Source organism: Planctomycetaceae bacterium (assembly GCA_041398825.1).
Taxonomy (GTDB): Bacteria; Planctomycetota; Planctomycetia; order Planctomycetales; family Planctomycetaceae; genus F1-80-MAGs062.
The window spans coordinates 1-57,671 of sequence record JAWKTX010000023.1 but is presented as its reverse complement, the minus strand read 5'-3'; the positions used below and the strand labels follow the sequence as shown (position 1 = coordinate 57,671).

Sequence of the window (57,671 nt, the reverse complement as noted above, 5' to 3'; positions counted from 1 at the left end):
TCAGGTTGAGTCCGGGCTCGATACCTGAAAGACACTCAGCGACGTCGTTAACGAGTTCAGACAACGCGGCAGAATCGTTTGCGTTTATTGCCGCTTCGATCTCGTTAGCTCGTTTCGCAAGCGTGTTCCAGAAATCCGCTTGCATCAGTACGAATAGTCCTTCGCTATCACCCGGTTGGCGCGAGTGACGTTGCAAGGTGAAATCCGGCACCGTCGCCAACTCGGTGTGCATTGCATTGTTATGCCGTTTGCTGCGCCAATCAACCCTGCACGCAGTCAAGGTTGTCTCGGAACAGAACGCGGCTGAGCGGAACTGTCTCTGCGCTTCAACTGAAGATTAAGCAACGCGATCGCAGCGACAACAAAGCAGCATGCAGCGAAGCAAATCATTAGAAACCACGAATACTCAGCCGTGGTTGCATGCGGGGACGACAAATTAAACCACGCACTGCCGCTCAACCCAGGACAAAGAATCACGTACGTGAAGAAAAGCACGGCCATACCAACTTTGAGGTTCCGACTGGTGGTGGCGGTCAACATGTTGATCAGCGAGTTGATCAGCAAGGCAAACAGTATCAGTGCAGCAATGATCGCAACGGGTACACCGATGAAAGCCAGGTCATATCCCTCGTAAATTGTGGCGAATGTCATTCGAACACCTTAAGGGCATAACGAATTGCGATCTATGCGTCGGGCGATTAGCCGACGTATAGATCGTGCGTTGAACTTTGCCGCTTCGCGAGCGGCTCGGGGTGGTGGGCTCCCTTGCGGGATTCGTTACGTCGACGAGCTTGACGTCGGCCAGTCTATCCGCAGGGAAGCCGGTTGTCACTCCGGAAGTGAGTCTTCGGCAGACGTCCGTATGGGGCGGATGGTCTGGCAGGGGGGATCGCGAGGAATGCCGGTCCGGTTCGGCCATGGCCGGCGACCGGTCGGCGCAGCGGAGAACCGATTGCGTCCGGATTCGGTGAGCGAATCGTCGGAGCAATGCCTGCAGTCGTTCGAACTCTGAGGACCGCCGTCATCCGCCGGACTCCCATGTTCGATGCGATCGGGGTTGATACCAGGCCGGCCGGTCGTCGCTGCTGAAGATGTCACGCCAGCTGGTGCGGTAAACCAGATCCAGTCGCTCAAGCTCCTCGCCGCACATCGGACACGGACGACCCGGACGGTCGAGAGTTTCTGGTGTGTGCTCGACGTCATGCGCCGTGTCGGCGGCAACGGGGACTGGCGTCTGGCCGGAAGAGTCCTGCGGACCAGCGAACCGCTCACACGCTGCAAGGAAGCGTTTCCGATGCGGGCTGCTCCAGCCACCGAATCGACGGGACTTTGTAAACCCCGACGGCAGAACGTGCAGGCACCAGCGACGGACGAACTCGGCACCGGACAGGGTGACCTGTTCGGTTTCCTCGCTGCCGCCACGAGTTGTCCCGGTGCGGGCCGTGAACGTGGCCTCGGTTCCGTCATCGCTCACGAGACGCCGATCCGAGATCGGGCCGCCTGTCAGGTAACGCGCCAGATAGCGGATGACGTCTTCCGGTCGAGAACCTTTCGGAGGCGGTTCGATGTACGTCACCCACGACTTTGCTTCCAGTGGAGCAAGAAACGTTTCGAAGTGATCCGCGTCCCGCAGCCGGGACCAGGTGCCCTCGAGTTTCAGGTTCCCCGCCGCATGAAGCCGTCGCAGTCCGGCAAGGAACCGAGTCCGGAACTCCCGCCGCAGTTCGTTCGCATCGACCAGCCACCAGCGGTCCGGACGTTCGTGCGGCGGAGGAACGGCTCGCTTCCATTGGTCCGGATGCTTCAGCGACGGTCCGCCGCCCGGCACGACCGCATGCACGTGCACGTGAGATTCCAGATGCTGGTTCCAGGTGTGCAGTACCATCGCGGCCGCCGCTTCGAACTGCTGCTCCTCTTCGATGATCGTCCTGAGAGATTCCCACGCCGAACGAAACAGCAGCCGGAACATCTCACGCCGGTTCCCCAGAGCCAGCGATGACAGGTCATCGGGAATCGTGAACACCACCTGATAGCAATCGACGCCCGGCACCAGCAGCGGCCGCATGGTGTCGACCCATGTCACTCGCTGAGCACCCCGGCACTGCGGGCAGTGGCGATCACCGCACGAATTGGGAATGCGGACTCCCGTGCCGCAGTTCGCACACCAGTGCCAGGATGCTCCCAGAGGCGGTGTTCGGCACAGCGAGATCTTCGCCAGCGTGCTCTGCACGTGCGGACACGCGGCCGATGCATTCGCCGCTATGAACCCGGCCGCGTGCCGTCGAAGGATGTCGATGACCCGTGGACCACTCTGCCGCCCGGATCGGTCGACGATCCCGGATTCGTCCCTGGCCGGGTCACCGGCGGACTCGAACGCTGTGAGTTCGTCCGAGCCTGTTCCCAGCCGGGAAGCTGCCGCACGGGAAGCCAGTCGGCCGGTGACGGAACGCTGTTCAGGTGCAGTTGACGCACATGCAGATACTTCATCGTCGTGCTGAAGCTGGCGTGACCCAGCAGTCGGCTGATCGTCAGCAGGTCGACGCCCGCTTCCAGCAGATGAGTCGCGAAACTGTGGCGCAGCGTGTGGGGCGTGACATCGCGTACGATGCCGGCCTGAGCGGCGGCCGCCTTGCACACTTTCTGAATCGTGGTCGATGCGAACGGAACGTCGGGTGTCCTGCCCGGAAACAGATAGTCCGCAGGACGGTATTCTCTCCAGTACTCCCGGAGTTCGCTCAGCAGACGCGGTGACAGCGGCACGCGACGCTCCTTCCCGCCCTTGCCCGAGGCGATGCGAAGCTGCATCCGCTGGCTCTCGATGTCGCCGATCTTCAGGCGGGCCGCTTCGCTGAGACGCATTCCGGTCGAGTACAGCGTCAGCAGAAACGTGCGATGTTTCCTGTTCGGGACGCATGCGATCAACTGTGAGACTTCTTCCCCGCTCAGTACCTGCGGCAACCGTTTCGGACGCTTGCCGAACGGGACCATCGAGACAACCCAGTCGCGGGGATACGTGGTTCGAAACAAAAACCGTAGCCCGCAAACCGCCTGATTGAACGAACTCCAGCTGACTTTCCGCTGCTCGATCAGGTGCAGTTGAAACGATCGCACGTCTTCGGCGGATGCCGACTCCGGCGAATGGTCCAGAAACTGTGCGAACCGGCCAACGTGGTACGTGTAGGCGTCGATGGTCTTCTGCGAGTAATTCCGCAGTCGCATATCATCGGCCATCCGCTGAGTCAGCGCAGTGACGCGATTCTGCCACGGTGTCATGCGAGTCTCCCCTGAGTGAAAAGCAGAACAGAACACAACCGTGAGCCCGGACGATTCCGGACACAGACGAGCGGCGTGTTCTTTCACTCAGCATCTCTTACGTTCTGACCGGGGACTGTCGGAATCACGGCGGACGCAGAGGAAACGCCGCTCCGGACCATCACACGCCCGCACAGCGCCTGCAACCTGGAACATGCTCACAACCTGGCACATCGCTGCAACCTGGCCAACCAGGAGGCCCGTTGCGACCTGGACAATCCAGGCGACCTGGAACTTCGTTATATCACGATGTTTAAGTACGACAGTGTAACGAAGACGCCACCTTAATTAACGCCACGCGCTAATGTAGGGACCTCGCGAAGCGGTTAAGTTCAACGCAACAGATATCACGGCTCGCAAACGTTACGAAACGGACTTGATGAAAGCTGCCCGGCTGGATCAGCTAACCGGCCTTGCCAATCGTTCGCTCTTTCACGAACGTCTGTTGACGGCCATGAATCACTTTCGGCGAAATAACAGCCGTCAGTTCGCGCTGATGTTCCTGGACTTCGACCGATTCAAGCTGGTCAACGACAGTCTTGGTCATGATGTTGGCGACTTGCTGCTGAAGGAAATCGCCGTCCGACTACGCCGGCATGTCCGGTCCACAGATGAGATCACCGTTGAAACAAGTGCGGCAACCGTAGCTCGCCTCGGAGGCGATGAATTTGTTGTGCTTGCTGAAGACATCCGGAGCCCCCGAGATGCCGTTTGCCTCGCGCAGCGATTGCTGGATGTCTGTGGTGAGCCGTATGACCTGAACGGCCAGGTTGTCCAGTCCTCGGCCAGCATTGGAATTGTTTGCAGCGACCTGAAGTACCGGACGGCTGACGAGATGCTTCGCGATGCGGATATCGCGATGTATCAGGCAAAAGCGCGGGGGAAAGCGCAGTATGTTATCTTTGATGCCAGTATGCAGCAGGCCGTGCGCGACCGTGTTCAGATCGAAGAAGATCTCCGGATCGCGCTGGCCGAGAATCAATTCGTGCTTCACTACCAGCCCATTGTCTCACTCACGGACGGCCATCTGAGCAGTGTCGAAGCATTGGCTCGCTGGAATCATCCAACGCGCGGAATTGTCTCACCAAAGCAGTTCATTTCGATTGCTGAAGAGACAAGGCTGATTCTGCCACTGAGCTTGTGGGTCCTTCGTGAAGCGTGCCACCAGTTTGTGGAATGGAAAACAAAATTCCCCGAGACGGCTCCGGCGTATGTCAGCGTAAACCTGTCCCGAATTCAGCTGGCCGAAGCGACGCTTGTGAGTCAGGTCATGGAGATCATTTCCGCTACGGGGATTCACCCTGAACAGCTTCAGCTGGAGGTCACGGAATCTGAAATTATGGAGAACGCCCACGCCGCTCGGGAAATGCTGAACGCACTCAAGGCTGAGGGCATTCGACTGGCAATGGATGATTTCGGTACCGGCCATTCTTCTCTGGCATGTCTGCATGAATTTCCATTTGATGTCTTGAAAATCGATCAGGCATTTATCCGAAACTTCGATCGCGGCCGCGCATTTATTGCCCTCGCAAATTCAATTGTTTCGCTCGCTGACAATCTGGGTATGGAATGTGTCGCGGAAGGCATTGAGACGATCGACCAGATTGCCACGCTTCAGGCAATGGGCTGCACCTGCGGGCAGGGGTATTATTTTGGAAAGCCTGTTTCCGTGGAAGTGCTCATGAAAGGGGAATGGCGCGCTTCTTCCCTGGCATCGTCAACGGCAGTTCAGTCAGACTGGTAGTCGTAACTTAAATGCAGGTGCACTGTTTTGTTATTTCTTGAGTGCCGGATTGCCCGCGTCTTTTCAAGCGCCAAAGCATTCCTCCTGCACTGCTGATGTTCAAAGAGCCCTCCCGGAGTGCGTAGCTGTATCCTGAGTTGCTGTCGCTGAATGAGCCGGAATCGTCGGTCATGTTATCGATGAAGCAGCATTTCCGTATGCGATTTGCAGTGATCGCTGCTTGTCATCTGAACAATTTAGTGCGATCATGTTGCCCTGGGGTTTGCCCCGTGCCTGCCATGATGATGCCCGCCCCACGTTTCTATTCCTCGCCTGAGAATTTAAAAGTGACCATTCAGCGTTCCACGATTGCCCGAAACGGTAGACAGCGATTTCTGTATGGCTGTCTGGTGGTGACCCTGCTTTCCGGATGCCAGAAACAGGCCGCTTCGTCTCTGAACGAGGTTTCCGGCCAGAAGGATCTTCCTCAGATTCGGGTCGATGTGATCGCGGTGGATCGGGTGAAATGGCCGACAATCGTGCGAAGCCATGGTAGTCTGGTGCCGGATGAAGTTGCGGTGATTGGCAGCCGAATAGATGGACGTGTTTCCCAGGTTGATGTGGATCTGGGCGATCGTGTGACTCAGGGAATGACGCTGGTGACCATCGGTCAGGCAGAATTTCAGTTAAGAGTCGAGCAGGCGGAGGCTCAGCTGCTTCAGGCCAGGTCTGCGGTAGGGCTGCGGCCCGGAGATCCAGTGGCTCAGTTACAGCCAGAGAATGCGCCTCCTGTGCTCGAACACAAAGCTCTCTGGAATGAAGCACGCGGTAATCTTGACCGTGCAGAAATGCTGCTGGCAAAGAATTCAATCACCGCGTCAGAGATTGATCAAATCAAGGCCGCTGCTGCAGTCGCTGAAGCGAGGTTTAAGTCGGCCCTGAATTCGGTGCATGAGAAGATCGCTCAGATCGGTGTCCGCGAAGCAGAACTTGCGCTGGCGAAAGAACAATTGGCAGATACAACCATCGTCGCTCCCTTTGACGGACTGATCCAGAGTCGGGATGTTTCCCCCGGCACCTATCTGCGGACCGGCGATGCTGTGGCAACACTGGTCCGCACAGATACCCTGCGATTTCGTGGTACGCTCCCTGAGCGTTTTTCACTGGATATTTCGGTTGGCCAGTCCGTGGAGCTGGAGATAGAGTCTGTTGCGACTCCGGTGAAAGTCCCCGTCACGCGGATCAGTCCGGCAGTGGACCTCACCAGCCGGTCACTTTTGTTTGAGGCGGTTGTCGATAATTCTGCCGGAAGCCTCCGCAGCGGATTGTTCGCAGAAGCTCGAATCGTTACGGACGAAACGTCAACCACAGTTGCAATTCCTCACAGTGCCCTGGTCGAGTTTGCCGGCGCAGAGAAGGTATGGAAGGTTGTGGATGGAGTTGCCAAAGAGCAGCAGGTCTTGACAGGAGAGCGTCGGGCGGACGGCATCGAGATTCTTCAGGGGTTGCAGCCAGGCGATATGATTCTGAGCGATGGTCGCGAAGGGATGGTGGCTTCGGTGCTGCCGAACACAGGCGATGAATCACTCGCGACATCGAGCAACTCCGCAGCCGAGGACAATGCAGCCGAGGACAATGCAGCCGAGGACAATGCAGCCAGCCATGCCGACGGTGGAAATGGTGAGCACGCTGAGTAGTGGGCTCAGGCGGGGAAGTCCTTCCGGATAACGGTGCGAATCAGTTTGGCCTGTCCTGCGGGACAGGATGCCGTGAACCCGGCCGGCGCCAATGCCGACTCAACGGCCCCGCGTCTTCACTTTACACTTGCTGCACAGTTGATCGGGTTGGGAACCAAAGTTACTGCTGTTTCCATTCCGGCCGAACAATTGGTTGCTGTTCGGTAAGCATGGCGGAATGTTGTGCTACAACATCGCGTTGCTCGGCCTGATTCGCGATGTTGCGGGTTTCATCAGGATCATTGACGTGATCGTAGAGTTCACGATCCGTGGTTTGTCCTGTTTTCCAGTCGCGCCATTCGGTGTAACGGTGCGTTGCAGAGCGGATTGAGTAGCCCATATGTGTGGGCTGCTTGTCTGGTTCGCGGTCGTAATATGCTGGCCGCGGGTGCTGCGTAAGTGCGACATCACGCACGCTGCTGTGGACGTTTGAAAGTACCGGGACCAGACTTCGGCCATCCAGACCTTCACGGGAGGGAAGGCCACAGAGTTCGATGAGCGTCGGATAAAGATCGGTCAGTTCTGCCAGTGAATCTGTTCTTTTGCCGGCAGTCGTCATGCCGGGCGTCGCTATGATCAGAGGAACACGAGCATCCAGTTCGAAGTTGGACGTCTTTGCCCACAAAGTCTGCTCTCCCAGATGATAACCGTGGTCTGACCAGAAGACGACGACAGTGTGCCGGGTGAGGTCGTTATGGTCGAGTGCATCAAGTACTTTTCCGATTTGTGCGTCCATGTAGCTGATGTTTGCCAGGTATCCATGTCGCATTTCACGAATATTCTCCTCCGTGATCTTGCGAGTTTTTACGCCAAGGATTTCACGACTGTCATGCCAGGCAATTCGGGGCGCATCGGTTGGCCATTCAGCATGCCGGGGCAGGGGGATCTGATCGCGTTCGTACAAATCCCAGTATTTTTTTGGCGCGTTAAAGGGTGAGTGTGGTTTCCAGAAACCCACGGCAAGAAAGAACGGCTGCTGGCTGTGCTTGAGTTGGCTGATTGCTTCGACTGCGAGCTTCGCAACGCGTCCGTCAAAATACGCATCATCAGGAACATCTCGGCAATCACATTTGGGATCGATCGCAGAACTGGGAGGTATTTCACCTTCAACAACGGCTTGGTCCCGGCCATGATTGGCAAAATGCATCACAGCCGGAACGCTCCACGATTGAGGGTCCCCCTGGACTTCATGGATCCAGTTGTGAAAGATCTTTCCGATGTTCTGGGTGAAATAGCCCTGTTGTTTGAAGTGTTCCGGGAGGGTGACAGCATTTGGATTCCTGTCGCGAAAGTGTGTCGGCAGATCCCAGATTTGCAGGCTGTCAGGATGCCGTCCCGTCATCAGAGAGGCACGCGATGGATTGCAGACGGCCTGCTGGCAATACGCACGATCAAACACAACACCGCGTTGTGCCAGACGATCCAGATTTGGTGTCCTGACCATTGAGTGGCCATAACACGCCAAATCATTTCGCAGATCGTCCGCGGCGATGAACAGAACATTCATGTGGTCGGCCGCAGATGTCACAGAAGCCAGGCAGAAAAAAATCGCCACGCCAAAGGACAAGGTACGGATACCATTCAACAGTGTCACGCGGTACTTGTGAGTCACGGGAAGCTCTTTCACGGGAAGCTTTGTCATCGGGCCGACTTTGAATTTGGGGTTCGGGCCGTGTTCTTATGTTTTGAATCCCAGGTCAGGAGTGATGATGTCATCCCGGACCACATCATGATTTCAGGTCGCGTCCGCCGTCGTTTCAGCCGGCTTGACTTTGCCGTCCAGGAGACAACTGACGTTGACGTCGCCCAGCACATTGATGGTTGTACGGCATCGATCAAGGAACCAGTCGACGGTGAGTAACAGAGCGATATATTCAGTTGGCAAACCGACCGCGCTGAAGACGAGTGTCATGGTCACCAGGCCGGCTTCCGGAATTCCGGCCGCGCCGACAGACGCGATGATCGACGTCAGCACAATAATCAGCTGCTGCGTCATCGTAAGTTCCTGGCCGATGAGCTGAGCGACGAACAATGCTGCCATGGCTTCATAAAGCGCGGTTCCGTCGTTGTTGAAGTTCGCTCCCACGAGCGCGCCCATGCTGGCCGATTCTTCGCGGACGCCCACTTTTTCCTTCAGACAGGCGTAAGTCACGGGCATCGTTGCTGTTGAGCTGTCAGTGGAGAATGCCATGACCAGAGCATCTCTCATACTTCTCAGCATGTGGATCGGTGGCACCCACGAAAACAGCCGGATGCGAATCAGGTACCAGAGTGTTTGCAGCAGAAGTGCAACGATCACTGCAAGAATGAATGCGCCCATCGCTTTGAAGGGACCAAAGCCTTCCGTTCCGACAACTTTTGCAACGATGGCAAAAACGCCAAGCGGCACCAGGGCAATGATCCAGTGCAGGACCTTTAGCAGGACGTCGTACGCGATTTCAACCAGATCCTGCACGTTGGCAATCGGCTTTTCTCTCATATCACGCAGGGCGACACCGAATGCAACTGCAATGAATATGACGCCTATGATGTTCTGTTTATCACCCAGTGGTCCCAGAATACTTCTGGGGACATTGGCAACAAGAAGATCAACAGGTGAAACCGGACCATCACCATGCTCAGACTCTGTTGTTGACGTCGGTGCATCGAACGTTGCCCACGTTCCAGGCTTCATGATATTGGCAACACCCAATCCAATCACAATGGCCATTGTGGTATTCAGGATTAAAAGGCCCGCCAGTCGGCCAGCTGTCTTTCTGGTAATTTCGGTGGTCATCAGAACGTGTGTGACCGCAATCAGAATCAATGGCGGAGCCAGCGCGCCAAGAAGCTGAAGAATAACCTTGCTTGGCAATTCGAAAACAACGGCCCGACTGCCCAGCAGCAGACCTGTGAACAGACCAGCAACGAGTGCGATCAGGATGCGCCAGTAAAGTGGCATCTGATTCCAGCGGGTCAGCAGACTGGCACTCTTTTGTGATTTTTCCTGATCAGGATCGCTCATCATTGAAACCTTTCGATGCAGATGGGCTCAGATTGTAGCCAGCAGCGAACGATGTCGCGAACCGTTGAGTTTTCCCGGGAGAAAACCAAATCTTCATTGGGCTGTTACGATTCAAACAGTCGCCGGAAACCGCTTGGAGATGTCAGAAGCCTGTTGAAGAACGGGCCTGGTTCGAGCAGGAACCGTTAAAACACGATGGTTTCCAGTCCTCCTGCCTGCCAGTCCCGATTTTTCAACGGACAGTTGGGACAGAGATAGTGTCTGGTACATGACCGCGGCAGTTTGTATTGGTTTTGCTTTGCTTCGCGGCGGATTCTGGCCGCGGTGTTTCAGCACCGCCTTCGAAGTTCCGGGCATTTCGGAGTGTTCCCATCAACACGCAGTCATATCATCCATGTCGCCGCGCTGAAACATCGTTCCGCGAATGGACAGGCACTAATCCACCCTCAGTTTTGCGGGGCTCGCCAATGGGCCCTGATGCGCCTACAGTGTGGAGTCCATTGTCTACCAGAAGTCGGAGAAATCAGTGTCGCGTGAATTGCCCGTGTCTTCGAACCCGGATTCTTTCGGCTGGTGTTTTGAAAACACCTATACACAGCTGCCATCAGAATTCTTTGCGGTGGCCGAGCCGGTCAAAGTCGCAGATGCAAAGCTTGTCGTAGCCAACCATCGGCTGGCATTGGAGCTTGGGCTGCGGCTGAATGATCAGCCTGCCGGGCATCTGGCAGCCCTGTTTGCCGGACAGCAAATTCCGGTGGGGGCCAAACCGATTGCGCAGGCCTACGCAGGCCATCAGTTTGGTGGGTTCACGATTCTGGGAGATGGTCGGGCAATTCTGCTGGGAGAACATCGAACGCCGCTCGGCGAACGGATCGACATTCAACTGAAGGGATCCGGGCAAACTCCGTACTCCCGTCGCGGCGACGGACGCGCAGCTCTGGGGCCAATGCTCAGAGAATACATCATCAGCGAAGCGATGCACGGTTTGAAGATTCCGACAACTCAAAGTCTGGCCGTTGTGACGACTGGCGAAACCGTCTATCGGGAAACGCCCCTGCGCGGGGCCATTCTGACGCGTGTCGCGGCCAGTCATATTCGCGTTGGTACGTTTCAGTTCGCCGCCAGCCGACAGGACGAATCCAGTCTGCGTGCGTTGGCCGATTATACGATACATCGCCATTACCCTGAAATCTCGAACAGCGATTGCACCGATGCCGAAAGGTGTCTTCAGTTCCTTCGTGCTGTTGCCGATCGTCAGGCCGCTCTGATTGCGCAATGGCAAATGGCAGGTTTCATTCATGGTGTGATGAATACCGACAACATGGCCATCAGCGGAGAGACCATTGATTACGGTCCCTGCGCATTCATGGACCACTATGACCCGGCAACGGTGTTTAGTTCGATTGACCATCGGGGGCGTTATGCCTACGGAAACCAGCCTGCGATCGGGCAATGGAATCTGGCCCGATTTGCCGAAACCCTGCTCCCGTTACTGGATGCCGACGAAGCGATTTCGGTCGAAAAGGCGACGGCCGCGCTGGATGAATATGCTGAGCGTTTCGATAGCTATTGGCTGCAGGGGATGCGGCGAAAGCTTGGACTTCAGGCAGAACTGGATGAAGATCGCGAACTTGTGAACCAGTTGCTGGAATGGATGAAGTCTGTGAAGGCAGATTTAACAAATACATTCGATGATCTTTCGACGGGCCGTGCATCGGAGTCCTTTGGCGGTTTGTATGCCGAGGCGACATTTGTCAACTGGTGTGCTCGATGGAACGACCGTCTGAAGGTCGATGGCAATACCCGGGAATCGGTTCGTCAGGGAATGCTGGCGGTGAACCCTGCAAGAATAGCTCGCAACCACCGCGTCGAAGAAGCGCTGACAGCAGCGACGGAACGCGACGATCTAAGCACGATGCATCGTCTGCTGGATGCCCTGGCAAGTCCTTTTGATCGTGACCCGCAGTTCGATGTGTATCGTGATCCCTCGCCCCCCGGGACGTGCTATCGCACATTCTGCGGAACATAACTCTGCACGGGATGTCAACGTGTTTCGAACAATTTGCAGATAACTCCCGGCGCAGTGCCAGGGATTTTCACCATGCCTGCCACGCTGAACATGCTGGATCCTGGCGTTACCCGGGCTTATGTGTAACCAGGTTTGTGTGTTAACCGGGTTCCACGGGCACGAATGTCGTGCGGTTTCTTTCTGATGCCGCTTCGGCCGCTTCGCGTGCGCGGCGCTGAAATTCCAGCTGGCATCGATAGGGGCGAGTCGGCATTGTGTCTCGCGGCTCACTCTGCCCAGTGGCAGTAATTCTGCGAGCGCGCAGATTATCCCGCAGGCATGCTTTCAGAATACTGATCGCGCGACGCTTGCAGGAATCATCCAGAAGCGGGATCAGCAGTTCGACTCGGCGATCCAGATTTCTTGTCATCCAGTCCGCGCTGGAGATGAAGACGCGTTCGTCACCACCATGGTAAAAATAGAGGATGCGAGCGTGTTCCAGAAATCGATCGATGATACTGGTAACGGTGATGTTTTCGCTGAGTCCCGGTACGCCCGGCTTCAGGCAGCAAATGCCGCGGATATTCAGATGAATCAGGACGCCTGCCTGCGAGGCCTTGTAAAGAGCCTGAATCATATCGGGATCGGCCAGGGAATTGAGTTTGAGGATGATGCGTCCCTGGTCGCCATTCTTTGCACGGTCTGCTTCGACCGAGATCATTTCCAGCAGTTTTTCCCGCATACCGATCGGGGCAGATTCGATTTGAGCAAACTGCTGAATCTGTGAAGAACCCGTGATCGCGTTGAACCAGGAGATCGCATCATTGCCCAATTCGCGGTTGCACGTCATGTAGCTAATGTCCGTGTAGAACTTCGCCGTGAGTTCGTTGTAGTTCCCGGTTCCAAAATGAACATATCGCTGGAAACCCTGGGGTTCGCGACGAACAACGATGCAGGCCTTCGCATGGGTCTTTAATCCGCGGACGCCATAAATCACCTGAACGCCGCTGTATTCCATCTGTCGCGCCCATTCGATGTTGCGTGCTTCATCGAATCTGGCCTTCAGTTCCACGATGACAGTCACGTTCTTTCCGTTTTCTGCGGCCTTCATCAGAGCCTTGACAACCGGACTGTTTCGGCTTGTTCGATACAGCGTTTGTTTGATAGCCACGACATCCCGGTCTTCGGCAGCTTCGTTCAGCAGCCGAAGCAGCGGATCGAACGATTCATATGGGTGATGAAGCAGGATGTCCTGAAGCCGAATGGCCTCGAAGATCGATTCACCTGGTTCGAACAACGGGTTTTCGCAGGAAGACCACGGTGGGTACAGATACTGATCGAAGCCGCTGATGTCGGCAATTTGCATCAGGTCGCTCATGCCAACAATCCCGGGGACGACATAGATGTCGCGTTCCCCGAGTCTGAGGAGTGTCTTCAGAAAATCCATCATGGCACGCGTCACCTGATCGGAAAGTTCGAGACGCGTACAAAAACTATCCTTGCGATAATCCAGCACGTCTTCCATTTCGGCCAGCAGGTCCGCGCCATCTTCTTCACTCACGCTCAGGTCGGCATTTCGTGTGACGCGAAACGGCACCGTCGAAATGACTTCCTCACCAGGAAAGAATCGTTCGGCCATCATGGCGATGACATCTTCGGTCAGAATGAATTCATGCCCGCCGTTTGAAGGCAGCGTGATGTATCGCAGGTCGAATCGTCCGAAAGGCACGACAGCGAACCGGTGTCCGCTGGGGGATGAGGCGCACTTGAGTTGAACGGCCACATTCAGCGTTCGGCCAAACAGAAGTGGAAACCTGGCAGGGTCATGGACAGCGATGGGCGTGAGGACAGCCTGCAGTTGTTCCTGAAAAACGCTGTCAAGAAATTCTGATTGTTTTTCATTCAGCTCGTCGGCCCGCCGCCGACGGATGCCAATTTCAGCAAGCTGAGGTTCCAGTTGACCCAGGTAGATACGATTCTGGTCGGCCACCATTTGCTGAGTACGCTTGCTGATGGCCGTCAGTTGTTCCAGCGGCGTCATCCCGGCTGGATCAGCGCCCGTGTCACCTCGTCGAATCGACGTCAGCAAACTGCCCACGCGCACCATGAAAAATTCATCCAGGTTGGATGCGGTGATGGCCAGAAAGCGAAGTTGTTCCAGCAGGGGCACGGATGGGTCACAAGCTTCGTCCAGGACGCGCTGGTTAAATTCAAGCCAGCTGAGTTCGCGGTTGAAGAAGTCAGATTCTTCGTGTGACATTTTCACAATCCGGTCGCTGAATGAAGGATTCGAAATGAGGTGATCGAGTTACTGGTTTGTTGAGCGATCGAAAAGCCTGAGGATCCTGCTGTCACCTTTGTGTTTCCCGAAGCAGCACGCTCAGGCCGAACGTATCTTCGAACAGGGTGGACTGACCTCGGAGCTCCATGCGTTCGAGCGAAAGATCAGCAGCGGTGTTTGTGACAGTGATCACAAGGCGTCCTCCCTCGACCGTGCACTGAAGGTCGCGAACTCGCTGAGTCGATGAATGGTCAAGTGCAACACAAATGCGAAGGATTCCGGCGAGTCGGGATACGATCACGCGACTATCCCGATCCAGTCTGGCGAAAGCTTCATGCGTTGGTTTTGGGGCAGCACGTCGATGATATCTGGCAATCAGGGCAACCAGCGTGTGGTCGTGAAGATTGAGCCCGAATAACTCGCTGTTCATGATCAGATAAAACGAATGTTTGTGGTACGAAGACAATCCCACAAACAGTCCGATTTCATGCAGCAAAGCAGAAACGTATAACAAAGTCTCGCACCGCTTATCCATACGGTGTTCGTTCTGAAGGCCACGGAATAGTTGCGTGGCCAGTTCCGCGACATGCTGTGCGTGAATCAGATCGACCTGATACTTGCGTGCCAGTTCCAGAGCGGAGTTGACAATCTGATCGCAGAAATCCGGTGACCAGACAGGAGTCCGCAACATGCCCTGAAGAAGAGCATCCCGCAGGTTGATGCTGGTCACAAGCAGCTGTGAACAACCCAGCTGATGGGCGATCCGGACATTCGCCAGCAGAGCCGGGACAACGGTTTCGGCCTGAGAAAGTTCGATGTGATACTTTCTCATGATACGATCCACCGTCAGATTCAGAAGCTGGCGCACCAGTTTTTCAAGATCAGCCAGTGGAACAGAAACCAGTGTGGATGGAGGCACGTCCAGTCCAAGGATCTTGGCAGCCAGTCGCATGTCTCCGCCCAGCGCAACAAAGTGGACGTCGCGTCCCTTGGGAACGGCATCGAGCAGCGGTTCCAGCGTTCGATCGATGTGACCAGTCATGACGGCACCTGCACGATTGCGAGTGGTCTGATACTGAACCAGCATCTGCTGAAGTCGAACGGATCCCAGTCGGTAGGGCTGCGAATGCAGGATGTCTCTTCCCTGAAGAATCAGCACTTCCGTGTTGCCGCCGCCAACTTCCGCGACAACGCTGATGGCATCGCTGAGCTCCGGCGTGTTCTGCAACAGCGGACGGATTCCCAGGTAGGTCACACGGGCAATTTCTGCATCATCGATCAGTTCGACTGCGAATCCCGTCGAGGTGTAAATGCGATCGAGAAACTCAAGACGGTTTGACGCTTCTCGCACGGCACTGGTTGCTACGACACGAATATTATTCGGGTCCGTACACTGATACTCGTTCAGTTTCCGTCGATATGCCTTCAGAACTCGAATGCATTCCTGAGTCGTCTTGCGATGGATTTCCCGATCTGTAAACGTGTCTTTCCCCAGCGTGACGCCGCGCACAAGTTGTTCAAGCGGACGGACTCCGTTGACACCGTCTGTTTCGCCCAGCGCGAGTCTTATGGCGGAAGTGCCGAGTTCGATGACGGCCAGCGGATAGGCATTGACGGGCCGAGCGGCTTCGCTGGCTGATTCACTTCGATTTTGCTCAGTGCCGGCACTCGTGCTCGACATGGCCTGGTGTTCCTTGAGACGGGGGGTGGCCTTCAGACGAAAACGGATACGTGTTTCATGACCGTGAATTCAACTGTTGTTTGATCAGCGCCGCCGCACCAATGGCGGTTGCCAGATCGCCCAGTTCTGCAACGCGTAATTTGTGAACGTCGGCCAGCGAAGGAAGGACATTGCGTTTGATGCCTTCACGGACACTCTCCAGATAAAGCTTCGGAAGGGCTTCGACCAGGCCTCCGCCAAGCACGACCATGTCGGGCGCCAGAATGTTGATCAGGCATCCGATTCCCCATCCTGTTTGCTCGGCCGCGCGACGGACAATCGCTTCGATCGCTGTATCTCCTTTTTCAATCGCCCGCGCGAGAACAGAGCTGCGAATTTTGGAAAGATCAGTGCCAGCCAGTTCAAAGAGTCGAGGTGCCTGCCCACGATAGGCGGCTTTGGCTGCTTCCGCAGAGATTGCAAGACGGCTTGCCAGGCCTTCCAGCGTCCCAACCGGGCCCACACCGGCAGATCCTCCTTCGGTGGCAAGCTGCAGGTAGCCGACTTCCATACAACTCGCGCGGGTGCCTCGGAAAATCTGACCCTCGTAGACGAAACCGCCCCCGATACCTGTTCCCGGAAAGACACCCAGGACGGACCGTTGCCCTTTTGCCACGCCAGCGCTGTATTCGCCGAACACTCCGCCATCAACGTCATTGCAGATGGTGGCCGGGCACTTGAATCGTTTTTCCAGCTGGTCCTTCAATGCAACATTCTTCCAGCCCAGATTCGGCGCTTCCAGGATGAGGCCTTTCTGCAGATCCAGAGGCCCCGGGCAGCCAGCTCCGATACCTGCGACGCGATCCGGTGTTACTTCCGCATCCTCAATGGCCATGTCGATCGTTTCGAACAGCCGTTCCAGCGTGACCTGGCGATCATTGGCGCTGCGAGTCTTCCGGCGTTTGCGGCCCAGTATCTTCAGCTGGTCGTCAAACACGACTGCCATCATCTTGGTTCCGCCCAGGTCAAATCCGACCCAAACGGGCTTTGCTGGCTGATCGTTCATTCTAGTCCCGCAGTGTGTTGAAGTACTTCCGCCCAGAACAGGCCGTCAAAATGGCATGGTCCAAAGGATACCAACTTATCAGGCAAAAGGATCAGATCCCCCCGAAAACTCAATTTCGGTAAACAATCGACAGCCTTATTCCATGGCAATGTTAACGGTCCGTTGAAAAACCGGGTCAGGGACGCAGGACGACTGTAAACGATCGTGTTTTCAGGTCTCCTGCTCGCGCCAGTCCCGTTTTTCGACAGGCTGTTGAGTGAAGGCCGTTTGTTTTTCTGAAGAACCCCGAACGGGCCACAACCTGTAATGGAGAAACCGAACAGCCACTGCAGACGAACCAAATCCTGAGAACTTGTCTTGCCGCGAACCAGAATTGCAACTGCCCCGGAAGACGCCTCTGCCGCTGTTCAGGAAAGGCGTACGCTGACTTTCCCGCTTGTGAATTCCCGCAAGGCGGCATTTGAAGGTGCTTTATCGCGGTGGTATAAAAACTATAGCCCATCCTGAAATCCTGCGATTTCGCGAAATCGGCTGAAGATCCCACCTGAAATTCCCCCACCAAACTCTCAATTCCTTCCCTCCCCGGATTCAGGGGTTGGCCTGTTACCTCATGTTCTGTTGGATTTGTTGGCGCAGGTCTGATGGAACGAATGAAACTCAGTGGCAAGCCACTTTCCTGCTGCAATGGAATCGAATCATGAAAACCCAGAATCAATCCGTGGTTCTTTCCCGGCTGGTGATTCTATTGAACGCCGTGTTGGTGACAGGGCTGCCTTCTGAAGTTTGTGCGGATGAAAAATCGGGAGCACTCGTCGCTCGGTCAGAACAGTCTGATCTTCTTGAACGTGGTGCTTTGATCTACAAGGACAAGTGCGCTGTTTGTCACGGGGCCGCCGGCGAAGGTGTCAAAGATGAATACGGCAAGTTTCATGACAAGCTTGCGGGTGACATGACCATCGGGGAGTTAACAAAACTCGTTCATGACACCATGCCGGATGGCGAGGCTGATCAATGCGTGGGGGAAGATGCGCGTGCTGTTTCGGAGTACATCCACTATTCGTTCTACAGTGAGGCAGCACAGATCCGAAACCGGCCACCCCGTATTGCTTTCGCCCGATTAACGGCGAATCAGCTCCGGCAAAGTCTGGCTGATTTGTATGCACACTTTGGTGGCGTACCAGCGGTTGCAGACAAGTCTGGTGTGAAAGCCATCTACTTCAACGGTCCTCGCTGGAAGAACGAAAACAAGAAAATCGAACGCACAGATCCGACGATTGATTTTGACTTTGGTCACGAGAGCCCTGGGGAAGGAATTGAAGCCAAGTCGTTCTACATTTACTGGGAAGGTGGCCTGCGAGCGGATGTCACTGGACGGTATGAAATCGTTGTTCGCAGTACCTGTTCATTCGTCATGGACTTTGGCAAGCTGGGCCGGAGATTCATCGATAATCATGTTCAATCAGGCGATAAGACAGAGTTTCGTGAATCGTTGATCCTGACTGCGGGTCGCGTATATCCGTTCAAAATCGATTTTATCCAGCGCGAGCGCAAGACAGAATTGCCGCCTGCACGGATATCACTGAGCTGGATTCCTCCTCACGGTGTTGAGGAAATTGTACCGTCTCGGAATCTGATTCCGTCCGCTTCCAATGCGACATTTTCAATTCAGACAACTCTGCCACCGGACGACCGCAGCTACGGTTACGAACGTGGGATTGCCGTTAGTCGTGAATGGGATGATTCAACGACGGCCGCCGCAATCGAGTTTTCACAGATTGCAGTTGATGAATTGTGGCCAGGGTACGCGCGAAGAAAGAAGGATGTCCCGGATGAAAACCGAGCCCGGTTGAAAGGATTCCTCAGCGAGCTGGTTGAGACAGCGTTTCGAAGTCCACTGGATGAACAACTGCGAACGCTCTACGTTGATCAACAGGTTGATGCGACAGAGGACGATGCCGAAGCCATCAAACGTGTTTGCCTGCTTGCTCTGAAGTCGCCCCGTTTTCTTTACCCTACGGCAGATCATACACAAGCTGTATCTCGCCGTGCAGCAACTCGTCTTTCGCTGACACTATTCGATTCGGTACCTGCGGATCCGTGGTTATTGAAGCTGGCTGCGGAGGACAAGCTGGGCACTGCTGACGCCATTCGGTCGGCTGCCAGTCGTATGGTGCAGGATTACCGCACGCGTGGTAAGACACGGGAAATGTTGTATGCATGGCTGAATCTTTCTCAGATGCATGACATAAGTAAGGATCATGAGCTGTTTCCGGGATACGACGAACAGATGGTTGCAGATCTTCGCGCGTCTCTGAATGCATTTCTGGATGACATCGTTTGGAATGGTTCCGGCGATCTCCGCCAGATGTTTCTGGCTGACTGGAGTTATACGACAGACCGAATGGCGGAATTCTACGGCGATGGATGGAAACCTGCAGATGTCGAGGGTCCGCGGTTGAGGAAGACTTCCAGCGATCCGATTGCACGGATTGGATTAATCAATCATCCATTTCTGATGAGCGGGCTGGCCTACCACGACACCTCTTCTCCCATTCATCGTGGCGTCTTTCTGATTCGGTATATGCTGGGCCGAACTCTGCGGCCTCCGGCTGACGCGTTTTCGCCATTGAGTCCGGATTTACACCCGGATTTAACAACTCGGGAGCGGGTTGCCCTTCAGACCAGCCCCGACACGTGCCAAATGTGTCATTCAAAGATCAACGGGCTCGGATTTACTCTGGAAAACTTCGACGCGGTCGGTCGATATCGGGAAAAAGAACGTAGCAAGCCTGTGGATTCGAGCGGTTTCTACACGGATCGACAGGATGTTCCGCAAAGTTTCTCCGGCCCACACGACCTGGGGCAGTACCTCGCCAGCGCAGATGATACCCACAGGGCGTTCGTCAACCGGGCATTTCAGCACTTTGTTAAACAACCTCCTGCAGCGTATGGTCCGGAGACTCTGGAAAAACTCACTGAAAAGTTTCGACAAAGCGGTTATAATATTCGAGAACTGCTTGTGGAGATTGCCGTCACAGCAGCCACAGAACCGATCCCGAAATCATCGAATTGAACGTGAAAGGGACTGCAGAAATTGAGCATGGCAGTATTCGAGAAGGGCACTGATCGAGAAGGCCAGTATTCGAGAAGGGCAGGTCCAGAAGGACTCAGTACCCACACGACCTTCGCCAATTCCGATCCTGCCGGTTCCAGTTCCCTGAATACGTCAGAAACCAATTTTGCGGCCCTCCAGAATCCTCCAGGTGATCGCCTGCTGACTCGTTGAATCCTTCCTCCATTTCCTCCCGAAAGCTCGCCGACCATGAATCCCTATTTGTCTCGACGTGATTTCCTGATCAAGACCGGCATTAGCGCGGCCGCTGCCAATTTCCTGATGGGTATTCCCGGGTTGGGTTGGGCTGCAGAACAGCAAGCGTCGCGCAAGAAACGCGTTGTGTTTATTTTCAGTCCCAACGGTGTGATTCCGGACCATTTCTGGCCGGACGAAGAAGGCCCGGACTTCACGCTCAAACGCATTCTTGAACCGCTGGCCGACTTCCGGAACAGAATGCTGACCCTGCATGGAATCTGCAACAGAATCAAGGGGGATGGTGACGGCCACATGCGTGGAATCGGCTGCCTGCTGACGGGGATTGAGCTGTTCCCGGGCGACGTGCAGGGCGGGTCTGACACTCCGGCTGGCTGGTCGATGGGCATCTCCGTCGACCAACACATCAAAAATCAATTGCAGGCCAATGCTGCAACGCAGACCCGCTTCGGATCACTGGAATTTGGCGTGATGGTACCGGATCGAGCGGATACCTGGACACGCTGGTCCTACGCTGGTCCGAATCAGCCTGTCGCGCCGATCGACAATCCGTACCAGATGTTCGACAAGCTTTATGGTCAAACACGAAATCGGGAATTGCTCGCCAGTGTGCTCGATGATCTTTCGGACGATTTTCGCAAAGTTCAGCAGATGATCGGATCGGAAGACCGACGCTTGCTGGAAGATCATTTGACGATGGTTCGGGAGGTTGAAAAGGAATTGCAGTCAGAGTTGTCCAGGAAAGGGCAGGATTCTCCCGGACATGCGGTGCCGGAACTTCCACCCAACGTTGATGAAGAGAATGACAACATTCCGCAAATCAGCCGCATGCAAATGGATCTTCTTGTCAACAGCTTTGCATCTGACTTTGCCCGGGTTGCGACATTCCAGATCACCAACAGTGTTGGTCAGCCACGCATGAAGTGGCTGGGAATCGATGAAGGTCATCATGGTCTTTCGCATGAGCCTGACAGCAACGAAGAAGCGTACGAAAAGCTGATCAAGATCAATACCTGGTACTGTGAACAGGTGGCCTATCTTGCAAAACGACTGGCCGAAACTCCCGAGCCAGGTGGGCAGGGATCGTTGCTCGACAACACGACAATTATCTGGACGAATGAGCTTGGAAAAGGAAACTCACACACGCGGGACAATATTCCGTTTGTGATGGTCGGCGAAGGGCTCGGATACAAGATGGGAAGGTCGATGAAGTTCGGAAAAGTGCCGCACAACCGCCTTTTGATGAGTATCTCAGAAGGAATGGGGTTCCCTGTGGAAAGTTTTGGAAATCCGGACTTCTGCAAGGACGGAGCACTCACTGGTCTGTCGTAGCACGCAGCATGTGCAGTCAAAGCATGTGCAGTCTTTGAATTTCAGTTGCTGACGACGCCCGGCGTGGGGATACATGCCGGGCGTTTTTTTGCGGGTATGTTCAGACGGATGCATTTGTCATTGCATTCACTGAAATATCCACCTGCAGGCTATGGGATTCGCCCGGTGCCAGCGTCAATGCGTTTGTCGCGACATTGGCCGATTCTATGCACACCATTCCCTGCCATTCATCATCACGAAAGTCCGGCATTCGCGCGGCCTTTGCGATCCAGGGGTTCCAGACGACGGTGGATAACGATCCCCGCTTACCCACAACAATCTCGCGCTGAAGGTTCGGATCGTGCAGAGTGCAGGCGGCCTCTGTGTTGACGTAGATACGGTCCGTTTCCCGATCAAATCGTATGGCCGTATGGGCCGGCGCCTTTAATAAGCCGTTGTCCATCTTATCAATGTACGCAGCCTGCTGAAGCCCTTCGATGCTGACTTGCCGAATGTCGCTGACGGAGAAGTACGTATGAAGCGCCTCTTCGATCGGGAGCTCGTACGTACTGGCCTGCGAGTTGCGAATCTGCAGGCCGAGTTTCAGCTCGTTTCCGAAGTCGACAGTGTAGGTCATTTGAAACGTTTCTATTTGGGCGGTGAGCCATAGCTTGACGCCGTGTTCAGCGGTTTCCTCAGCCTGCGCGATATTCCAGTTTGAGATTCGAGCGGTGCCATGAGCTGGCTGCTGGGGATCAACAGGGTGCGGGCCGAACCAGGGAAAGCAAATCGGAATACCGCCCCGAATTGGTTTCCCCGATTCAAACCATGAAGATCTGCTCAGCCAGAGTACTTCACGATGCCCTGCCGGTTTCCACCGGGTGACATGCGCCCCTTGAAGATATAACTCCGCCTCAGCAGCAGGTGTCTGGATGGTCGCCCTGACCATGCCCTGGGGATTGGTTTCAAACCGAAGACCGGGGATCGAAAATTGGTCATTGAGTTGATTTACATCGGGCATCGAGGTAGCTCGCCTGGGAATTGATACTGCTGTTGAGTCGCTTGACTGCGTTGGGATTCTGAAGAAATTCCCCGCTGCAAACCATGTCGAAGCCCAACAAAAAAGCTGACTGTCAAATGTGACAGTCAGCTGAGCGTGTTGCTGTTCTTGTGAAGGGCAGGGGGCCTGAATCAACCGCAGGTTCAAAAGTGTGTCAGGAGATAGTGCGCGGTTGAGAAAGCATCTGACGCAGTGAAATTAGAGGGTGATGTTCAGCTCATTCGTGCCCGCTTTCACTTCCACCTTCACTGAACCATCGGAAGCAGCCGGTGGTAATGGTTTGATTGCCTCTGCTGCTGCTTTCTGCTCCGCAGTCATTTCGGATGGGTCATCCGGAAGATCATCCATTGCTTCGGTTGTAACCCGTTCGACGGTCACCGTGTGTTCACCAACGATGGCTCCATCAATACCCTGAAGGTAGATCATCTTGAACTTTCCCTGAGCGTCGGTTTCGCCGGTGGAGGGACGACCTGGTCCTGTGGGAGTGAAGTTGACAATTGCGTTGGCGACCGGGGCTCCGGACGCTGTGACCACTCCTGTCACAGTGCCCAGCTCAGGGAGATCGCTTCGGCCGCATCCGACAGTGAATCCAACAGCCAGAAGCACGCAGGCAATTCGGTACATTGAGGTTTCGCTCCGATTCAACTTTCGCTGGTTTTCAAACGGATTCGCTTTTCGCGAAATGGAAGACGGAAGCACCCGACTGAAAGAAGCCGGGTGCTCATTTGTTGATGACGAATTCAGTTTCAGAATTCACCAATGACCTGACCGTCTGATTTCATCCCCAGCTTCTGGTAGATGCCCACGGCGCCGGCGTTCGTAACATCTGCTGGCCAGTCGATTCCCTGGTCATTTCGTTCGGGAGCACCTGCGAGATTGAAGTCAATGTTTTCGCTGATGAAGTGAACAGAACCGTCGCAGAACAGGAACTGGGCTCCGCCGACATGCTTACTGCTGAAACCGTCCGTACAGCGGTCATCCCCTGTATTCACGGGGTCATTCAGGGGCTGACGAACACGCGCCAGATGGTAGTCGTTGCCGTGGGTGCCGTTTCCATCCGGGTTACGTCCACCGAGCCAGGATCCGGCTCCACATCGTTCTTCACGTTCTCCGACCATAAATGTATTGGATGTCCCATCAGTGATGTCTCGCATCTTGACTCGGCTTCCGTTGTAGAAGACTCCAAGTGGTGCACGATGATTCAGCTGACGTGGAGCACGAAGGTCACCGGAGGGATCGCCTGTCGACCCGGGGTAATTCAGAGTCGGCGGACGCCATCCGTTTCCAATACCTGAAAGTCCGTTGAAGTGCGTGCGACGCATGCCGGTCTTCAAATTCGGTCCGGTCGTATCGCTGGGGCACTGGTAGACGTTCAAAGCAGGGAACATCAAGTCAAGATTCCCGGCCGCATTGGCCGCGATGAGCGCTTCATTGAGCGTCACGGTTGAAATCTTCAACTGATTCGTAATGTTGCTTTGCTCCATTTGCGGCAGAATTAAAGCAGCCCAGCCGTACGATTCGTAATTGGCAATCACACGACCATTATTGGCCGTTCCCCGGCGGGGAACTGTGCCCGGCGGGAACACGTTGTGCGTGTCGTGGTAGTTGTGAATTGCCAGGCCAATTTGCTTCAGATTGTTCTTGCACTGTGTGCGGCGAGCCGCCTCGCGGGCCTGCTGGACGGCCGGAAGAAGCAGGGCGATCAGGATTGCTATGATCGCAATTACGACCAAAAGCTCGATCAGGGTAAAACCCTGCCGGCGCAAAGATGCGACTTTCATAATAAACACTCCTTCAGAATATAGCCGGATAGGAAGAACTACGGGCCCCCCTCGATAACATCAAATGGGAGCACTTCAGGAAAGGAATCCAGATTCTTCACAAAAGTGATTCTGAACAGAAGTGAAACCCGCCGGATATTTTATAAATGTTTAGAATTTAAGTTTACCGGGGCGTGCGCTTGACTTTGGTGCCGCCGATTTGCTGCACGCTTCGTGCGATCGTCGACCTTCTGCGGCCACCTGTTCATCCGGCGAAGGCTTCGTATACTCATGCCAAATTTGCTGTGGCTTGTTACTTCGTTGTTTCGCTCCAGGAGTCCTCAGATGCTTTCTCGCTGGTTGGCATGTCTCTCGATCCTGCTGATGACCGCACAGGGACCCGCGAATGCTGCACCGTCGCCGCCAAACGTCTTGTTTATTGCTATCGACGACCTGAATCACTGGGTGGGGCATCTGGGCAGGCATCCTCAAACCCGAACGCCCAATATCGATCGCCTTGCCCGGGAAGGCGTCACATTCGCTCATGCCTACTGTACCGCACCCGCGTGTAATCCTTCTCGTGCTTCACTGATGTCCGGACTGCGCCCCAGTTCAACAGGTTGTTATTTGAACAGCCAGAACTGGCGCCCCGGGATCAGTGAAGACAAGCTGTTGAATACGCACTTTGCCAATGCCGGATACCGTGTCTACGGTGCAGGGAAGATTTATCACGGCAGTTACAAGCCTGGTGGAATCTGGAATGATTACTTTGCTGGTACGGGAAAGACACGCATCCATCCTGATGCGGTGAACAACGGAGTCGGCGGTATCAAATTCTATCCGCTGGCAAATTCGGATGAGGAGATGCCCGATTACAGTGTCGTGAGCTACGGGCTGCGAAAACTTGAAGAAGAAAGCGACAAGCCTTTTTTCCTCGCAATTGGACTCGTCAAGCCTCATATGCCGTTTAGTGTTCCCCGGAAATGGTTCGACATGTTCCCGCTGGATTCCATCCAGCTGCCGCCGCATCGCACAGATGATCTCGATGATGTACCTGCGGCCGGCATCAGGATGGCTGGTGCTGACGGTGACCACGCGCAGATCATCGCATCCGGTCGATGGAAAGAAGCTGTTCAGGCTTACCTGGCCACGATCGCGTTTTGCGATTCGCAGGTGGGGCGCCTTCTGGATGGTCTTGCAGAATCCCCTCACCGTGAAAATACGATTGTGGTTCTGTGGAGCGATCACGGCTGGAGTCTCGGAGAAAAATCTCACTGGCGCAAATTCGCTTTATGGGAAGAACCCACTCGAACAGTATTCACCTGGAAAGTGCCCGGTGTCACGAAAGCCGGCGGTGTCTGCGGCCGCACGGTGGACTTTTCGTGCATTTATCCAACGCTGTGCTCATTGACCGGACTGAAGATCCCCGATCATATTGAGGGTCGCGATATCTCACCGCTGCTGCATGATCCCGGGACGCAATGGGACCATCCTGCTTTGACAACGCATGGCTTTCAGAATCACACAGTCCGCACCGAGCGCTGGAGATACATTCGCTATGCGAATGGTGATGAAGAGCTCTACGACGAACAGGCAGACCCGTTTGAATACATCAATCTGGCTGACGTTGCCGCGCATAGCTTGACGAAACAGCAACTGAGAAAACTGTTGCCGGAAACCGACGCTCCAAACCTGCCTGGTGCCCCGGATGGACGTGGCAATGGAAACGGTGCCTCCGGCAGGAAGAAACGCGCGGCCCAAAAGAACGCTCGCAGCGGAGGCGAAGACAAATCAGGGGATGAGAAGTCACAGTAAGAGTCCACGGTTTACATGACATGCACAGGGTTTTCATTTCTCCACGGGTTGGTGGTCGACAGAACTCGTCGATGAGCATGTCTTGCCCCATCCGTTAATCTGGAATCTTTGAACGGGTAGCAAAGTATGGGGCATTTTGTTGCCGCAGCATTTTTGTCTGTTCTCGTCCTCATTCATTGGCTCGCAGGCCGATGGGCAAGTAAGGACTGGTATCTTCTGTCCCGGTCTTACTCCAGCGTCCAGGTTAACAAACCCGACGACAGCAGTTACGACGGTATTGCAATATCGGGAAGTGCTGGAGTGAGTCCTCCTTATAAGTATCGCTTCCAGGACGATTGCCTGATCATCTGTCGCCCACATTCTCGCGTGCTTCCATTTGGATCGCTCGAGCAGATCTCTGTCCCTCGGCCTAGCTGCGTCCTGGAGCTGGGAACCTCAAAAAGCTTCGCCGTGCTGATGGTTGATGTGGCTGGTCAGAAGGCGTGTTTTCGGCTTTCTCCGAACAGCCGCGCTGCGGAACGCAGGCTTGAGGAGTTCAAGAGACGTCAGGAGTCGCTTGCTCACAGAGAGGGAAAGAGAGCGTAAAGCTGCAGCAGACAGGATAGAAGCACGCGAAACCACGGGGCACAGAACGCTTGTTGACCTCCGGGGACACCTGCGACAGAAGAGCCATCGGGTTTCCGAAGAATTGCTTCCGCCGTCTTTGCGTCTTCGCGTTTATCCCGAACCAGATCTTTCAAAGCACCGGGCCATCCCTAAGCCAGAGCGGTATTCTCAGCCAGACGGCCCAGCAGGAAACCCGCAGCGTCAGCGAGGGACCGGAGAGGGGCACGCAGAGTCGCCACGATGCGAAAACAAGATGCCAGAAGAATCTGAGGTCTCAAGGCATCCGTCTCTGACAGCACACGTTGATGTTCAGATCGTTTCGACACAGAAACCGATCTCGTCGCTACCCCGGAGATGCCGCCCCATTTGTTGCTCGAATAACCGTCGTACCCGAATCAATGCCAACATGCCACGAAACCCGACCACCGTCCAATCGCCAATCCCAGGGCGACAAACCCTTGCCCCATCAGTAAACTGCCCAGCATCGGATGCATTACCGCGATAAATCCCGCGAGCAAACAACCGAGCCGCAAGTATTCGCAAAGCGGCAAAGTTCAATGCTCGATCGATACGCCAGCATCCTGCCATCGCGTAGATCGCAATTCGTTCGCTGTAAGGGAGTGCAAAATTGGATTTGCAACCGTTGCAAGGATTGCCCGATCCGGATCGATTCGCGTTCACTCCGATCGAGTTGACAGGAGATTGGCGCGAGCCGCCTCGCATGATCGACCATTTAAAGAGAACTGCAATGTGGGTGATGTTTCCACTCATTATTGTAGGCACGTTGATCATCTGGAACTACCTGGACCCGCTGCCAGTATATGACGACAGTGAGATTGATTGGGAGCACAACGGGCAGTTGGCATCATTAGATTGGTGTTTCACGGTGCCGCTCGACTTGCAATCGCTGTGACGTTTTCCGGATTCGTCGTCGGAGTGGCACACAGTGTTGCTCCCGGAATTCATCAGAAAATGGATGACATTGCTTGACCATTCAGACGAGAAAACACAAAGCACCACCTGTTGGAATTTGAGCGAAAAAGGTGCCGAATCGTTTCATGATCAGTCCCTACTGAGAACACAAAAGGTGTCAGAGAACACAAAAGGTGTCAGGAACCGTTTTTGTTGATTCCGGAGAACACAAAAGGTGTCAGCGACGGTCTTTGGGTTTGTCAAGACTGAGGTTGAAGAAAGATCTTTGAGCGTGATTTTTCTTGCGTTGATTGTTGTTGGTTCGTGAGGGCGTATTGGATTTTTTTAGGCATGGGTTCGGTGTTCGATGTAGGGGACAGAAGGCTTGTTTTTGGTCGGTGTTTCATTGAATCACAGCCCGACCGGCGGTAGGCTGTTGTTATCTGACGAAACGGAGCAATGCTCTGCGGGGACGCAACTTTGCGAGGGATAGTCAGTGGTTCGGTGCCTCGACGTTTTTGGGCGAGTTGATCATGGATTCTTTTGTTCAGGTGGCTTCACTGGCACGCTGATCAATCCACACTTGATCTGTACGAATGAGCGTACTGAGAATGGTCAGAAAATACAAAAGGAAAATACAAAAGGTGTCAGGAACCGTTTTTGTTGCTTCCGGGTGGTCCGCGATGGCGAGTTGTGATTTGCCGACCCAGCTTTGCCGTTGCTCCGTCTGCTCGGGTTTGATCGCCAAATAGCGCACGGTGATTCACTCTACAACGAATCGCAGTCAGCCCCGCCTCCGTTTGCGCAATATTCACAGGCTTCAGCCAGCCCGCAATTCGACGAACGGGCTATACAGGCAACGAGATATCTTTCGCAGCAATGCGAGACCAGCATCGTATCGAACGTGGGAGCCCGATGGATGACAGCGTCTCTGACAGCACACGTTGATGTTCAGATCGTTTCGACACAGAAACCGATCTCGTCGCTACCCCGGAGATGCCGCCCCATTTGTTGCTCGAATAACCGTCGTACCCGAATCAATGCCAACATGCCACGGAACCCGACCACCATCCAATCGCCAATCCCAGGGTGACAACCCCTCGCTCCATCGGTAGACTGCTCCGCAGCGGATTCCTCACCGTGATGAATCCCGCAAGCAAACAACCGAGCCGCAAGTATTCGCAAGGCGGCAAAGTTCAACGCTCGGTCGATACGCCAGCAACCTGCCGTCGCATAGATCGCAATTCGTTCGCTGGCAAACACGAGACGGCTGCTTATCAGTTAGGAAGCCAGTCGTCGCCGAACCAAATCTCAAATCGCTGTTAAGCTGACTCAATAAAGACCGGCAAGCGTAAACCATCACCAAGGAGACACGAGTAATCGTGAAGACTACGAGGACACGATCAATGTTGAATTACCGAAACGTATCTGCTGCAACTTTACTTCTGGGTATCGTATTGATGTTGATCGGTTTTGTGATGGGTGGATTTACTTCAGTCAACTGGGCTGGATTCATCGGTGCGGGCATCGCATTGACCATTCACGGAAGCCTTGCGACCATCGGGTCGTTCGTAATGTCGTCATCTAACGCGCAAGCTGAAAAGGAAGACACTCGATAATCCCAGTGAATTAGAAACTCGCGGAGCCGAGTTCTCATCTATTGTTCATGGAGCCCGGAGCGACGTTCGGGCTTTGCTCAGAATTCCATAGTGCCGCACTTTGTGCATGCCGGGAGCCCCGGCGGGCGATTGGCGTGGGAAGCGGGTGAGCTATCAAGAGCCTTCTGCGCCAAGTTGCCGTCATTTTGCAGACGACTCGCCTGCGGTTGGCAATTACGAAACGGAATTTTCCCATTGCTCATCGATTCGATGCGGTCGTTGGTGATGGCCGTTCGAAAGACGCAGCGTCTGAGATACTTGAGCGTCGCCACGGCATCGCCGACCGATTCGACATCGCACACGAACTCGCGGCGCAAGTCGGCGGCGGATGGAAAGTCCAGGATCGGCACAGTCCACCTCACCCTGTCCCTCTCCCCCGATTCCGGGGAGAGGGGGACTTGAACGCAGCTGTTGTTCGAACTCCATGTGAAACAGTTTCGACAACAGATGCACCGGGGAAGAAAGCCGGGCCGCGTCGATTTCCATTCGCCGTCCTTCAGCCCTCACCTGGCACGATCACGTGACCGTGCGGTGATACACTATGTTACGCCCGAACGTGTTCAGCACGGCTGTGAATCCGGTGCGATCCGCCAGCATTCGTGGCCATTTCTCACCGGCAGAGTTAAGAAACAATCCTTGAACAGCGAAGACGCTCCCCACGAAACGAGATTCCGCATCCCGGTGAGAAAACGCACACGAGACCGATGAAGCCGCCAGGGTGTTCTGGTTTGCAGCGACCTGTCCCACAAATGCAGGCTCATGCTTTCATTTCGGTGATTTCCGTCGTCGCGATTCCGATGGGGCGATCCAAAGGAACGCCAGCACAGGAGAGTAACGTTGTCAGCAGATCTCCCTGATTGCCGCGAGTATCCGGCAAGAAGCGTCCGGTATTGATCGAGCCGCCCCCCTTACCGGCGATGATAAAGGGCAGGTTCTCTCGGCTGTGCTTGTTGCCGTCTTCAAGACCTGAGCCCCACATCATGATGCAGTTGTCGAGCAGTGTGCCATCGCCTTCGCGCAGGCCGGCCATCTTGTTCACCATATACGCGAACTGGTCGACATTAAACTTCGTGATCGCCGCCACCTTCCGCACCATCTCTTCTCGACCTTCATGGTGCGTTTGCGAATGGTGCTGATCCTTGAAGCCGAGTTCAGGGTACGACACACCATTCGGTGTGGAGCCGATATAGGTGCTGACCCGTGTGGTGTCGGTCTGGAATGCCAGGACGGTCAGGTCGCACATCACCTGCATGTACTCGCTGCGTTTGTCGCCCTCCGGGATTCGGATCTCGATGGGCGACGAGTCGCCCGAACTGCGACTGGTGGTCCGAAGACCCTCGGACTCCTGCGTCGCTTCCTTCTGACGCTGCTCGATCGCAGCGATTCGCCGTTCAACGGCCCGCACACTGTCCAGGTACTCGTCCAGTTTCAACTGATCCGTCCTTGCCAGGTTTTTCCGCAAGTCCCGCGCGCCGCCGATGACTCGATCCAGCATTTGCCTGTCGAGTGGATTTGTTCGTACAACAGGCCCTGCATCATCTTTTCTGCCAAACAATCTGTTCAGAACATTCCGCGGATCGATCTCAGCGGGGACCGGCTGGGTAGGGGAATAGTAACTGCAGTGGGAATAGTAAGCTTCGTGCAGACCTTCCTGATTCTCTTTCCATGTCTGTGGCATCGTGGCGAGTTCCAGCGACGGCAGCAGTGTTTGAGCACCGACGTAATTCGCCATTATCTGATCAGCAGAAATCGCGATGTTAACCCGGCCACGCGTGTCCGCGTCGGGAAGTGTCGCAGTGAGCCACGTCGATAACTCCAGCGCATGAGGCGCCCCGTTGAATGGCGAAATCGGCACACCGGAGATCCCCTTCATCATCAGGCACTGATTCAGAACGGGACGCAGCGACTCAATCGCTGGCGGAGGAGATTCAAGAAACGTCTCCGGACTGGCAGGCCAGAAGTCGTCCATGATGACGCCGTGGGGCATGTACATGAACCCAAGTCGCACCGGTGGTTTGGAATTTTTGTCACCAGCCGCCCGGCTCAGAGAATCCATGAACGGCAGAGCGAGCGCTACGCCCGCTCCCTTCAGCAACGCACGACGATTGAAATGGAATCTGTGATTCATAGGAAGCAGCCTTGAACGTTTTGGTGTGCCTGGCGAACACTGAGAATCTGCAATGCCATTGTACATCACACTTCCGGTTTGCCGTACAGGAACAATTGTCGACTTCAGTTTTCGTATGGCCAGCAGGGTGTGGGCCACCCGAGCGCTGGCCTCCCGAACGCTGGTCAACAGGTGAGAGATTATTTGACTCTGCGGTGTGTAAACAGGTAGCTGGTGATCACCTCGGTAATCATCGACCGCATTCGATAATCATCTTCGGCAAGTTTGGTCATCAATTGATCGATCACGAGTTCATCGTAGCCTTCCAGTTGTCGGCCCAGAGCGAAGCCCATAAATCGTTCGGTCAGGTTTCGCGCAATGTCAGCCTTGCGCCTGGCAAGCAGAATCTTCAATTCTGCCGGGTTCGTAAAATCTTCCCCGGTTGGAAGTTGACCTCCGGAGTCAATCGTAACGCCCAGCTCATCCGTCTCCCGCCATCGCCCAATAGCATCAAAATTCTCCAATCCGAAACCGATGGGATCGAGAACTCGATGGCAGTTGGCACACGTCGGTTCTGACTGGTGCAGGTTCGTGAGCTCACGCAGTGTCAGACCCTCTCTGCTTTTCTGGACCTGTTCTTCCAGTTTGGGGACATTCGGCGGTGGAGGCGGCACACGTTCCCCCAAAACCTGCTCAAGAACCCAGACGCCACGGCGAACCGGGCTCGTCCGATTCGGAAACGAGGTACTTGCGAGCGTCGCAGGCATCCCAAGAATGCCGCCTCGGCTGGAGTTTTCCAGCCTGACGCGCTGCATGACCGCCCCTTGCACGTGATCGACCCCGTAGATTCTGGCCAGCGGCTGATTGAGGTAGGTGTAATCGCTGTCCACAAACCGCAGCATGCTTTGGTTTTCGCGAACGATACTTTCGAAAAACAAACGTGCTTCTTCCATCATCGCCTGGCGAAGTTCGGATGTCATTTCAGGGAAGACGTCCTGGTCAAACGTTTGACTCCGAAGTCCCCCGATACCGAGCCACTGTACACCGAAGCCATCAAACACCGCACGCGCTCGCGGATGCTCCAGGAGTCGGTCCGCTTCACCTCGCAGCACTTCGGGATCGTGAAGGCGTCCCTGATCTGCCAGTGCAGACAATGTGGCATCCGGCGGCGCAGACCACAACAAATAAGAAAGGCGCGAAGCGAGCTGATGATCGTCCAATGGCACCACAGAATCGGGTGAGTCAACCGGACCAGAGGGAGTGATGAAAAGAAACTGCGGAGAGACAAGAACGGCCTTCCACATCAGGCTCAGTGACGCTGTGTAATCCAGGTTGTTTTCACGGGCCAGATCAAAGATCTCCACCAGAACATCCAGTTCCTCTTCGGTGGCTGGCCGACGATAGGCATCACGGGCCAGCGATCGTGCGACCTGACGTGCCGCCTCTCGGAATTCGTCACTGCTGGATGGTGTCTCCCCAAACAATCGTTTCTGCACTTCGCTCGGTGTTGAGTCTGCTACAGAAATAACGGTGTCGATGACGCTGTTTGCAATCTCCAGGAATAACTCTGACTGTAACGGTGAGATTGAATTCAGGTACCCTTCTCCAGCGACTTCGTCCGGCAGTCTGTCCACAATCGATGGATCGACGCCATACAGGTCATGCAGCGTGTTGCCATACTCGACTTTGCTCAGACGTCTAAGGACAAACGGACCAGGATCCCGCGGTGCCATGTATTTCAGCTGCCCAATCCACTCGATAAACTGTTTGCGTTCCTCTTCCGTCGGAATTTTTTCTGCATGGTCCGGAGGCATGTCATGCACTTTGACATTTGCAACCGCCTTCTTCCAATGCAGTGCTGAAGACGTCGCCCCCGGACTCTTCAGTGCCGAATCCAGGTTGATGCCGGCCTCGGGGCGAGAGCCATGACAGCTGGTGCAATACGTTTTAACAAACGGGCCGACTTTCTCCTTGAAAGTCTTCACCGCATCGGCCCGCAGTGAAGCTTCATTTCCAGCGACGTCATCCGACTGTGCCCAGCCGGGAACCGACCAGAAAGAGGCAATCGCGAATCCGATCAAAGGTAGAATGACAGTTCGAAAAACGTTTAGGGACAACATGCTTTCCAACCAACAAATCTGGCGATAGGTTTACTGCAAACGCACCACCCGAAAGGCTAACGTTTTCGTGGTTCGCTGACGAGCGGGACCGCATCCGGGACCTGAGATTCGAAGACAATTTCGAAACCAAACCTGCTCAGTCGCCTCGACCTTTGTCAAGCACATCTGCCCTCGTCAATCCACTTTGGACGGCTCCAGTTGCCCACGGCAAGATGGCAACGAGAGCCAGAGGTCCTGAATAAACTGCGGATAGGCCCGGTGTTCCATGCTCAAGGTCATCACACTTCCTCGGGCGGTCCTGCCCCAATCGCTGATCGGTGACGGGATCCCATTGATAGGCGGTCAGTGTCATTAGCTTTCCTCCCGGAACATATGGCTGTTATCTGCGTTGTACGACAATTCGGCCCCTATCAATTACCGCCTTACGAGCTCACAACATCATAAAAACTGGAATGCCGTCTGGGAAAAACTGGCTCTTGAGGCAACCATTCCATCCAGCGGATGCCGCCTCCGGCGCCTCCGCCCCCAAAACCAAATCTTTGAGATCAAGGCAGGCGCACTTTGTAAAACGCGGCCAATGCCGAGAGTGAACTCGGGATTCGTCCTCGTCTTTCAGCGGAAATCGACTTCGGCTTCTCTTAGTAACACCTGATTGTCGAACAGGTTACGGGTCAGTTCAGTTTCTTGTCTGGACGGGAACGTGGTGCCTGCCTTGACGTTCATTCGCATTCGACTTTCCAGACAGAAACCAATCCATTCCCCTGTAGGAGAGCGATTTCCCCGCGTTTTCCAAACGCAACATCTATCAATGGGACGGTGGAGTCCAACTCATCAAGCGTGTCAAGGTCGACTCGGAAAGAGTCCGCCAAAGTGTCCTCCTCTCTACACAAAACGTCTTCATCAAAGAATACCAACGAGTACTGTGACGCAAGCAGGAGCCAATTGGCCTCCGAATCATTGGATAGATCCACCTGCAACAATTTGTTATACCCGAAGTCCATGAGCGGTATCGTACACAACGGATTACCGCGTGAGTCAGAATCGATCTCCCAGACCTCAAGCTGATACTTCCCAACAGGATCCATCGCAAATCGAACGTCTGGCCGAACATCCATCAGGCGAGCTGCCCGTTGAGGGAACTTTCGCAACATGAGAAGGCTAATATTCGACGATGAAACGTTCATACGACGGAGAAGCAAAGCTTCACGAGGATCCAAATCCTCATCGTCATTCCGTCTGTACCCTTTTCGAACGACTTCAAACTTGAAATCCGGCAGGGAATGCCAAACCTCGATGGTCCCGTTATTTGTACCAGCAATGAACGATTGGCCGTCCGAAAAGAAACTAAGGTTGGCATAATCATGACCACGTTCATAATATGTTGGCAGAGTTCCGCGGTTCCCCAAGTTGCCGCTGATAATCCCGCCGTCAACCGCTGCAATGAACTGATCTCCATCGGGGCTAATCGACACACAAGAGAATGACGATAGCCTTGGGCGATCAGAACCGTTCTCGCTAAGAAAACGCAAGGCAACGATGCAGTGTGAGCGGAGAGGTCGAGATCTGCTAATCCATTGCCTGCGATCATTAGCTTTCGACCATCTGAGTAGGGCACCATCTGGTTGATCCATCCCAATCCGGTTGGAAGATAAGTATTACGACCTGTGCCGCAAACGAATTGAATGCCACCTCCAGCATGAGGATCCACCGCCACGGCGAAATATTCACCGGTTGCTGCTACGTGACTACCATTATGCACGTGGTAGCTTGCCAGGAACCTCAAGCTGAATTGCACATCACCCGCAAGAACAAACGAAGGCACCAACAAACAGCAGCTCGCAAGGACGAGAAGAGTGTGTCGAATACGCGTCAAACAAAGACGGCTAGGTGACATCGTCATACTGCCCTGTTTCAATTGGGTGATGCGCCGGACAGGAATAACGATCCGGCAGCAGTGGTGAACGTGTGGCGATGGCGGTGTCAGTCATACGACCTACCGATTCGACATTTCACACACAATGTCAAGCAGTTTCGACATTTCACCCACGCAGCCCCTGTTTCGACACTTCACCCACTGGTGTGCCTTGGTTGAAATGGTCCGGTAGAAATGAGAGTCTCATTGCCGAAAGAGAGCAAGGAGATTCGATGACAAGCAAGCGTAAACATCATTCAGCGGAGCAGATCGTCAAGAAGCTTCGTGATGCTGAGACCATGTTGAGTGCAGGCAAGACGGTGGCTGAAGTCGTGCAGGTTCTGGAGGTCAGCGAGCAGACGTACTATCGCTGGAAGAGCAAATACGGAGGCATGAAGTCAGAGGAAGCGAAGCGGCTGAAGGATCTTGAGGTGGAGAACGCACGACTGAAGAAGTTGCTGGCCGAGGCGGAACTGGACAAAGCGATGCTGAAGGAACTGGCGTCGGGAAACTGGTGAGCCCTTCGCGCAAACGTGAGGCAGTGAAGCATCTGCAGAGAGAATTCAGCGTGAGTGAACGTCGGGCGTGCTGCCTGACGGAACAGCACCGAAGTTCTCAGCGGTACGAAGCGAAGCCAGCAGATGATGAGCCGGTTGTTGTGGCACGGATGCTGGAGCTTGTTCGAGAGCATCCTCGGTTTGGTTATCGTCGGATCGCCAGGTTGCTTCAGCGTGAAGGGCATCGAGTGGGTTTTGATCGAGCGTATCGCCTTTGGCGTCGAGAGGGACTGAAAGTCCCTCAAAAGCCGAGGAAAAAGCGTCGTTTGGGTAACAGCAGTCAGGGTTGCGTTCGGCATCGAGTGAGCCGGCGCAACCATGTCTGGGCCTGGGACTTCGTATTTGACAGTACGAGCCGTGGATCCTCATTGAAGTGGCTGGCAATCATCGACGAATACACACGTGAGTGTCTGGCGTTGAAGGTCGCTCGCCGTATTCGGCACGAAGATGTCGTGGATGTGCTCCGCGGTTTATTCATGGCTCACGGAATTCCCGAGCACATTCGGTCTGACAACGGCCCTGAGTTCATTGCCGCCGGGCTTCGCAGGTGGCTTGATCGATCGGGTGTCGGCCCGTTGTATATTTCCCCGGGCAGTCCGTGGGAGAACGGTTACGCAGAGAGTTTCAACAGCCGGTTCCGGGATGAGTTTCTTGGCTGCGAAGTGTTTGATGATGTGCACTCTGCTCAGGCATTGGGGACTGCCTGGCGAGTGAGTTACAACGACTACCGTCCCCATAGTTCGCTGGGTTATCAAACGCCAGCAGAATTCGCGCGGACGTGCATTGCTTCCACTCCGGCTTCGGCTGTGCCTCAGCCTCCGTTCCAGCAATCCACGTCCCTACAACCCTGACTCTCATTAACACTGGACCAAAGAATTCAGGCATCCCACCTCGTGAGACGCGGGCAAGACCTGAACGCTGAGCATGTTGGGAGAATTCAAATGTGAAGTGTGCGTTGTGTGTTAAATGATGGATTCAGTATTCTGCTTGTTCCGATGTAGTTCGGACGTCGCACATAGGAAGTATCAACTGCAGTTTCTTGATTCCGGCATTCGTTATTGTGGTCCGTGCGAGCTCGAGTTGTATTAAGTGCCTGCATCGCCCCAAGTGTTTGATAGATGCATCCGTCACATTCGTGCCAGCCAATGATAGGCATTCAAGATCAGGAAAATGGTCTAACACCTGAACTCCGAAATCCGAAATAAGAGTATTTGCGAGGCGCAGGTCGCGAATTGACTTCATGTTTTTTATTGCTTCGAGGCCCTTGTCAGAAATCTGACAGTCATCCAATCGCAAAATGTCGAGGTGTTGTAAGCGGTTCAGCTGTGCAATCCCCTCGTCGGAGGCCGCAGTTCGGCAGAGGGACAGGCCCTCCAATGAAGAGATGGTTCCAATAGCCGCAAGACTGGAGTCTGTTATGGCTGTACCGTCCAGATTCAAGTACCGAATCCGATCACTACCAGTAAGCTGTTGAACTCCAGCATCGGAGATTGTTGGGGTTCTCAAGAACAATTTGGTGCCGACGGGAAACTCCATCGCCCCAACATCTTGATCAAGAATCTTTGACGTTTCATCGAATTCAATTAGTAGCCAGAATCGCGATTCTGGGGTGCCACCAACGTTCACGCGCCCATGCAGTGACTTTACTTGCCTAACGATAGTTTCGTTTTCCTTTTGGAATTCGTCGATCGCGGTTGAAAGTGAGTCCCACGCGAGTTGTTGAGGCTCGTTCGAATCCCCGGAACCAGCTTTGTGGCGTTCGCATCCAACCATCAACGAAAGTCCAGCCACGAGAGCTGCAATGGAGAACTGTGGCGTGCCCCAGAATGGGGATAATGTACATGAATCGAAGGGCACTCTTGTCTCCTCTGTCGCCTTGTGACAGAAACGGCGTTGGTGTGGTCCCGGTTCGGCTCAGGATGTTTCCCCAAGCGTCATATGTCCACGAATCCGTGACTGTTCTCGTTTCGTCGGTGAGCTGTTTGGTGTCTCCGCGTGCATCGAAGTGGTAGAAGCGCGTGTTGGCGCCGTCGGTTTGTGAGAGCAGATCACCGTAGAGATTGGGCTCGTGCGTGTAGTCAGTCCGAGTCGTTCCGTCATCTTCCGAAAGAAGCTGATCGGTGACAGGATCCCATTGGTAGGTGGTCAGTGTCATCAGCTTTCTTCCCTCGAGACGCGGCGATTGTCTGCGTTGTACGACATCGTGACTCGTGTGGCATTTGGCAGTGCCACTGACTTCAGTCGGTTCTCGTAATCCCAGACGTTCGTTGGCCGAGCACAATTCGGTCGTTGCTTGTAGTTTGGCGATTCATGTCGCGAAATCAATTGCAGAGCTTGTCGTCCCGCTGACTGGGCGAGGAGACACTTAGTTCGTACTCAGCCGCGAGTTTCGCAATCGATTGGTGCATGAATTCACTATGACATTTGTTTTCAACTGAGTTCAGTATTTCGCCTAATTCAGAATTCAATGTCCGAGGATTCTGCTTCAATACCGCCTGTGACGCTTCAACGACTGAGAAGTAATCTCGGCTGTTCTCCAATAGCTGGAGGAAATCGATGATTTCGGCCCCGGTCTCCAACTCTTCGACGACGCGTGCGGCAGCGGCTCTTCTGAGAGACGAATTTTGAGATTCTCCAAGTACCCTTTTGCCCAAAGACGCCCATTCAATCTGATCACTCTCCCGAACAGTGAGACACTCGCGGGCAACAAATGCAATGTCTGCGTTGGAATCCTGCAGGTGAACCGACAACGGCGCGTTTGTTGTGGCTCCTTGTTCAATCATTTGAGCCAGCAGACTCAATGACACATACCGTGTCCCCGCATCCACGGAGAAGGTCAGACGTTCAACTCGAGCTTGCATTTCGTCAACATTGTTGCCACCTGTCTGCAAACGGTGCAGGAGCGCGATAAAAACCGCGGGAGGCAACGTGTGCAACTCATCGATAATGAAGGATGAATTTCCAGAAGTAAGTTCCGGGTTGCCATCAAGAAGAAGTCGCAGTTGCCCTGCGTAATCGCGATTCTCAACCAGTTTCCTAAGGACGGCTCGTTGCATCGCAGCAGAGTAGTAGATCGCTAGTCTGCTGTCGGATCCGAAAAACTGTGAAGTTTCTGGCGTCTCATGGAACCTATTCAGTCTCAGCATGAGGATTTCGAGAAGCTGTAACGCTGCAAGTTCGTCTCCCCACTGGTCGACTTCTGGTCGTCGCGCAGCGGTATCGATCACTCCAAGCAGTAGGCAGCATTTTGCGCAAGGAGTGGTCTTGAGAGCATCAATTCTGTCGTATACGTCATCCGTCGATTCTCGAAGCAGTTTGCCGATACTGTAAACACATTCGCAATAAAACGCGGTATAAAATCCATTCTCGGGGGCATCAAGTTCATTGATCGCAGCAAGTGCCTGTTGAGCGTCTCCCGTTTCTGCCCAGAGGAGTGCCAACGTCCTTTTCTGCAGTGCCAGTTGGCCATCGGCAAACATAGGATGCAGCTTCACTCCCATGAGCTTTTCGTGCTGCAATCTGGCGGTAGCAAACTTCAAATGTCGAATGGCGCTGCTGAAACATTCGCGCTGAAGTTCCAGAGCCGCGTATCTAAGAAGAGTCCATGTTTCGTTCCCTGGTGCGTGCGCTGCCAATGCTGAGTGAAACGCGACGTCCATCTGATCGGCATCAGATATCCGTCGATCTCGATTGACATTCTGTACAATCTGAGCTGAGTCACTCGATCGAAACAGACCAGTGAGTGGTGTGACATATCGGTTGCCAAGCCTTCTGTCAGTTCGAACGGCCAGGTATCCCAGCACTCGGTCGTGTTCTGAAGCTTCCACACACGCACACAACAGCGATTCAATCGCACGGCTATTCGAATTGAGAATGTATGGCATGCATATCCTGTAGAATGACTCCGTTGTCCCATCTACCGTCTTGCCGCCCAATGCGAGCGATACGCCTTCGAAGTCCCCAATGGTGGCTCGCATCTCCCAGGACCAATTTGCAGGGGAGGCCGGCAGCTCCTGCATTGCTGCTGACCAGTAGTCTCCATTTTTAAAACACTGTTGCAGTGTGAATGCGGAATCCAGCTTGTTCGGTGAGTACTTGCTGAAGGCATCGCGTATCCACGTTTCCGCCTCAGCAATTCGGTTTTCCAGTCGCAATTGATCTGCAATCTCCATAACCAACTCCCACCGTTCAGTAGGGTTCGCCGCAAGATCAACGGTAGTCGCGGATTCATCCATCTGACCGATGGATGTAGACGTCCTCACAAGACGTTCGCACAAAATGCGCCGGCAGAAACCCGGAGCATTCAACGCACACTCACGTGCCGAAGCAATCGTTCGTGAAGGCTGTGACTCACTGGAAGCATTGGAAGCCTCAACGACCGTTAACCAAACAACGAGCGATAGAAGGATGAACCTGGCCATTTGAGTCTGACTCCATTTTAAATGTGCGCTAGAATGGCAATCTCTCACTGGAACATCCTTTGAGAGATTCGCCCAGCCCGTCCCGCAGTTTCACGGGTGTTGGTTCATATTTTTCCCATCGATTTGAAAGCAGTGAGTACCATCTCGCCCGGACATAGTTCAGGTCGAGCAGTGGATCATACGCATAGCCAAGTCTCCCAACGAACTGAAACGGCGTTGGCGTTGTGCCAGTCCGGCTCAGGATGTTTCCCCAGGAGTCGTAGGTCCATGAGTCTGTGATGGTTTCTGTTTCGTCTGTGAGCTGTCTTGTGTCGCCGTTTGCATCGAAGTGGTAGAATTGAGTACTGGCGCCGTCGGTTTGTGAGAGCAGGTCACCGTAGAGAGTGGGCTTGTGCGTGTAGTCAGTACGCGTTGTTCCGTCATCTTCAGAAAGAAGCTGATTCGTGACGGGATCCCATTGGTAGGGGGTCAATAGCTTGCGCTTGCTTTGCTCTGCAAACTGAAAGATCGCAACGAATTGCTAACCCTCCGAAATGCTCAATAATCGGCCCCCTGATATTGGAGTTTTCTGCTATTCGTTTTCGGACTCGCTTTTGTCTGCTAGAGCTGCACTCAGTATTTTCTCAAGAATGTTGTTACGTTGACGAATAAGATTTTTCCTCGCCAAGGCTGAAGCGGCTTCATAGCTAACTGCGGCCCGGCCCAATTCACGTGCAGCTTTTATTCTCAACCAGCTATTGTCGGACTCCAAAGCTGCTTCAAAAGGCACAGATTCGAAAGCGGACGATCCAGAAAGCAGATAGATCAGGAATTCCGTCTCCGCATCGTCGTTATCAGCTGGCGGGATGAAGACGGGTGCAGCCGATTTCTCGTGAAATGCGACGAGAGTCGCCAACGCTGCATATCGAACATTTCCGTTGTTTTCGGTCGCAAGCTCCACCAAACGGCTTTTTGCGGTCGTGCTCAATTGTTGGTCCAGATCTGATTCTGCCTGAGCAATCGCACGCGAGACAGCCAGCGTTACTTCGCGAGATTCCGAATTCATGCATCGAAAGAGCGTGGTCGACGGAAACTGGCGGATAATATCCACGCGATGAAGGATGCTGAGGGCATCAGCGATTCTTTCTTCATTTAGAAAACGCAGCAGCAGTCGGTTCTGGCAATCTGGCGGCAGCGAGATTGCGGCTCTTTGAGATGCGGTCCTGGATTCGAATTCATGTCCATGTTGACCCAATTCCCAATTTTGATTGGCACGAGTGACGAGCGAGTGAGCCCACGCCGTGTTTGTCCATCGAGAACGTGGAATCGTTGGCTTGTTTCCGAGCCGTCCAATCAGGAGACATGCTGCTGAAAGCGGATCAGTATCGCCTAACTCATTCGCTATCGTTTGCAACTCCACCGAATCTCGCCCAATGACTGTCGCCATCTCAAGTACCGACTCCACCATAACAGTGTCGGGAAGGTTGAGATTGCGGAGACGACCTACTGCTCCCACTGGATCCCCAAGACGCGCCTGCTCGATGCAAAGTGCGATTGCACAAAACACCTGATCGGTGTGAGAAGTCAGCGTATGTGCGCCAATATCACGAATGGAAAATGCCCCACGCGAATCAGCTTCCTCAACATATCGAGAACCAAGATCACTGAAGCCTCGTGTCGTCTCAATGTAAGCTGCCTCAACCAGCCACCATCTGTATTCAGCAGGACTGACAGCCTGTTGAATCAAGGCCTCGGTGCGCAGATCACGCGTTTCGATCGCCGTGGCGGAGTACTTTTGAGTCAGCATCGAATCGAGCGATTTCAGGACCGTCGAAACTGCCTCGTCGGTAACGACGTGATCGGGATCGAGTGTATTCTGCTCCGTCCAGGTGGATGAGATTGATGTTGTCAGAGCCATCGCGATCAGTTCCTGCCGGACCGTATCATCGATCTCGAGCTTCACGGACAATTGCTGAAGTCTCTCGCTTCCCTTCCTTCGATATACTTGGTCAAGAAACGGAACGATGAATGCCTCGCGCGTCATCGCACCTGCATATGGTTCCAGCAATCCAGCCATCAATGCAGGATCAGCGTCGACTGTAATGACCTCAACGTCTGAAGAGATCTCGCTCGGTCTTGCCGGCATGGGAAGGGAATTGAGAAATCGCCCGTGGAACAAAGCGTTTTGATATGACCGACGCGCACTTTCTTCAGATTCGAATTCCCAGCCAGCCATTCTCCCGCAGAGCAATGCATACAGTTCGGCCCCTTCTTCTGGATTTCTGTCGGCGGCAATTGTCAGCAAGCCGTCCCGCCACTGTCCTTCAACCTGGATCATGGAGAGCGCATTTCGGGAGAGATCTTTTCGCCCGACGCGCCAGGCATTCACGGCAAGAGCCTGAAGTGCAAGGTCTCGTTCCCTCGATTTGACTATTCTATCGATTGCATCCATCTCTGCTCCGGCAGGATGCGTGCAAAACAATGAGCACAAAATACAGGCAAGCATAACTCACATCCTGAAATCAGAAATCTTTGGGGAACTCGGTCTTCAGCGCATCCATGTTACAGCCCAATTCCTCCATCTCAGAGTGCCAGCCAGGTTTCAGGACAGGTTTGCGAGCATACTCAAAATTAACTAGATGTCCTGAACCAGGATCAGTTTTGACTTTCCCCATCTGTACAAAGAAATGGAACTTCAACTCTTTGATTGGACAGGTGCATCCTGCGGTCGGCTTAACGCGATAAAGAAAATTTATGGCGGTCCCCTGGTCGTCGCGTGCATCCACACTTGGTTCGTCAGACCATTCTCGATTGAAGCGGCTTGGACACTCGTTTGGTGGCGGATCCGACCAATTTTGTTCCATACCCGGTCGAGACGTCTCGATCCTGAACCATTTGAACGGCTTTTGGCCAAGATGCCCACCGTGATTTGCGCATTCAAACCATGTAGCTGAACAGGTTGAACCAAGTTCGGCCTCGATGCGTTCGTGCAGAATGAAAAGCTTAGTGTATACAGTAAACGGAAAGAATAGCCTGGGATAATCCGCAGGTGGAGGAAAAGCGGTGCCATCCCCTTCGTTCGGTTGAACCCATTTTGGTTCCCCCAATGGCGAAAGGTTTATTTCGTCTGGGCAGCAGCAGCAACTACATGTGCCCGATGGGTCGATTCGAACGATCGGCGAATTGAGGCAGTACTCGAAAAACAGAAGTCCATCACTGAACCTGATCGGGTCCTCACTCATCCACGTGCCAGATTGTGAGCGATACCATCTCGCCCTTACATAGTTGAGGCCAATTAGGATATCATAGGCATAGCCTAGCTTGCCAAGAAACTGGAACGGTGTCGGTGTGATCCCGGTTCGGCTCAGTACATTTCCCCAGGCGTCGAAGATCCATGAATCTGTGACGGTTTCGGTGTCGTCAGTGAGCTGCCTCGTATCACCTCTTGCATCGAAGTGGTAGAAGCAGGTGTTTGTGCCGTCGGTTTGTGAGAGCAGATCGCCGTAGAGATTGGGTTCGTGCGTGTAGTCCGTCCGAGTCGTTCCGTCATCTTCAGAAAGAAGCTGATCGGTGACGGGATCCCATTGGTAGGTTGTCAGTGTCATTAGCCTTCCTCTCGTGATACGCGGCGATTGTCCGCATTGTACGACGTGGTCACTCGTGTGGCATCCGGCAGTGCCACTGCCTTCAACCGGTTCTCGTAATCCCAGACGTTCGTCGTTCGATCACCATTTGGTTGTTGAACGATCTGCTGATTTCCATCTGCGTCGAACGTGTAAGTTGTTCTTCCGGACAAAGCCTCGGAATACTGAATCTGATTTGCTGCGTCGTAGGTTGTTGTCGTTTTTGTGCCGCTTTCGTTCAGCAGCAAACGGTTGCCGACAGGATCGTAGACGAACGTGTTGGCATAGCCGCTGGCTCCGCTGCGGCGTTCTCCAATCAACTGGTTGTTGCTGTCATAGGCCCATGTCACACGAGTGCCATCAGCTTCCGTGACTCCATTTCTGTTGCTCGCGTCATCGTAACGGTACTCAAAGGAACTGATCACAGTGCCGCTGCTCTTCAGGTTTGCGAGATTGATCAGATTTCCTGCGTTGTCGTAGCTGAAGGATGCGCGTGTGCCCGAGGACGATACTTTCGCCGTTCTGCGCCCTGCAGAGTCATAAGTACTTGTTGTAATATTTCCTGCCGGATCGTTCTGTTGCACAAGCTGGCCAGCAGGGTCATACGAAAAGGTTGTTCTCCCGGCCCCTTGAGTCTCCATATGTCTGCGGTCACCAATCGCGTCATAGGAAAACGTCACTGTCAGATTATTGGGGCTTTGCTGAGATCGAATCTGTCCATTCAGATCGTAAGAGCAAGTATACCGCCCTGTACTGTCCGCCATCAAGGTGCGATTGCCGAGGGAATCGTAGGAAAACGTAGATCGTGTGCCGTCCGGGTATTTCCGACTTGGTGAGCCAAAAAAGGGTCGAGCCAAAAAGGGGTCAGGTCTCTTCAATTGTTATGTCTGGTATCCTGCTGGACTTTCGCAATGGCACGTACGAAGCCCATTTGTTCGGCTGGTTAAGTCTTTCAGGTTCTGAGTCGAGCGGCAGCTCGCCAGGGACCTGCCGGCGAACGCCGCTGGCTGGCGATTTCCGAGGATCCACCGTTGCCGCGTAACTGGCATTCATGGGTGCCCCAGTTTGAAACGGACGCAGACTTGAACGCTCTTTGATGTCCGTTGAGGAACCAGGACCGAGTAATCACTCAACATCTGGCAAACGTCCAACGGAAACATGTTAGGCACGCAGGACGACTGGAAACCGCCGTGTTTTGAGGTCTCCTGCATGAGCCAGTCCCGTTCTTCAGAAGGCTGCCAAGCTTAGAATGCTCATCATTGGGCGATTCCAGGCACACGGTCTGCATCGCACGTTGTGCTGTTCGCAATCGCCAGCCCCACGCCAACCAGCAGCAGCAATACAAGGACGATCTGCCATAGTTGCAGTTGCAGCTTTGATGCGAATTCGAGCTTCAGTTCCAGCGGAGCGTTCTCTGCAACCTGCACGCTGCGGGCGAAGGTGTAGATGTTGCCTTCTTCCGGAAGACTGATGAGGATTGCCTGAGGTGCTGGTTCTGTGGTGTGTTGGTGCTGGACCAAACGACTTGCGATGCGCTGTAGAATTGCGTTGTCGGCGGTGGTGTTGCCCTGTAGAAGCTGGCTCAACTGCTGAGGACGGAAGTTGAGCTGGTCCTGCTGAAGGATCGGATTCGCCGCGGCGGCCTGGCGCAGTTGTTCATTGTCAGCCACATTCACGTCGTCTCGATTGTTGTCCAGATACAAACGCTGACGGCGAGTGTTCAGCCCGACAATCGCTTGTTGCGTTTGCAGGTTTTCTAATTGCACTCGCGCATCTTCGTTCGACGCGGCATCCAGAGCGTACTGATTGGCGACGCTGTTCAGAGCCCAGCGGGCTTTCGATTGTTCGCCGGCCTGCAGCAATTGGTTGGCTTGTTCCAGCAATTGAGTTGCTCGTTGAGCCTGCACTTGTCGCTTGCCGCTGGCTTTGGTCAGGTACGAATTGCGGTCATAGTCTTCCTGGTTCGTCTGTCCGATCAGTTCCAGGTTGCCGTCGTTGTCGTTGAGTTCAAAGCCTTTCGGGGCAACCACGTTCCATTGGATGTTCTCCAGAGGCACGTTTAATTCCGGGCTGCTGAGTTGCAGATTGCTGAGCCGATCACCGGGCACTGAATACACAAAGCGAACCTGAGCCGTGCGGTCGTCGATGCCGGGCAGAATGTAAAACTGCCACGCATTCATGGTTCCACCCTGCCGAATGGAATTCACGCTTTCGCCGTTGACGAAAATGCTGAACAGTTCGCCGCCTGCGGGCAAACCAACGCTTAAACTGCTGCGCTGAATGACTTCCATCACCAGATCAACCGCGGTGAGCTGGTCACCCGTGGGCGAAAGCACGGTTGTCAGCGATCCCTTCGCGACTCGCAGTTTCAACGCATCCGCCAGAGAGTGCCGAGTGCTGCGAATTGTTAACGCGTTGGCCGGAGCGACCGCTCGAAACGCCAGCGCTGGAGCATTTCGGTTTTCGGCTTCCCGCAAAGGCTGCGGTACGGAATTCCAGTCGATCCGCTGCCACCCCTGAGTCAGTTCATCGTGTTCCAGTTCCAACCGCCCGCCCGCGCGGATGCCGAAGTAGTAGGACAGCTGACGTGCCTGTGAAAAATCGGCGGGGCGCAGGGCTTCGTCTTCGTTTGTGCGATCTCCACGGCGTTCGTATTCAATGCGGAATTGAAGCTTCCCGACTACTCGACGCTTAAACTGAACTTCCCAGACGTTTGAATCGGGAGCCGTTCGCACAAAGTCGCTGACGGTGTTGCCGCTGGCTCGAACGGTTTTGATTTCGTCTTCGTTGGCAATTGGCAGAGCAACCTGCAACGAACTGATGGACGCATTCTGCACGACGAAGTTGGCGTACAGTGCTGATCGAGTCTGCCCTTCTCGCAACGTCACTTCGTGCAGCACCTGACCGGTCACCCAGGGATCGAGCTTCTCAATGCCCAGCGTCAAACTCCAGTCGCGTTGCAGCAACCGGAACGCCAACGCTCCCTGAGCACCACCGCCCAGACTGCGAGGATCCGTTTCAGAAACGTTTTGACGCGTGACGGTGCGAAGTCGAATGCCGGTGGTTGGTCGTACAACAAGTTCGCCACTGTGTCGATCGGCTTCGTTTAGTTCGAAGCGAGGAATCTGCCATTCGGCCACGTCGGTCGGTGCGGTCCCCGACAAGGTCAGCGCGAAACTTTGCGTGCCGATGGTTTTGCCATTCAAATGCAGAACAATCTGTCGTTTGCCGTCTTCGCTAATTTCCGCCCAGTGATGCAGCGCGGGACCGGTTAATGATTCCACTTCCAGCCCATCAGGCAAAGGAAAGTTAAGTTGAAACAAACCCGCTCGCGAAATTCCAGCGGCGAAGTTGACCGCCAGAACCACTCGTTCATCACCCAGCGACAACACCTGTTTGCTGACGACGCGAACTTCAGACGCCACCGGTGCAACTCGCACAGCAAGTTCGCCGCCTTCTGCACCGTACCGGTAGACGCGATGCAGCACGGATTGTTGCTTTGGCATCAAGCTGGCATCGAAGTCGCTTAGGTTCACGGCGGACATCGTTTCGGCTTCCAGAGTTTCCGGCTGAGCTTCCGAACCGAACGCAATGGCCACCTGGCCAACTTCGCCGTTCGCTCCGACGACCCGCAGCGGAGCCAGTTTCACGTTCGTCGGCAGTGGATCGAGGCCTCGTTGAGTTTCAATGAGGACGGCGAAGGCCTGCGATTGAGCGGGTTCGATCTGCAGTTTCAGCCCGCCACTATCGGCGTCGAACTGCCACGAACCGACCGGACCGCTGACCGAACTGACGGTGAGCCCTGCGGAATAAGCACGTTGAGTTCGCTGACCTGTCCCTGCGACGTGCGGATGTTCAAACGGTGGCGGCCGTCAACGACTCCGGGGCCGGGCAGAAACAAATTCGACGCTTCGACAAAGAACTGAGTTTTCTCGGACGACACATCGCGAACTCTGGGCTTCAACGCAAGGCTGCCTTTGCCGGGGCCAAGCAGCACTTTGGCTTTGGTTGAGCTTTCGTCGGCTTCGAGCTGTTCGATTCGCACCGCCGTCGATCCGACAATATCCCAGCCCGCCTCGTCGTAAGTGAGGTCGATTTGTTGAACGGCTGCTGAACCTGTGAGCACCGGAACGTCGTCCAGGTTGATGGCTTCCAGTTGGTATTCGAACGTGGCCGTGAAAGTTTTGGCGATTGCCTGGTTCGCCAGAGGAATGCTGATGACGTAGCTTAGCCCTTCGTTGGGGATGTCGTGTTTGGTCAGTCGCAAGCCTTCGCCGTTGAAGTTCGTCAGAACGGCGGGCGATTTCAGCAGCGTGAATTGATCGCCTGGTTGACCGGTCACGATGATTGAGCTCGTGGCCTTCAGCCTCGCGTCGGTCCGAGTGATGTTCCATTGCTGCGTGATGGAATCGGCCGCGTTAAAGCCGTTGGGTGGCCCGGCGAACGATGTGGACGACAGGGTGATGGCAAGGAACGCGATCACGGTGGCAATTGTGCGTGATGCGGGGGTCGTATTCGATAGTGGCATGGCTGAAGCCTTGTAAACAGTGTTCGACGCCGAGCTTTTCATTTCTATGCCACTGGCTTTATTCCAGTGGTTATCAGGCCTTTGCCCTACTACTGAACTCGTTCGGTTTTTCGGTAGTGCAGAAACCCGATTCCACCGAGGTCGACTCGGTGGCGGACTGAAGTTCATCACGCCGTCCCCGCTTCTGGGTTTACGTTTTCGTGTTCTGCTTTTCTGTTTGCTTTCCAACGACCAAACGTGCCACTAATCCAGCGGCCAAAATCGCGAAACCCGGCGTAGGCTGGTCGCACGAACAGAAGCAACATCGTGACACCCAGCAGTCCATAGAACCATGTGGCCGAATCGCCCTGCAACAACACGCCTATCGCAATCGCCAGCATGCCGACACAACGCAGCATCATCCTGCTCGATGTCGCAGACTTTCGGAACGACAACGCAAGCAGCGCGATGCCAGCCAGTGTTGCAGCCAGGCCGATCCATGACAGATTGACTTGCCACAGAGGCATGCTGCTGACCTGAAGTTCAACCGTTTCGCCGGCCGCCAGAATTGGCAGACTCAGCTGCAATGGTTCCGGGCCTTTGATTTGCGAATACGCGGTGTTGGCGGCTGTGTAGGACATAAAGATGGCGGCCCCCAAAATCACAAGACCCAGCAGTCGCCATGCGGCCGATCTGTTTCGCATCCAGATCCCAATGCACGCCAGCAAACCGATGATCAACAGCGATACGATTCCTTGCTGAGCCACCCATTCAAAACCTGACGGCCGCAACACGGGGACGGGCGGCTTGACTGTTCCGTTGCCTGGCACCAGCACGTGATGTTCGTCGCCGCTGATGTCCCATTGAGTCTTCAGCACTGGTGCGAAGACGACGGGCAGGGTGAGTTTCGGTTGCGAACCTTTCACTGTGGGTTTGCCCAGACGCAAGCGGACTTCGATGGGAATGTTAGGATCGGTACCACCTGGCAAGGGAATCAAGGTGGCGTCTTCGGCCTGACGAGCTGTCACGGGCTGGCCGTTGACGGACACTGCCCACAAGCGAACTGGGTCGGCGGGAATTTGAATTCGCAATGTTCGCTGGCCTCGCGATTTGACGTAGTACAGAACATCCGTCACCAGTTCGCCGTCCTGAGAAACTCGGCTGTTGGCTTCTGAAAATTCCACCACCTGATCCACGGTTGTCCCCGGTTCGAACCAGCTGACTTTCAAATTCAAATTAAACGGGCGACTGGTGTACTGCCACGTTCCCAGCGGCGGAGCGGTGCTCAGCAGGCGGAATTCGGCCGGCAGTTCCAGAGGATCAAGTTTCAGCATGTCGTCGGTCATCGAAACGGTTTCGATTTCCACCTGCATCGGGCTGACCACCTGAATATAGCCTCGTTCGCCCTGCACGCCTGCCGGAATAACCTGGCCAGCCTGAAACGTGCTGTTCGTTTTGTCGGGCTTTTCTTCAAACGTCACCAGCAATGTGTACGCTCCCATCACGGGCTGATGCAGAGACACAATCAGCGTGTCAGATTCTCTTCGCCATGTTCGCACGTCCTGGCCGTCGACCATCACGTTTCCCATGGTTTCGGGCACGGTGACTCGCCATTCCGAAACCGGAGCTCCCGTGACGAAGTAGTTGATCAGGGCACTGCCGTAAACCGTTTCCTGGCTCAGCGAATACAGATGAAACACGTCTGACTGCACGCTGCGGTCGAGCAATTCGATCTGCATGGTGGCCGACCAGCCTGGTTCACGAATTCGAAATGCCTGCTGCAGTTGAGCCGACGGTTTCGGAAAGTACGACAACGGCTTTTCCACCAGCAAATCCGTCTGTCCCACGCCGACTCGAAAACCAGGCGCCCCGACAACTCCGATGGCACCTCGCACGGTCTTCGCTTCTGGATATTCGATACGTTGCAGAACCCAGTTGCCCGCGGCGGCAACTTCACTCTTCTCCAGATTCAGAGTCACCAGTTGTCGCCCGGCAATGTCTTTACCAAAGATCACTTTCAAAATGCGGCGACCATCGGCAACAGTTGAAGCGACGATGTAGTCGACCACGCTGGCTCCTGTGACGGACACCACTGAATAATCTTCGGGAATGCCGAAACTCCATTCGCGTATCGCGGCTTCTCGGATATCAAGTTCGATGTCCGCTGTGATGACTCGATCCGTTTCGCCCAGCTGATACAAGACCAGCTGCGACACATTGACTTCCGGTTCGATGCGATCGGCGGCGACTGAGAACGCGTGATCGGCGGCCGGAAAGCGATACACGAAAATCTGACGTGCCTCGATGGCGTCGCCGGGGAATTGTTCGGGGGACAGCTGAGTCAGCCCGCTGAGTTCCGTTGGTTCCAACCGGACGGAACCAGCGTTTGTGATCCGCAGAAAACCAGAATGACGGATGGCGCCGATGGGCACTAACCGCAATCCTTCGACTCGCACCGGAAACGCCCCCAGCGCTGTTTGGCTGCGAACTTTGATCTGACTGGTACCGGTGATTGGCTGGCTGAGCGTTGCTTCCAGCAGACGATCGTCGCCCTGATTGGTGACCGTCCAGCCGACGATATTGGGGCCAGCCACGTCAAGAATTTCCCCCGGCCCCTGCAGTAGAATTTTGAACGATGTGAGTTCGCCCTGCAAAACCTGATAGTCGATTTGATGATCTTGACGCAGCAAACCAGCTCCGACCTGAGCTTCAATGGTTCCCGTGGTTGAAAAGAACAGCTTGCCATCGCCCGTTTTGCGAGCCGTCTTCCACGATAGTTTGGCTCGACCTGTTGCCGGCAGAAATCCCACCCAGTTGTTGTCGTTGTGCAAAGGAACGACGGATTCCTGGTCTCGATGGAAGTCAAGGTCCGGGTCCAGCCCGCTCAGTGTCAACGGCACCACGGCACTGGCACCGATGGTGAAGTCCATGCTGCGAACGTTGCCGGTGGACGATGACACTGCCGCAACGAACTCCAGCGACACGGCGAACGTGCCCGCTTCCGGAAACACCAGTTTGTACACGGTTTGGTTTTCGTTGGTCGTCAGACGCAACCTGTAATTGTCGTTGGTTGGCACTTCTGTGACGGCCGCGTTGCCCGAAAGAATGGTGATCTCGGCATTGGCTTCCGTTACGTTGGCCGTGCCCGAAAACTGAAACAGAATTGAATTTCCATTGGCGTGTACGTCGCCCCTTAGAGTCGTGTTCGTCAGTTCGACGGCGGCGGGAGAAGCTCCCGCTTTGTTCAGCAGCAGCTTGATTTGTCCACCGGTCGGCGACTGAAACCGACTAATGCCATCCGACGAATCCAGCGGAGCAAACCCGGTAACATCTGTCACTGCAGCTTCGATTTCCGCTGCATACTGCACGTTGACAACGCTGTCAAAACCCAGGGCATCGCCCGGCGTGAGATGTGTGAGTTCGATAGCTACGGGTTGTTTTAAGTCGTACTTCGCTGAACGAAGATTGACCTTCACGATCAGGCGTTTGTCCGCGTCGCGAACCGTCAGGTCCAAAAACCGATTGTTTCCCTGCTGCCGCACTGACCACGCCTTGAGATTGTCTCCAGCCACATCAAGCACTGCATCCGTGCCGTTGATTCCCAACGAAACAGTTGTCGCTTTGCCCTGCACGATCTTCAGAGTCACATCGATGGATTGTTCGATGTGGTCCATTCCGACATTGGCCGTCGCTTTGGCGATCGCCGAATAGAACAACGCCGGATCTGGAATGGCCGGCGGGCCCTGAATGATGATTGTACGTGCTCCGTCGTCTGAGGTTGACGTCCCGATGGTCGCGCCGGTTGGGGGGGGCGTCTGCAGTGATTCCGCAGGCTTGGGGGCGGGAGTGGTTTCGTCGCCCGTTTCCGGTTCGTCAGTTGCCGTTTTTTCCGCAGGCTGAGCGGGCGTTTCATCGTTTGCACCCACGTCTGCGGTCACCGCCTGAACAGCATCGGCAGGCGTTTCCGCAGGTTCGTCCTGTGCGTAGCCTGGAATGGTAATGAGAGTGATAAGCATCAACGCGGCCAGGCTCGCAAAACGGCGAAGGAAATTGCCCGGCGTGGAGAGTGAAGTTGTGCTCATAGAATTCTATTTCTTCAATGACTGCGGTTCAGGCCAACGACACAACCGGCGTGTTCCGGCGTACATCTTTGTTATTCAAGGATCTCAGATGTTGCTCTTCATTTCGGGCTTAGCTGTCCGTTGAAAACCGGAACAGGCACTCAGGACGGCTGGAAACCGTCGTGTTGTAAGGTTTCCTGCTTGAGCCAGTCCCGTTTTTCAACAGGCTGTGAGCCCCGTGAACACAAGAGGTTTGGTTCAGCAGGCCGAATCAAGCGGAACGCAGTTCCGGCATTTGCAGATCTGTTATTCAATACACTGCCGGAACATCCTCACTGCGTTCCCTGGCCCGGCCTCCCTCTACTTCCTACTTAACTGTCTCGCTTGTTCAATCATCTGCTGCAGTTGCAGCACTCGTGTATCGTTGCGGAACGGTTCCGGCAGTCCGGACAGCAGCCCGGACAGCACCTGAAGGTCGACCGATTCGCCCAACGGTTCACCTCGCAGCTTCGCCGCCAGCATCGCGGCACTTGTGGCGACGCGAAGTGAGCCTGCGGCCTGATCAGGGCGAGCTGCATCGGCTTCGTACGGAATGGGCCAGCGGTTTTCGACCATTTCTCCCGTCGACAAATCCTGAAACCTCACCGACACCGAACCGACATCGCCTTCACCATCGGGCAACGCTTCGAATTGATACATGGCGACTCCCGCTTCGGCCGCGGCCATTTCCGCGGCGTCGACTTTGTCGTTGCGGAAGTCTTCCTTTTTCAGGATGTGTTTTTCAAAGCCCAGCAGTTTGTAACGGCCGACTCGTTTCGGATTGAATTCCACCTGCACCTTGACGTTCTTCGCAGAAGGTCGCAGAGAACCGGCGATCTGTTTGGCAAAGCCGTCGTCGGCAGCTTCCAGCGAATCCAGCAGGTAGTAACGACCGTCGCCCTGGCGAGCTAACGCTTCCAGAACTTCGTCGTTCAGCCCGTCGGCACTGATTCCGGCCGCGTCAAAGGCGATGCCCGAGTTTCTCATGGCAGTCACCATCTGCGACAGGCTTGCCGGGTTGGCATTGCCCAGGTTGACGGCCCCATCGGTCAGCAGAATGATGCGGTTCTGAGCACTGGACGTCTGTTGCTCCCGAGCCTTTTCGAAGGCCAGCTGCAAAGCCGCTTCGATGTTGGTGCCGCCTTCGCTGGGCAGTTCGTCGATGAGCCCCACCAGCTTGCCCGCATCGGCACCAGCCACTTTGTCGGCCAGCAGTCGAGGCTGGCGAGCGAAACTAATCAGCGTGACCTGATCGACGGGCGTCAACTGCTGAGCCAGCATCGCGAACGCTCGACGAACCGTTTGCTGTCGATCGATGCGTTCCATCGAACCGGAATTATCCAGCACGAACGTCAATCGCAGCGGAGTCTGACTGGCTCGCCCAGCCGCTGCGGTTCTCATGGAAACTCGTAGCAGGTTTCGCTGTTGCACGAACGGATGAATCGACTGTTCAATGGCACATGCCACCTTTTCACCGTTGGCTGGCATGGGATCGCCATAATCGAAAGCATTGACGAATTCTTCAATCCGAACCTTCGCCGCCTCCGGCCATTCGCCCTTGCCAAGAGCCGCCATTGCCAGCTTGAACGATACGTCGCTGACATGCAGAGAGAAGGTGGAGAAGGCGTCTTCTGCTGCTGTCTTTTCGCTGAGGCTGGCAACAGAAGTTGCTTTAGACAGAGCTGAAGTCGGTACTTTTGTACTGCCATCCCGACGCGCCGCTAATTCTGACCATGACGTTGCGCCAAGCAACGCATAGTCATGAATCGATGACGCTATGGTTTGGTCAATGGCGTTCAGTGTGGAGAGTCCTTTTGCTCTTTCGCCGATCCGCTCGTTCTGTTGAATCTGCTGCTCCAGCTTTGCCTTCTCCTCCGCAATTAGTGCTTCGGGTAGAACAGGCTTCAGCTCTTCAGCCTCTGCGACACCAAAATCAGCGGGAGATCGCCACGTGAAAAAGAGATGCGGTTGAGCTTCAGGTTGCTGTTGAAGGTCGGGAATCGCCGTAGTGCCCGAGAAGGACGGAATGACAACCTGTGGCTCTGCACCTATGGACTCTGTCGGCCCGCCCGCTCGGCCTAAGTATTCCACCACATCCTTCTTCTCAGCGTCGACTTCAGAAGCATCAACGGCGAAAGGATGGGGCGACGGCTCATTTTCCATAGCCGCTTCTCCGCGACTGAACGTGTCACCGAGTCTACTCAGCAGTTCAGCTGGCGAACCGTGTTGCAGTTCGATCGCACGCACGGTGCTTCCTTCTTCCTGGCTGGAGTTCGCTTCAGTTTGTGGAATAACCTGGAAGTTGTATTGCCCAACGCCCGGCTGTTCACCATTCGAGTTGAAGTGAGAAGTGGCCGGCGATCCGGAGGTGTTACTCTGTTTTCCTGAATCAAACCGGAAACGATCCATGGCAGGATCCACTGTTTGCGATTCCCTGTTTCGAGTCACGGTCGCCTTGTCGTTAAAGCCTTCAATGATCGGCGATTGATTCAAAGCAACAGCTGGATCCCCTTGCGATTCACTTTGCCGTCCCCACTTCGATTCACTTTCGTAAAGCAGTGCAAGCCCGTCGCCGGCTTGAAGTCCGGATGCCGATTCAGTCTCGGGCGTCACCGCTCCCCCGAGCGATTGGGCGATCGGACCTGCAATGCGTGCGAACTCGTTGTCCGCATTGGCAGCTCCGGACGGCTGGTCACCTCCGTCAGTGATCGCCAGTCCGGACACAGGCCCAATCTCCGGCGTCGTTAGTTCGCTCAGCATGCTTTCTGTGCCGGATGCGGCATCATGCCCAGGCACGTCTTTGTGTTCGGCGCCAGCCGCTCGCAGCGGATCGGTGATGTACTCGTCATGCTCCCTACCAGGCAAACGATTGATGATTTCCTGATTCGAGGTTCCGTTCCGGAACAACCACGTCGTATTGTTTTGTGCCATGAGTTCCGCGGAATTCAGGTCCATCGCTGGGCCAGCATCGTTGTGTGCAACGGCTTGTTCCTGATCCAATTTTTCCACCAGAGACCTTACCTCTTCAACGTCAGCTTCGTTTCCCTTCAGGATTAGAATCCCCAGATCCTGCATCTTCTGAACGCTCACTTCACCTCGAAGATTCAGCGAGCTTTCCTCTGCCATGGCAGCAAGCTCATCGGCGTCATCGATAGATTCATCACTCAGTTTGAATTTCGGACCATCGTCAAAATACTGAATGTCATCGTCCAGATATGTGGGGCCCGGAAGTGTGGCCCCTGCACCGAGCGTCTTCTGAATCACTGACAGTGCTTCCGTCGATGCCTTGCCGAATCCTAAACCGCGAGCGTCGGCAGGCGAGATTTCTCGACTATCACTCGCGTACCAGTCATCCATGTTGGTGATGGAACCGTCTTGAAACGTAAAATTCGTACCGCCCCGCAATTCAGATCCCGAAGCATGGGGTTGATTTGATGCAATCAATGTTGCGTCCGGACTTTGATTGAACAACGACGGCCACGCCATCACTCCAATGAATCCAGCCAGACAGGCACCACCCAACGTTGCGGCCAGCTTCCATCGCCAGCGCCGTCGAGCTGACATGCCTTGAGTTACAGCCGGATTCTCTCCCTGAATTGCGGCCTGAATCGTTGCTTCTCCGCGAATCGCAGCCAGCACCGCGTTGCGTTTACCTGCCGAAAGCTTCCATTCGCCCGACGGAGCATCGAACTCACCTGTCCCAACTTCGCTCAGCAGTCCGTGAACACGTTCCATACGCTGCCTGAACGCTGCCAGTTCTGGTCGCTGAGCAATCAGGCGATTGAGTTCTTCGGATTCGAAATCGGATGCTTCACCCAGCACCAAAGCGATGATGCGAGCTTCCAGTTCTGGTTCGATGTTGTCTTCCATGTTTGAGTTGTGTGATTGTTGGTTCATGACTTTTCGTCGAATCCGAGCTTCCGCAGTTTGTCTGCCAGCTCCTTTAAAATATGGTGCAGTCGATAGCCGACGTTGCCGATGCTCAGGCCCGTTTGAGTACTGATGTCGCGATACTTCAGGTCTTTGAAATACTTCAGCTGAACCAGCTGCCGATCAGATTCATCCAGGTCTTCCAGACTTTGCCTGACAGCCGCCACGGCTTCCATGTGTTCCAGCGATGCGGAAGGCGAGTCATCTTCAGAAGCACCGGCCTGCGCATCGCAATCGACGTCGATCAGGACTTCTCGTTTACTGTCGCGGACGTGGTTGTAGGCTCGATTCCGCACGGCTCGATACAGCCACGCTTTCGGCGATTCCACGTCAGCCCAGTGCGAATGAAGCTGTAGAAACACTTCCTGCACAATGTCTTCAGCGACGGCTCGCCGCCCCACCAGCGAAAACGCATAACGCAGCAGAGGCGTTTCTTCGGAATCGAACAAACACCGCAACGTGAGTTCGCTCACGCCCGTGGCACGGCAGTCGTTGACGTGCGGAGTCGGTTCCAAGATAAGTCCCGTTTGTGGTGTTTGGCAGGTTGGAGTCAAGACCATTCATCCTCTCATAGAAGATGACCCACCGCCCTGTGGTTTCTTAGACAATATTTCTGTTTTCTTCTTAAGATGGCTGTCAGGCTGGATTTGTCTTTGAATCCTCAGCATCCGCCGTCCAGAACGGAACTGTCAGCAGAAGCCACGCAGAGATTTTTTCAAAGTGAGTTCGAAGTCGTATCTTCAATGGCTGGACTGAGGCGGTCGATTATTTCGGGGCCGGGAAGGCACGCGGCTCAGGGGGAGACGACCGACTTTCTGGAAGGGCGCAGCAGCAGCCCGGACCTGCGGGAACATCACCTGAAGAAGCGGCGTGATTCGGCGGCCGTTGAATTGTTGCTAATCCGGCGACGACATGTTCGGATGACACAACGAATGGCGCCCGCAGCTACGCGAGCAGGCGCCATTGACGGGCCATTGTCGAGCACCGCGGTGGAGACTCGAAGTCCCCCGGCCAATCAAACGCTCGGGAGAGTTGGCGAAGTTTCCGGAATACGAGTTCTTCCGAAGGCTTCCGAGCCAGGGGCCGGCTTGAAGCGGTCACATGTCGATCTTTGCAGCGCGTTCCTGAATCTGTTCCAGGCTGAAGAAGGCGCCGGTACCGGCGCCCGGGCAGGT

The 57,671-nt window shown here is 54.6% G+C and carries 43 protein-coding genes (1 of these 43 running past the window's edge); 13 read left to right on the top strand and 30 right to left on the bottom strand.

The features are described from left to right. Both R3C20_25420 and R3C20_25415 read right to left on the bottom strand, forming a co-directional pair. Nucleotides 1-232 carry part of the coding region annotated (locus tag R3C20_25420) for a hypothetical protein (GenBank protein ID MEZ6043851.1) on the bottom strand (this coding region is incomplete at its 3' end). Its footprint begins 74 nt before the window's first position, so 232 of the 306 annotated nt are shown. Nucleotides 233-276: 44 nt separating this feature from the next. Continuing rightward, nucleotides 277-651, bottom strand: coding sequence for a hypothetical protein (locus tag R3C20_25415; protein ID MEZ6043850.1), 375 nt, complete (start codon nt 649-651; stop codon nt 277-279). A 34-nt stretch (nt 652-685) separates the two neighbouring features. Between R3C20_25415 and R3C20_25410 the strand changes: the two genes are divergently transcribed. After that, nucleotides 686-1,012, top strand: coding sequence for a hypothetical protein (locus R3C20_25410; protein ID MEZ6043849.1), 327 nt, complete (start codon nt 686-688; stop codon nt 1,010-1,012). A 9-nt stretch (nt 1,013-1,021) separates the two neighbouring features. Here the strand turns inward: R3C20_25410 and R3C20_25405 are convergent, their stop codons facing one another. Then, nucleotides 1,022-2,230, bottom strand: a complete 1,209-nt coding sequence (locus R3C20_25405; protein ID MEZ6043848.1) for a transposase — start codon at nt 2,228-2,230, stop codon at nt 1,022-1,024. Between the two features lie 29 nt (nt 2,231-2,259). Continuing rightward, complete coding sequence (locus R3C20_25400) at nt 2,260-3,273, bottom strand: site-specific integrase (protein ID MEZ6043847.1); 1,014 nt, start codon at nt 3,271-3,273, stop codon at nt 2,260-2,262. A 418-nt stretch (nt 3,274-3,691) separates the two neighbouring features. On the opposite strand from R3C20_25400, the gene R3C20_25395 reads away from it, so the two are divergent. Together R3C20_25395 and R3C20_25390 are read left to right on the top strand one after the other, a co-directional pair. Further along, complete coding sequence (locus tag R3C20_25395; GenBank protein ID MEZ6043846.1) at nt 3,692-5,056, top strand: bifunctional diguanylate cyclase/phosphodiesterase; 1,365 nt, start codon at nt 3,692-3,694, stop codon at nt 5,054-5,056. A gap of 326 nt (nt 5,057-5,382) precedes the next feature. Next, the gene (locus tag R3C20_25390) at nt 5,383-6,732 is read left to right on the top strand and encodes an efflux RND transporter periplasmic adaptor subunit (protein MEZ6043845.1); all 1,350 of its coding nucleotides are present in this window, start codon (nt 5,383-5,385) and stop codon (nt 6,730-6,732) included. 160 nt (nt 6,733-6,892) lie between these two features. On the opposite strand, the gene R3C20_25385 is transcribed toward R3C20_25390, so the two are convergent. Next, a complete protein-coding gene (locus R3C20_25385; GenBank protein MEZ6043844.1) occupies nt 6,893-8,413 on the bottom strand; it encodes a sulfatase in 1,521 nt (506 codons plus the stop codon). A 93-nt stretch (nt 8,414-8,506) separates the two neighbouring features. Then, nucleotides 8,507-9,775 carry a dicarboxylate/amino acid:cation symporter gene (locus tag R3C20_25380; protein MEZ6043843.1) on the bottom strand — a complete coding sequence of 423 codons (1,269 nt, stop codon included), beginning with the start codon at nt 9,773-9,775 and terminating at the stop codon, nt 8,507-8,509. 526 nt (nt 9,776-10,301) lie between these two features. On the opposite strand from R3C20_25380, the gene R3C20_25375 reads away from it, so the two are divergent. Continuing rightward, nucleotides 10,302-11,804 (top strand): YdiU family protein, encoded by a 1,503-nt coding sequence (locus R3C20_25375; protein MEZ6043842.1) that lies wholly within the window; start codon nt 10,302-10,304, stop codon nt 11,802-11,804. Nucleotides 11,805-11,943: 139 nt separating this feature from the next. On the opposite strand, the gene ppk1 is transcribed toward R3C20_25375, so the two are convergent. The 3 genes from ppk1 to R3C20_25360 form a co-directional block, all read right to left on the bottom strand. After that, a complete protein-coding gene (gene ppk1 / locus R3C20_25370) occupies nt 11,944-14,043 on the bottom strand; it encodes a polyphosphate kinase 1 (protein MEZ6043841.1) in 2,100 nt (699 codons plus the stop codon). Nucleotides 14,044-14,134: 91 nt separating this feature from the next. After that, nucleotides 14,135-15,745 (bottom strand): exopolyphosphatase, encoded by a 1,611-nt coding sequence (locus R3C20_25365; protein MEZ6043840.1) that lies wholly within the window; start codon nt 15,743-15,745, stop codon nt 14,135-14,137. A gap of 55 nt (nt 15,746-15,800) precedes the next feature. After that, nucleotides 15,801-16,790, bottom strand: a complete 990-nt coding sequence (locus tag R3C20_25360; GenBank protein ID MEZ6043839.1) for an ROK family protein — start codon at nt 16,788-16,790, stop codon at nt 15,801-15,803. Between the two features lie 697 nt (nt 16,791-17,487). On the opposite strand from R3C20_25360, the gene R3C20_25355 reads away from it, so the two are divergent. Together R3C20_25355 and R3C20_25350 are read left to right on the top strand one after the other, a co-directional pair. Then, nucleotides 17,488-19,863, top strand: a complete 2,376-nt coding sequence (locus R3C20_25355; GenBank protein MEZ6043838.1) for a DUF1588 domain-containing protein — start codon at nt 17,488-17,490, stop codon at nt 19,861-19,863. A 249-nt stretch (nt 19,864-20,112) separates the two neighbouring features. Continuing rightward, nucleotides 20,113-21,450, top strand: coding sequence for a DUF1552 domain-containing protein (locus R3C20_25350; protein ID MEZ6043837.1), 1,338 nt, complete (start codon nt 20,113-20,115; stop codon nt 21,448-21,450). Between the two features lie 100 nt (nt 21,451-21,550). Here R3C20_25350 and R3C20_25345 read toward each other — a convergent pair whose 3' ends face one another. From R3C20_25345 to R3C20_25335, 3 genes are all read right to left on the bottom strand, one after another. Then, nucleotides 21,551-22,450, bottom strand: coding sequence for a D-hexose-6-phosphate mutarotase (locus R3C20_25345; protein ID MEZ6043836.1), 900 nt, complete (start codon nt 22,448-22,450; stop codon nt 21,551-21,553). 237 nt (nt 22,451-22,687) lie between these two features. Next, complete coding sequence (locus R3C20_25340) at nt 22,688-23,113, bottom strand: carboxypeptidase-like regulatory domain-containing protein (protein MEZ6043835.1); 426 nt, start codon at nt 23,111-23,113, stop codon at nt 22,688-22,690. Between the two features lie 122 nt (nt 23,114-23,235). Further along, entirely contained in the window at nt 23,236-24,270 is a 1,035-nt protein-coding gene (locus R3C20_25335) for a DUF1559 domain-containing protein (GenBank protein ID MEZ6043834.1), read from the bottom strand. A 324-nt stretch (nt 24,271-24,594) separates the two neighbouring features. Between R3C20_25335 and R3C20_25330 the strand changes: the two genes are divergently transcribed. From R3C20_25330 to R3C20_25320, 3 genes are all read left to right on the top strand, one after another. Beyond that, a complete protein-coding gene (locus R3C20_25330) occupies nt 24,595-26,064 on the top strand; it encodes a sulfatase (GenBank protein ID MEZ6043833.1) in 1,470 nt (489 codons plus the stop codon). Between the two features lie 126 nt (nt 26,065-26,190). Next, a complete protein-coding gene (locus R3C20_25325; GenBank protein ID MEZ6043832.1) occupies nt 26,191-26,649 on the top strand; it encodes a hypothetical protein in 459 nt (152 codons plus the stop codon). 649 nt (nt 26,650-27,298) lie between these two features. Further along, on the top strand, nt 27,299-27,583 hold the full coding sequence (locus tag R3C20_25320) for a hypothetical protein (GenBank protein MEZ6043831.1): 285 nt from the start codon (nt 27,299-27,301) through the stop codon (nt 27,581-27,583). Nucleotides 27,584-28,129: 546 nt separating this feature from the next. Here R3C20_25320 and R3C20_25315 read toward each other — a convergent pair. After that, nucleotides 28,130-28,339, bottom strand: a complete 210-nt coding sequence (locus tag R3C20_25315) for a hypothetical protein (GenBank protein ID MEZ6043830.1) — start codon at nt 28,337-28,339, stop codon at nt 28,130-28,132. Between the two features lie 649 nt (nt 28,340-28,988). On the opposite strand from R3C20_25315, the gene R3C20_25310 reads away from it, so the two are divergent. Beyond that, nucleotides 28,989-29,201 (top strand): hypothetical protein, encoded by a 213-nt coding sequence (locus tag R3C20_25310; GenBank protein ID MEZ6043829.1) that lies wholly within the window; start codon nt 28,989-28,991, stop codon nt 29,199-29,201. 77 nt (nt 29,202-29,278) lie between these two features. Here the strand turns inward: R3C20_25310 and R3C20_25305 are convergent, their stop codons facing one another. The 6 genes from R3C20_25305 to R3C20_25280 all read right to left on the bottom strand — a co-directional run bounded on the left by R3C20_25305 (nt 29,279) and on the right by R3C20_25280 (nt 35,367). Next, the gene (locus R3C20_25305) at nt 29,279-29,590 is read right to left on the bottom strand and encodes a transposase (protein MEZ6043828.1); all 312 of its coding nucleotides are present in this window, start codon (nt 29,588-29,590) and stop codon (nt 29,279-29,281) included. Between the two features lie 407 nt (nt 29,591-29,997). Continuing rightward, complete coding sequence (locus R3C20_25300; protein MEZ6043827.1) at nt 29,998-31,368, bottom strand: DUF1552 domain-containing protein; 1,371 nt, start codon at nt 31,366-31,368, stop codon at nt 29,998-30,000. A 179-nt stretch (nt 31,369-31,547) separates the two neighbouring features. Further along, on the bottom strand, nt 31,548-33,467 hold the full coding sequence (locus tag R3C20_25295; protein MEZ6043826.1) for a DUF1592 domain-containing protein: 1,920 nt from the start codon (nt 33,465-33,467) through the stop codon (nt 31,548-31,550). 136 nt (nt 33,468-33,603) lie between these two features. Beyond that, a complete protein-coding gene (locus R3C20_25290) occupies nt 33,604-33,819 on the bottom strand; it encodes a hypothetical protein (GenBank protein MEZ6043825.1) in 216 nt (71 codons plus the stop codon). 367 nt (nt 33,820-34,186) lie between these two features. Continuing rightward, nucleotides 34,187-34,618 (bottom strand): hypothetical protein, encoded by a 432-nt coding sequence (locus R3C20_25285; protein ID MEZ6043824.1) that lies wholly within the window; start codon nt 34,616-34,618, stop codon nt 34,187-34,189. Between the two features lie 29 nt (nt 34,619-34,647). Then, nucleotides 34,648-35,367, bottom strand: a complete 720-nt coding sequence (locus tag R3C20_25280) for a hypothetical protein (protein ID MEZ6043823.1) — start codon at nt 35,365-35,367, stop codon at nt 34,648-34,650. Nucleotides 35,368-35,612: 245 nt separating this feature from the next. Here R3C20_25280 and R3C20_25275 point away from each other — a divergent pair. After that, nucleotides 35,613-36,787 (top strand): IS3 family transposase gene (locus tag R3C20_25275; protein MEZ6043822.1). Its coding sequence is split into 2 segments (ribosomal slippage): nt 35,613-35,883 and nt 35,883-36,787, totalling 1,176 coding nucleotides; the frame shifts between segments, so codons are not numbered across the junction. 800 nt (nt 36,788-37,587) lie between these two features. On the opposite strand, the gene R3C20_25270 is transcribed toward R3C20_25275, so the two are convergent. The 6 genes from R3C20_25270 to R3C20_25245 all read right to left on the bottom strand — a co-directional run bounded on the left by R3C20_25270 (nt 37,588) and on the right by R3C20_25245 (nt 44,723). Then, complete coding sequence (locus R3C20_25270; protein MEZ6043821.1) at nt 37,588-38,091, bottom strand: hypothetical protein; 504 nt, start codon at nt 38,089-38,091, stop codon at nt 37,588-37,590. A gap of 166 nt (nt 38,092-38,257) precedes the next feature. Next, a complete protein-coding gene (locus R3C20_25265) occupies nt 38,258-40,357 on the bottom strand; it encodes a hypothetical protein (protein MEZ6043820.1) in 2,100 nt (699 codons plus the stop codon). A 28-nt stretch (nt 40,358-40,385) separates the two neighbouring features. Further along, nucleotides 40,386-40,829, bottom strand: coding sequence for a hypothetical protein (locus R3C20_25260; GenBank protein ID MEZ6043819.1), 444 nt, complete (start codon nt 40,827-40,829; stop codon nt 40,386-40,388). A gap of 99 nt (nt 40,830-40,928) precedes the next feature. Next, nucleotides 40,929-42,674, bottom strand: a complete 1,746-nt coding sequence (locus R3C20_25255) for a hypothetical protein (GenBank protein MEZ6043818.1) — start codon at nt 42,672-42,674, stop codon at nt 40,929-40,931. 184 nt (nt 42,675-42,858) lie between these two features. After that, nucleotides 42,859-43,941 (bottom strand): RHS repeat-associated core domain-containing protein, encoded by a 1,083-nt coding sequence (locus R3C20_25250; GenBank protein MEZ6043817.1) that lies wholly within the window; start codon nt 43,939-43,941, stop codon nt 42,859-42,861. After that, entirely contained in the window at nt 43,941-44,723 is a 783-nt protein-coding gene (locus R3C20_25245; protein ID MEZ6043816.1) for a hypothetical protein, read from the bottom strand. Before R3C20_25245 ends, R3C20_25250 begins: the two co-directional genes overlap by 1 nt. 119 nt (nt 44,724-44,842) lie before the next feature. Between R3C20_25245 and R3C20_25240 the strand changes: the two genes are divergently transcribed. Next, the gene (locus tag R3C20_25240) at nt 44,843-45,001 is read left to right on the top strand and encodes a hypothetical protein (GenBank protein ID MEZ6043815.1); all 159 of its coding nucleotides are present in this window, start codon (nt 44,843-44,845) and stop codon (nt 44,999-45,001) included. Nucleotides 45,002-45,215: 214 nt separating this feature from the next. Here the strand turns inward: R3C20_25240 and R3C20_25235 are convergent, their stop codons facing one another. The 5 genes from R3C20_25235 to R3C20_25215 all read right to left on the bottom strand — a co-directional run bounded on the left by R3C20_25235 (nt 45,216) and on the right by R3C20_25215 (nt 57,011). After that, nucleotides 45,216-47,558 carry a hypothetical protein gene (locus tag R3C20_25235; GenBank protein ID MEZ6043814.1) on the bottom strand — a complete coding sequence of 781 codons (2,343 nt, stop codon included), beginning with the start codon at nt 47,556-47,558 and terminating at the stop codon, nt 45,216-45,218. Nucleotides 47,559-47,692: 134 nt separating this feature from the next. After that, complete coding sequence (locus tag R3C20_25230) at nt 47,693-48,529, bottom strand: hypothetical protein (GenBank protein ID MEZ6043813.1); 837 nt, start codon at nt 48,527-48,529, stop codon at nt 47,693-47,695. Between the two features lie 125 nt (nt 48,530-48,654). After that, complete coding sequence (locus R3C20_25225; GenBank protein ID MEZ6043812.1) at nt 48,655-52,548, bottom strand: hypothetical protein; 3,894 nt, start codon at nt 52,546-52,548, stop codon at nt 48,655-48,657. A 339-nt stretch (nt 52,549-52,887) separates the two neighbouring features. Continuing rightward, nucleotides 52,888-56,463, bottom strand: a complete 3,576-nt coding sequence (locus R3C20_25220) for a von Willebrand factor type A domain-containing protein (GenBank protein MEZ6043811.1) — start codon at nt 56,461-56,463, stop codon at nt 52,888-52,890. Then, nucleotides 56,460-57,011: an RNA polymerase sigma factor gene (locus tag R3C20_25215; GenBank protein ID MEZ6043810.1), complete on the bottom strand. Its 552-nt coding sequence runs from the start codon at nt 57,009-57,011 to the stop codon at nt 56,460-56,462. Before R3C20_25215 ends, R3C20_25220 begins: the two co-directional genes overlap by 4 nt. A gap of 228 nt (nt 57,012-57,239) precedes the next feature. Here R3C20_25215 and R3C20_25210 point away from each other — a divergent pair. Next, nucleotides 57,240-57,671, top strand: a 432-nt coding sequence (locus R3C20_25210) for a hypothetical protein (GenBank protein MEZ6043809.1), incomplete at its 3' end; no start/stop codon positions are given.

Coding starts and splice junctions, on each gene's coding strand:
- R3C20_25415 (MEZ6043850.1), bottom strand. CDS start 651: ATGACATTCGCCACAATTTACGAGGGATATGACCTGGCTTTCATCGGT.
- R3C20_25410 (MEZ6043849.1), top strand. CDS start 686: ATGCGTCGGGCGATTAGCCGACGTATAGATCGTGCGTTGAACTTTGCC.
- R3C20_25400 (MEZ6043847.1), bottom strand. CDS start 3,273: ATGACACCGTGGCAGAATCGCGTCACTGCGCTGACTCAGCGGATGGCC.
- R3C20_25395 (MEZ6043846.1), top strand. CDS start 3,692: ATGAAAGCTGCCCGGCTGGATCAGCTAACCGGCCTTGCCAATCGTTCG.
- R3C20_25385 (MEZ6043844.1), bottom strand. CDS start 8,413: ATGACAAAGCTTCCCGTGAAAGAGCTTCCCGTGACTCACAAGTACCGC.
- R3C20_25380 (MEZ6043843.1), bottom strand. CDS start 9,775: ATGAGCGATCCTGATCAGGAAAAATCACAAAAGAGTGCCAGTCTGCTG.
- ppk1 (MEZ6043841.1), bottom strand. CDS start 14,043: ATGTCACACGAAGAATCTGACTTCTTCAACCGCGAACTCAGCTGGCTT.
- R3C20_25365 (MEZ6043840.1), bottom strand. CDS start 15,745: ATGTCGAGCACGAGTGCCGGCACTGAGCAAAATCGAAGTGAATCAGCC.
- R3C20_25360 (MEZ6043839.1), bottom strand. CDS start 16,790: ATGAACGATCAGCCAGCAAAGCCCGTTTGGGTCGGATTTGACCTGGGC.
- R3C20_25355 (MEZ6043838.1), top strand. CDS start 17,488: ATGAAAACCCAGAATCAATCCGTGGTTCTTTCCCGGCTGGTGATTCTA.
- R3C20_25350 (MEZ6043837.1), top strand. CDS start 20,113: ATGAATCCCTATTTGTCTCGACGTGATTTCCTGATCAAGACCGGCATT.
- R3C20_25345 (MEZ6043836.1), bottom strand. CDS start 22,450: ATGCCCGATGTAAATCAACTCAATGACCAATTTTCGATCCCCGGTCTT.
- R3C20_25340 (MEZ6043835.1), bottom strand. CDS start 23,113: ATGTACCGAATTGCCTGCGTGCTTCTGGCTGTTGGATTCACTGTCGGA.
- R3C20_25335 (MEZ6043834.1), bottom strand. CDS start 24,270: ATGAAAGTCGCATCTTTGCGCCGGCAGGGTTTTACCCTGATCGAGCTT.
- R3C20_25330 (MEZ6043833.1), top strand. CDS start 24,595: ATGCTTTCTCGCTGGTTGGCATGTCTCTCGATCCTGCTGATGACCGCA.
- R3C20_25325 (MEZ6043832.1), top strand. CDS start 26,191: ATGGGGCATTTTGTTGCCGCAGCATTTTTGTCTGTTCTCGTCCTCATT.
- R3C20_25310 (MEZ6043829.1), top strand. CDS start 28,989: ATGTTGAATTACCGAAACGTATCTGCTGCAACTTTACTTCTGGGTATC.
- R3C20_25300 (MEZ6043827.1), bottom strand. CDS start 31,368: ATGAATCACAGATTCCATTTCAATCGTCGTGCGTTGCTGAAGGGAGCG.
- R3C20_25295 (MEZ6043826.1), bottom strand. CDS start 33,467: ATGTTGTCCCTAAACGTTTTTCGAACTGTCATTCTACCTTTGATCGGA.
- R3C20_25290 (MEZ6043825.1), bottom strand. CDS start 33,819: ATGACACTGACCGCCTATCAATGGGATCCCGTCACCGATCAGCGATTG.
- R3C20_25285 (MEZ6043824.1), bottom strand. CDS start 34,618: ATGTTGCGAAAGTTCCCTCAACGGGCAGCTCGCCTGATGGATGTTCGG.
- R3C20_25280 (MEZ6043823.1), bottom strand. CDS start 35,367: ATGACGATGTCACCTAGCCGTCTTTGTTTGACGCGTATTCGACACACT.
- R3C20_25270 (MEZ6043821.1), bottom strand. CDS start 38,091: ATGACACTGACCACCTACCAATGGGATCCTGTCACCGATCAGCTTCTT.
- R3C20_25265 (MEZ6043820.1), bottom strand. CDS start 40,357: ATGGCCAGGTTCATCCTTCTATCGCTCGTTGTTTGGTTAACGGTCGTT.
- R3C20_25255 (MEZ6043818.1), bottom strand. CDS start 42,674: ATGATCCAGGTTGAAGGACAGTGGCGGGACGGCTTGCTGACAATTGCC.
- R3C20_25250 (MEZ6043817.1), bottom strand. CDS start 43,941: ATGACACTGACAACCTACCAATGGGATCCCGTCACCGATCAGCTTCTT.
- R3C20_25245 (MEZ6043816.1), bottom strand. CDS start 44,723: ATGGCGGACAGTACAGGGCGGTATACTTGCTCTTACGATCTGAATGGA.
- R3C20_25240 (MEZ6043815.1), top strand. CDS start 44,843: ATGTCTGGTATCCTGCTGGACTTTCGCAATGGCACGTACGAAGCCCAT.
- R3C20_25230 (MEZ6043813.1), bottom strand. CDS start 48,529: ATGAAAAGCTCGGCGTCGAACACTGTTTACAAGGCTTCAGCCATGCCA.
- R3C20_25225 (MEZ6043812.1), bottom strand. CDS start 52,548: ATGAGCACAACTTCACTCTCCACGCCGGGCAATTTCCTTCGCCGTTTT.
- R3C20_25220 (MEZ6043811.1), bottom strand. CDS start 56,463: ATGAACCAACAATCACACAACTCAAACATGGAAGACAACATCGAACCA.